General features: G+C 62.2%; 42 protein-coding genes and 4 pseudogenes. 20 read left to right on the top strand and 26 right to left on the bottom strand.

The window, feature by feature from the left end:
- The first annotated feature begins 72 nt into the window (after nucleotides 1-72).
- The 8 genes from HV744_RS38620 to HV744_RS32415 all read left to right on the top strand — a co-directional run bounded on the left by HV744_RS38620 (nucleotide 73) and on the right by HV744_RS32415 (nucleotide 10,194).
- Nucleotides 73-816, top strand: coding sequence for a methyltransferase domain-containing protein (locus HV744_RS38620; protein ID WP_175153402.1), 744 nt, complete (start codon nucleotides 73-75; stop codon nucleotides 814-816).
- Between the two features lie 483 nt (nucleotides 817-1,299).
- Nucleotides 1,300-2,370, top strand: a complete 1,071-nt coding sequence (locus HV744_RS32445; protein WP_175153401.1) for a M4 family metallopeptidase — start codon at nucleotides 1,300-1,302, stop codon at nucleotides 2,368-2,370.
- Nucleotides 2,371-2,380: 10 nt separating this feature from the next.
- Nucleotides 2,381-2,641 carry a protealysin inhibitor emfourin gene (locus HV744_RS32440; protein ID WP_175153400.1) on the top strand — a complete coding sequence of 87 codons (261 nt, stop codon included), beginning with the start codon at nucleotides 2,381-2,383 and terminating at the stop codon, nucleotides 2,639-2,641.
- Between the two features lie 93 nt (nucleotides 2,642-2,734).
- Nucleotides 2,735-4,303: a phospholipase D-like domain-containing protein gene (locus HV744_RS32435; RefSeq protein WP_175153399.1), complete on the top strand. Its 1,569-nt coding sequence runs from the start codon at nucleotides 2,735-2,737 to the stop codon at nucleotides 4,301-4,303.
- 373 nt (nucleotides 4,304-4,676) lie between these two features.
- Nucleotides 4,677-6,524, top strand: a complete 1,848-nt coding sequence (locus tag HV744_RS32430; RefSeq protein ID WP_175153398.1) for an esterase/lipase family protein — start codon at nucleotides 4,677-4,679, stop codon at nucleotides 6,522-6,524.
- 572 nt (nucleotides 6,525-7,096) lie between these two features.
- The gene (locus HV744_RS32425) at nucleotides 7,097-7,408 is read left to right on the top strand and encodes a hypothetical protein (protein WP_175153397.1); all 312 of its coding nucleotides are present in this window, start codon (nucleotides 7,097-7,099) and stop codon (nucleotides 7,406-7,408) included.
- A gap of 552 nt (nucleotides 7,409-7,960) precedes the next feature.
- Entirely contained in the window at nucleotides 7,961-8,230 is a 270-nt protein-coding gene (locus HV744_RS37810) for a hypothetical protein (protein ID WP_246279297.1), read from the top strand.
- 821 nt (nucleotides 8,231-9,051) lie between these two features.
- The gene (locus HV744_RS32415; protein ID WP_175153396.1) at nucleotides 9,052-10,194 is read left to right on the top strand and encodes a porin; all 1,143 of its coding nucleotides are present in this window, start codon (nucleotides 9,052-9,054) and stop codon (nucleotides 10,192-10,194) included.
- A gap of 163 nt (nucleotides 10,195-10,357) precedes the next feature.
- Here the strand turns inward: HV744_RS32415 and HV744_RS32410 are convergent.
- Nucleotides 10,358-10,743, bottom strand: a pseudogene (locus HV744_RS32410) (porin); the annotation flags it as partial.
- 382 nt (nucleotides 10,744-11,125) lie between these two features.
- On the opposite strand from HV744_RS32410, the gene HV744_RS32405 reads away from it, so the two are divergent.
- A complete protein-coding gene (locus tag HV744_RS32405) occupies nucleotides 11,126-11,479 on the top strand; it encodes a transposase (protein ID WP_175153395.1) in 354 nt (117 codons plus the stop codon).
- Between the two features lie 238 nt (nucleotides 11,480-11,717).
- Here HV744_RS32405 and HV744_RS32400 read toward each other — a convergent pair whose 3' ends face one another.
- Entirely contained in the window at nucleotides 11,718-12,428 is a 711-nt protein-coding gene (locus tag HV744_RS32400; protein WP_175153394.1) for a Crp/Fnr family transcriptional regulator, read from the bottom strand.
- Nucleotides 12,429-12,584: 156 nt separating this feature from the next.
- Here HV744_RS32400 and HV744_RS32395 point away from each other — a divergent pair, with 156 nt between their 5' ends.
- On the top strand, nucleotides 12,585-14,216 hold the full coding sequence (locus tag HV744_RS32395; RefSeq protein ID WP_175153393.1) for an acyl-CoA synthetase: 1,632 nt from the start codon (nucleotides 12,585-12,587) through the stop codon (nucleotides 14,214-14,216).
- A gap of 125 nt (nucleotides 14,217-14,341) precedes the next feature.
- Here HV744_RS32395 and HV744_RS32390 read toward each other — a convergent pair whose 3' ends face one another.
- The 5 genes from HV744_RS32390 to pcaH all read right to left on the bottom strand — a co-directional run bounded on the left by HV744_RS32390 (nucleotide 14,342) and on the right by pcaH (nucleotide 17,320).
- Entirely contained in the window at nucleotides 14,342-14,566 is a 225-nt protein-coding gene (locus HV744_RS32390; protein WP_175153392.1) for a hypothetical protein, read from the bottom strand.
- Between the two features lie 291 nt (nucleotides 14,567-14,857).
- Nucleotides 14,858-15,061, bottom strand: coding sequence for a cold-shock protein (locus HV744_RS32385; RefSeq protein WP_028225987.1), 204 nt, complete (start codon nucleotides 15,059-15,061; stop codon nucleotides 14,858-14,860).
- A gap of 305 nt (nucleotides 15,062-15,366) precedes the next feature.
- On the bottom strand, nucleotides 15,367-16,002 hold the full coding sequence (locus HV744_RS32380; RefSeq protein WP_175153391.1) for a LysE family translocator: 636 nt from the start codon (nucleotides 16,000-16,002) through the stop codon (nucleotides 15,367-15,369).
- Between the two features lie 22 nt (nucleotides 16,003-16,024).
- On the bottom strand, nucleotides 16,025-16,612 hold the full coding sequence (gene pcaG / locus HV744_RS32375; protein ID WP_175153390.1) for a protocatechuate 3,4-dioxygenase subunit alpha: 588 nt from the start codon (nucleotides 16,610-16,612) through the stop codon (nucleotides 16,025-16,027).
- A 3-nt stretch (nucleotides 16,613-16,615) separates the two neighbouring features.
- Nucleotides 16,616-17,320 (bottom strand): protocatechuate 3,4-dioxygenase subunit beta, encoded by a 705-nt coding sequence (gene pcaH / locus HV744_RS32370; RefSeq protein ID WP_425497895.1) that lies wholly within the window; start codon nucleotides 17,318-17,320, stop codon nucleotides 16,616-16,618.
- A 108-nt stretch (nucleotides 17,321-17,428) separates the two neighbouring features.
- Between pcaH and pcaQ the strand changes: the two genes are divergently transcribed.
- Nucleotides 17,429-18,415: a pca operon transcription factor PcaQ gene (gene pcaQ, locus HV744_RS32365; RefSeq protein ID WP_175153389.1), complete on the top strand. Its 987-nt coding sequence runs from the start codon at nucleotides 17,429-17,431 to the stop codon at nucleotides 18,413-18,415.
- A 306-nt stretch (nucleotides 18,416-18,721) separates the two neighbouring features.
- Nucleotides 18,722-19,852: a 4-hydroxyphenylpyruvate dioxygenase family protein gene (locus tag HV744_RS32360; protein ID WP_175153388.1), complete on the top strand. Its 1,131-nt coding sequence runs from the start codon at nucleotides 18,722-18,724 to the stop codon at nucleotides 19,850-19,852.
- Between the two features lie 31 nt (nucleotides 19,853-19,883).
- Here the strand turns inward: HV744_RS32360 and HV744_RS32355 are convergent, their stop codons facing one another.
- On the bottom strand, nucleotides 19,884-20,816 hold the full coding sequence (locus HV744_RS32355) for a LysR substrate-binding domain-containing protein (RefSeq protein WP_175153387.1): 933 nt from the start codon (nucleotides 20,814-20,816) through the stop codon (nucleotides 19,884-19,886).
- Nucleotides 20,817-20,992: 176 nt separating this feature from the next.
- Here HV744_RS32355 and HV744_RS32350 point away from each other — a divergent pair, with 176 nt between their 5' ends.
- Both HV744_RS32350 and HV744_RS32345 read left to right on the top strand, forming a co-directional pair.
- Nucleotides 20,993-22,021, top strand: a complete 1,029-nt coding sequence (locus HV744_RS32350) for a DUF1338 domain-containing protein (protein WP_175153403.1) — start codon at nucleotides 20,993-20,995, stop codon at nucleotides 22,019-22,021.
- A gap of 63 nt (nucleotides 22,022-22,084) precedes the next feature.
- Nucleotides 22,085-25,090, top strand: coding sequence for an FAD-binding and (Fe-S)-binding domain-containing protein (locus HV744_RS32345; protein WP_175153386.1), 3,006 nt, complete (start codon nucleotides 22,085-22,087; stop codon nucleotides 25,088-25,090).
- Nucleotides 25,091-25,169: 79 nt separating this feature from the next.
- Here HV744_RS32345 and HV744_RS32340 read toward each other — a convergent pair whose 3' ends face one another.
- The 6 genes and pseudogenes from HV744_RS32340 to HV744_RS32315 form a co-directional block, all read right to left on the bottom strand.
- Nucleotides 25,170-25,802, bottom strand: a complete 633-nt coding sequence (locus tag HV744_RS32340) for a helix-turn-helix domain-containing protein (RefSeq protein WP_175153385.1) — start codon at nucleotides 25,800-25,802, stop codon at nucleotides 25,170-25,172.
- Nucleotides 25,803-26,031: 229 nt separating this feature from the next.
- A complete protein-coding gene (locus HV744_RS32335) occupies nucleotides 26,032-26,427 on the bottom strand; it encodes a RidA family protein (RefSeq protein ID WP_175153384.1) in 396 nt (131 codons plus the stop codon).
- A gap of 45 nt (nucleotides 26,428-26,472) precedes the next feature.
- Nucleotides 26,473-27,297 (bottom strand): isocitrate lyase/PEP mutase family protein, encoded by an 825-nt coding sequence (locus HV744_RS32330; RefSeq protein WP_175153383.1) that lies wholly within the window; start codon nucleotides 27,295-27,297, stop codon nucleotides 26,473-26,475.
- 43 nt (nucleotides 27,298-27,340) lie between these two features.
- Entirely contained in the window at nucleotides 27,341-27,520 is a 180-nt protein-coding gene (locus HV744_RS32325; RefSeq protein ID WP_175153382.1) for a carboxymuconolactone decarboxylase family protein, read from the bottom strand.
- 431 nt (nucleotides 27,521-27,951) lie between these two features.
- On the bottom strand, nucleotides 27,952-28,257 hold the full coding sequence (locus HV744_RS32320) for a DUF4148 domain-containing protein (protein ID WP_175153381.1): 306 nt from the start codon (nucleotides 28,255-28,257) through the stop codon (nucleotides 27,952-27,954).
- A gap of 173 nt (nucleotides 28,258-28,430) precedes the next feature.
- Nucleotides 28,431-29,063 (bottom strand): annotated as a pseudogene (locus HV744_RS32315) (aldose epimerase family protein); the annotation flags it as partial.
- A gap of 4 nt (nucleotides 29,064-29,067) precedes the next feature.
- Here HV744_RS32315 and HV744_RS32310 point away from each other — a divergent pair.
- From HV744_RS32310 to HV744_RS32300, 3 genes and pseudogenes are all read left to right on the top strand, one after another.
- Nucleotides 29,068-29,769: pseudogene (locus HV744_RS32310) on the top strand (sugar ABC transporter permease); the annotation flags it as partial.
- 256 nt (nucleotides 29,770-30,025) lie between these two features.
- A complete protein-coding gene (locus HV744_RS32305; protein ID WP_175153380.1) occupies nucleotides 30,026-32,296 on the top strand; it encodes a xanthine dehydrogenase family protein molybdopterin-binding subunit in 2,271 nt (756 codons plus the stop codon).
- Between the two features lie 62 nt (nucleotides 32,297-32,358).
- A complete protein-coding gene (locus HV744_RS32300; RefSeq protein WP_175153379.1) occupies nucleotides 32,359-32,820 on the top strand; it encodes a (2Fe-2S)-binding protein in 462 nt (153 codons plus the stop codon).
- Between the two features lie 234 nt (nucleotides 32,821-33,054).
- Here the strand turns inward: HV744_RS32300 and HV744_RS32295 are convergent, their stop codons facing one another.
- From HV744_RS32295 to HV744_RS32265, 7 genes are all read right to left on the bottom strand, one after another.
- On the bottom strand, nucleotides 33,055-34,587 hold the full coding sequence (locus tag HV744_RS32295) for an efflux transporter outer membrane subunit (RefSeq protein WP_175153378.1): 1,533 nt from the start codon (nucleotides 34,585-34,587) through the stop codon (nucleotides 33,055-33,057).
- Entirely contained in the window at nucleotides 34,584-35,594 is a 1,011-nt protein-coding gene (locus HV744_RS32290) for an efflux RND transporter periplasmic adaptor subunit (RefSeq protein WP_175153377.1), read from the bottom strand. Before HV744_RS32290 ends, HV744_RS32295 begins: the two co-directional genes overlap by 4 nt.
- On the bottom strand, nucleotides 35,591-35,800 hold the full coding sequence (locus HV744_RS32285; protein ID WP_175153376.1) for a DUF1656 domain-containing protein: 210 nt from the start codon (nucleotides 35,798-35,800) through the stop codon (nucleotides 35,591-35,593). Before HV744_RS32285 ends, HV744_RS32290 begins: the two co-directional genes overlap by 4 nt.
- A gap of 30 nt (nucleotides 35,801-35,830) precedes the next feature.
- Nucleotides 35,831-37,933 carry an FUSC family protein gene (locus tag HV744_RS32280; RefSeq protein WP_175153375.1) on the bottom strand — a complete coding sequence of 701 codons (2,103 nt, stop codon included), beginning with the start codon at nucleotides 37,931-37,933 and terminating at the stop codon, nucleotides 35,831-35,833.
- Between the two features lie 6 nt (nucleotides 37,934-37,939).
- Complete coding sequence (locus HV744_RS32275; RefSeq protein ID WP_175153374.1) at nucleotides 37,940-38,554, bottom strand: MarR family winged helix-turn-helix transcriptional regulator; 615 nt, start codon at nucleotides 38,552-38,554, stop codon at nucleotides 37,940-37,942.
- 309 nt (nucleotides 38,555-38,863) lie between these two features.
- Complete coding sequence (locus HV744_RS32270) at nucleotides 38,864-40,522, bottom strand: ATP-binding protein (protein ID WP_175153373.1); 1,659 nt, start codon at nucleotides 40,520-40,522, stop codon at nucleotides 38,864-38,866.
- Between the two features lie 4 nt (nucleotides 40,523-40,526).
- Nucleotides 40,527-42,044, bottom strand: a complete 1,518-nt coding sequence (locus HV744_RS32265; RefSeq protein ID WP_175153372.1) for an ATPase domain-containing protein — start codon at nucleotides 42,042-42,044, stop codon at nucleotides 40,527-40,529.
- A gap of 151 nt (nucleotides 42,045-42,195) precedes the next feature.
- Between HV744_RS32265 and HV744_RS32260 the strand changes: the two are divergent.
- A pseudogene (locus tag HV744_RS32260) lies at nucleotides 42,196-42,468 on the top strand (hypothetical protein); the annotation flags it as partial.
- Nucleotides 42,469-42,533: 65 nt separating this feature from the next.
- Here HV744_RS32260 and HV744_RS32255 read toward each other — a convergent pair.
- On the bottom strand, nucleotides 42,534-43,139 hold the full coding sequence (locus HV744_RS32255; RefSeq protein ID WP_175153371.1) for a histidine phosphatase family protein: 606 nt from the start codon (nucleotides 43,137-43,139) through the stop codon (nucleotides 42,534-42,536).
- A 243-nt stretch (nucleotides 43,140-43,382) separates the two neighbouring features.
- Here HV744_RS32255 and HV744_RS32250 point away from each other — a divergent pair, with 243 nt between their 5' ends.
- Nucleotides 43,383-43,616, top strand: a complete 234-nt coding sequence (locus tag HV744_RS32250; RefSeq protein WP_175153370.1) for a CbtB domain-containing protein — start codon at nucleotides 43,383-43,385, stop codon at nucleotides 43,614-43,616.
- A gap of 11 nt (nucleotides 43,617-43,627) precedes the next feature.
- On the top strand, nucleotides 43,628-44,368 hold the full coding sequence (locus HV744_RS32245) for a CbtA family protein (protein ID WP_175153369.1): 741 nt from the start codon (nucleotides 43,628-43,630) through the stop codon (nucleotides 44,366-44,368).
- 238 nt (nucleotides 44,369-44,606) lie between these two features.
- On the opposite strand, the gene HV744_RS32240 is transcribed toward HV744_RS32245, so the two are convergent.
- The 4 genes from HV744_RS32240 to HV744_RS32230 all read right to left on the bottom strand — a co-directional run bounded on the left by HV744_RS32240 (nucleotide 44,607) and on the right by HV744_RS32230 (nucleotide 47,156).
- Nucleotides 44,607-45,002 carry a DUF3658 domain-containing protein gene (locus HV744_RS32240; protein ID WP_175153368.1) on the bottom strand — a complete coding sequence of 132 codons (396 nt, stop codon included), beginning with the start codon at nucleotides 45,000-45,002 and terminating at the stop codon, nucleotides 44,607-44,609.
- 277 nt (nucleotides 45,003-45,279) lie between these two features.
- Nucleotides 45,280-45,513, bottom strand: coding sequence for a hypothetical protein (locus HV744_RS32235; protein ID WP_175153367.1), 234 nt, complete (start codon nucleotides 45,511-45,513; stop codon nucleotides 45,280-45,282).
- Nucleotides 45,510-45,800 (bottom strand): DUF6531 domain-containing protein, encoded by a 291-nt coding sequence (locus HV744_RS38615; RefSeq protein WP_425497894.1) that lies wholly within the window; start codon nucleotides 45,798-45,800, stop codon nucleotides 45,510-45,512. The genes HV744_RS32235 and HV744_RS38615 overlap by 4 nt, the downstream gene beginning before the upstream one ends.
- A gap of 840 nt (nucleotides 45,801-46,640) precedes the next feature.
- Nucleotides 46,641-47,156, bottom strand: a complete 516-nt coding sequence (locus HV744_RS32230; protein WP_246279296.1) for an FUSC family protein — start codon at nucleotides 47,154-47,156, stop codon at nucleotides 46,641-46,643.
- Nucleotides 47,157-47,510 lie beyond the last annotated feature (354 nt).

Below are 47,510 nucleotides of genomic sequence, written 5' to 3'. Positions count from 1 at the left end.
GTCGCTGACTGGCACTACTGGCATGATCAAGGTTACGCGTTCTGACATCCAGAAAGCCGTCGCACTGTCGCTGTGGGATCTCGCTCACCTCGTCCTGATCTCTCGCAGCGTTGTCGGTCCCGTACTAAATTCCAACTTCTGACGGGTTACGCTGACGGATACCATCGACTACGCCGACACAGAAACACTTCGTTCGAAATATGCGGGTCACACAAGCGTCGATGTCACCAAAATGTAGACGTCGATGCGGTCTGGGGAACGCAGCCGCTGAGCGCTTGCATTGGCCAACATGTTGACTACGTTTTGGCGTCTCATGTCATCGAACATGTGACCGACGTAATTGCTTGGCTCGACGAAATTCGATCCGTTCTGAACACGGGCGGGACGCTCCGTTTAGCAATACCTGATCGTCGTTTTACGTTCGACTACAGGCGCAAGGAAACCCAGCTACACGAGCTTCTTAATGCGAATCTTGTTAAAGCGCGAGCGCCTCTGCCCATCTGCATTCTCGATCACATGATGAACGTTTGCCAGTTGCACACAGGAAGAGCGTGGGAAGGCAATCTTTGCGAGGAGGACCTCAAACCATTCCATGACATGCAAACCGCTCTTTCGACGGCAATAAACGCACTTCGATATGGGACCTACCACGATGTTCACTGCTGGGTCTTTACCCCATGTCATTCGCCGACCTGTTTGAACAAGCGTGTCGGAATGGAGTTATCAACTTCGCATGCGAATTCTTCCACGATACAGAACCAGGGCAGCTGGAGTTTATTGTTGCGCTTAGCGCAAGTACCGACCGAGACGAGATGACGCGGAGTTGGCGCGCGATGAAGCAATCGGCACGGAGTTTCGGCAACCGCAGTTAGCGGCGTGCTCTATTGCGGTGCAAATGCGCAGAGCTCGCTTAAAACGGTAGAGCTCTGATGTAAGTAGCGAATCCGCTTGAGGCGCCCTTTAAAAACGAAACCCGCCAACCCGCAACTATTTCGGCGCGGCGCAGTCATCAAATTTCATAATCGACACCGCGGCGATGTCCAGTGAAAATGAATGGCAAGAAAGTTAATGAACTGGTTGCTCACTTCAACCGTGACGTCCGTACTCACTTATCCATGCGTGCGCGCGTTCGCTGTTGCTTGACAGGCCTTCAAGTAGATCCTAGTGTGGTAATCGGATTCTGATCAATCGTGGTAATCGGTTCTGTTCAATCGCATTCGTGTCTTACAGTTCGGCTCAGGTCAACGCGGCCCCCCGTGCTCGGCCTCCCTTTCCGCGTCCGCCTGAAGGAGCATCGTTATGTCCGCCGCAAAAGGAGACACCAAGGGATGTCCGCGTTGTAACTGCTGCTTCATCGTCCCACCTGTGGTGCTTCGCGAGCACTCGCGCGATGCCACCCTCGATCGCCGGATCCGGACCAAACTGCAAGACACTTACCTTGAGGTAACACGACTCAAGCTGTTACGCGAGGCAAGTCGGGTCGCGGCGCTGAACGAGCAGCCACAATCGATGCTTGGCGCGCCGGGGGCCGTTCAGCCGCAGCAGCAAGTTTTCGATTGCCAGCATCGGCAATCGCTCCCCGGCATTCCGATCGCCGCCCCGGCATCCGCTGCCGACGCCGCGATCAAGACAACGTACACGGTAACGGCGCGGGTTGACGACTTCTATCGGCAGGTGCTCGGGCGCAATTCGATCGATAACCGCGGCATCGATATCGCGTCCAGTGTGCATTACCGCATGAATTTCGATAACGCGTTTTGGAACGGCCAGCAAATGGTTTATGGCGATGGGGACGGTCAGCTTTTCAGCGAATTCTACAAATCGCCTGATGTGATCGGCCATGAACTCACGCATGGAGTGACCCAGTATGAAAGCGGCCTGAGTTACGAGGGTGAGTCCGGCGCGCTTAACGAAAGCATCAGCGACGTGTTTGGGGCGGTGTTCAACCAGTGGGTGAATAACTGGGCCGTTACCGAGACCAAAGGGTGGTTGATCGGGGCAGGCATCATGGGTCAACGCGCACTCGCGAACGGCAAAACCTGCCTGCGCGACATGCTTGAGCCAGCCGCTGACCACTGCTTGAGCGCTCAGCCGGCATCATACGAGCACTTCGATCCGACTGCGGACGTCCACATCAATAGTGGCATCCCGAATCGCGCTTTCGCGGCACTTGCACAAGCGGCTGGAGGAAACGCGTGGGACCGTGCACTGAAGGTATGGTATGCGGTGTGCACCGGCGGAGACTTGCACAGCAATGCAACGTTTGTGGACTTTGCGCAATTGACAATCGCCAAGAGCGAAGAGTTGTACGAACGCGAGTTTGCCTCGTTCGCCCGACAGGCATGGACGAGTGTCCAGTTGCCCATCTGAGCAATCACAGATGAAGGTGAGAATTGAGCGCCGGGGCGGCCTCGCGGGAATCCCTGCGGCAGGCGAGCGGGATTTTGACGAACTGAGTAGCGAGCAACGTGAGGCCCTGGGTGCGCTGCAGAGGGTGTCCGGCGGGATGTCGCCCGCACCCGGTGCGGATCGCTTTCATTACAAGGTGATCATGACCGACGACGGAACGATCCAGGAGTTTGACGTCTCCGAAGACGCAATGCCGGACGAACTTGCAGGCATCGTGCAGACCGAGCCATGAGCGCCACCGCGGCTTGGAACATCGTCCCTCGCCCGATACTGCCCGTGCCGCAATGCCTCGATTTTCACAACAGCACTCCCCGGGAGAACTGCATTGGACCCGAAATTCGAAGCCATCGCCCAGCACATCGACAGCGTAATCCAGAACAATCTTGCGCAGTTCCGTAGGCCAGGGGTTCTGTCGATTCGTCCCGGCTTCAAGATCGAGCATGATTGGATTTCTGATACGCCCGCGATCGTGGTCACAGTCTATCGGACCGCGGTAGATGCGCTGCCTCAAACCATAGACGGGTTTCCCGTCGATGTGCGCGCAGCCAGTCAGCTACAGCGATTACGCGCGGGAGATCCCGCGCGGGTCGCGAGGATCGCCGGCGGCACCACTGCGCCGGGCCCCCAATTCCTGCTCGAGCGCAGGCCTGACGGAACCCTGGTGCAGACACCCACCGTATTCGACCTAGTGGCGAAAGGCCAGTACACGCCGCCACCCGGCGGTCCACGAATGCATCAACCTTGCACGCCAGTGGAAGACGACATGATCCTCACTTGCTGCGTGGGACCGGATTCGGGCTGGCCCGTGCTGCAGGAGTTTCTCGCCGCGACGACAGAGCAACTGACGGTCGCAATGTATGACTTCACATCACGACATGTCCTCGATGCCGTCGAGCAGAGTCTCAACGGAAAATCGCTGAAGCTCGTGCTGGATCACCCCGCTCCCAACCCGACGAGCGATCAGACCGATGACCAAACCAAAGTAGATTTAGCGCTCAGTCTAGGCAACACATTCAGGTTCGCTTGGGCGCTGACGCCGCATCCGAGCCTGGTCGACCAGGCGCTGTTCGCGAACGCGTACCACATCAAGGTCGCCGTGCGCGACAAGAGGGCGTTCTGGCTGTCGAGCGGCAATTGGAATAACTCGAATCAGGCGGTACTCGACGCGAACCGGAAGCCGCCAAGCAATGCGGACCGCGATTGGCATATCGTCGTACAACATCCGGCCCTCGCACAGTTCTTTGAAGACCATATAAATAACGATCTCGAGACAGCGCTATCACATCAACTTCCGCCAGGACAGTCAATTGCCGGCGAGGCGCCGCTGATGAGCGAGATCGCTCAGGCGGAGTTCGAGATCGCTGCAAGAACCTTCGATTGGCCGAGGGCGCAATTCGAGCCAAAGGTATTTCAGGGGCGCTATAGCGTCCAGACGGTCCTGACACCGGAGAACTATGTCGAGTCGATGAAACCGCTGCTCGAATCGGCGCAGTCCACGCTGTACATCCAGACCCAGTACATGCATGCGTCGGATGCGCCGAATGACGCGCCGATCATGGAACTCATCCAGGTCATCGTCGACAAGCAACAGGCTGGACTGGACGTGCGCCTCGTCATGAGCGAGTTTGAGACACAGAAAGACTACCTCGAAAAGCTCAAGATGGCAGGCGTGGATCTGAAGGACGTGCGGATCCAGAACAAGGTGCACAACAAAGGCTTCGTGATCGACTCTAAAACAGTCGCTCTCGGCAGTCACAACTGGTCGCCGGACGGGGTGATACGCAACCGTGATGCGACACTGATCATCGTCGATGCGCCTGACGTCGCTGGCTACTACGAGCAGGTCTTCCTGCATGACTGGGAGAATCTGGCCACGCGCAAGATTTCGGGCTGAATGCCACTGGGTTTTTTCACTGTTCGCGCCCTCCGCCGGTGAGCGGCGACGCGCTTGCAGACCAGTGGTGTGAGTGCGGGCTCCGTTGATGATCAACCCGTCGAGGAGCGGGCTTTGGGGCCGAAGATAATCCTTTTGATGCGCCACGCAGAAAAGGCCGGCGACCCGGCCATCCCGATCTGTCGCCAGCGCGGGCTTCCCCCCGTGCGGAACATCTGGCTGCATGGATGCCACAGGAATATCTGGCGCTTGGCTGCCTGTTTGCTTGGCTATACCCAAACGAAGTGTCCTACGGAGCCGCACAGCGATAGGCCCAAGTCATGCCGTACCGCCTCCTACTCGCTTCGTTTTAATCAATTTACCGGAGCATCAGATGAACGACTTTCCTGCTGACTTTGCGAATCCTAGCACCCTGACCGGATTTGGCGGCGACCGCTCGAAGACGCAAGCGCAACATCGGGCTTTACTTAAAAAGACCCCAGTCGTCCTTGTCCATGGCAACGCCGGCAACTCGGCCCACCCCAAGTGGGGCATGGTAACGATGAAGGGATACCTGAAAGGCGATGGCTATGAGGACTGTGAGATCTGGGCCATGGACTATCTGGGCGAGAACAACAGCACCCAAGATATAAACGACCCGCATCGCAACCACATTGAACGATTCAGCCTCTTCGTCGATGGGGTCAGGAGTTATCTGGGTGTCAATAAATTGGACTTTATCGGGCACTCTCTAGGCTGCGGCATGGTCAATGCCTATCTGCGCGGCCTTCAAAGCAATGGCCAATGGGATAACAGTCAGCAGCGGCTGGAGGTCGCAAGTACATTTGTGTCGCTTGCCGGCGCCACCTATGGGCTTGGCTCCGGCTCGATAAGTGAGTTCAAGACCGGCTCCGAGTTTGAGCAGCAGTCGCATGAGTTCAAGAACGCTTCCCAGGTCATCGTTGACGACTCGCCAGACGGTGAAAATATCGCAGCCGAACAAGAGGCTCCGGTGAGCAGTTGGATCGCTGTCACGGAACTGGACAATGACGAAATCACCTACGTTGCCTTTATTGCAGCGGCCGATTTCGTCGACGCGCAGTATCCCGATACGGGACGCAGGGTAGGTGCCGACTTGAATAGGCGATTCAATCTCGGCAGCGGTCTCGACGGGCACGAAAAAATCATCAAGAGCCAAACCGTATTTGACGCTTTCAAGGCCTACTTGAACAAGAATCCTCCAGTTGCGCCAGCAATGATTACAGTAGACAAGGAAAGCGGCAGCTATGGGTCCGCGCTGCAGATTACGGTGACAGTGACTCCGGCCACCGTATCGACAAACTACACGGCAGAGCGCATTACAAAGCAGTTCCAGGCAGGCTACATCAACCGGGCCGTGTCCGAGACGCGCGCCGGGACGCTGTCGAACGGGCAATCCCTAAACCTGTCGACTGATGGCATGTGGGAAGTGATGTTCGGGGCCGAGGGGGCCGACAACGTGCAGCGCACGTACGGGGTAGGCATTGTCCTGCCGGAGGTCACAATCCTTACCGACAATGCGACGCCGTTTATAAGCAGCCTGGATGTGGCCGCGTCCACCACGCGCGGCGCCCTCTATTACAGCACGGATCGCGAACACTGGATTAGTGGTTCCGTGGCAACGATTAACCGAACAGCCACAGTATCGTTTATCGCGATCGACACGAATGGCATTGCCTCTGCCGTAGCGAGTCGCGCATACGAGAAGCGTGTCGCGTGGACGGACAGCAAAACCGCGACCTTAACGGAGCATTTCATCGCCAGCCGGCTTTCCGTTGACGAGTATGTATCGCTGGGGCAGCAACTCGGCTTTAACGCCGTCATTACGCTCTACCTCGTGAATGGCAAGTGGGTACGTAATCCCGAGGTCCCAACTACTGCTACCGCAGGGCAACCGCTAGCTGCTCTCCCAGCCCGCGACGCTATCTTGAACGCAGACAAGGCCAGTGGCGAATACGCGGGTGGTTTCGATGTGACGATCGCCGCAGCGAGCCAGGCGGCGGGTAAACATGCCAAGGTTTACTACACGCAAGATGGCTCCGATCCTTCCGACTCGAACAATGCCAAGCGGGCGTCGTTCGACTCGCAGAAGACGTTCAATTTCCAGGACAACGGTCATCATTCGATCCTCTGCTACGCAGACGATGGCGCCGGCCACTGGGTGTTCGAATCGTTCGCTTGGTCGATCGGCGGGGAGCAGTAATCGAGAGACAAGCATGTCTCTTGTTAATGACAAAGCCGGACCGAGCACGGCGGTTCCACCCAATAACGATGGTTTGTGTGCAACTAACAGGGAAGAACTTCTCCACCAATTACCCGGGAGTAACATCATCCCGTGAGGCAACACGGCGGCGGTTCTAGTTCACGCCAGACAGCGGTCCTCGCCCGCACATGGACGCGAGCCAATGTCGGGTAGGTCATTCACCATTAGGGCAGGCTCCCGGTATTCGGCGCAGCGACTTACGGGGCGGCACGACATGCCGGCGTAACGCGCCGCTCGTGGACCGTACTTTGCCATTTGCCCAGGGGCGCGCCCGCCAGACGACGGGTCCGTCGAGGAATTGGGATGTACCCTTACGCCGTGGGCGCGGTTGGCTTTGGCGCGGGAAGGGCAGTATCCAACTCTTTCCGGCGGCTTGCAGAGCATTCTTCAACAGCCCAAAGCTTTGGGATACTTCCGAAATCGCGATTTCGCCTTCCCCACGTCCGGACATCCGGATCCCTAAGAGCATTCACTAGGTCAAAGAAGGCGACATGATATAGACCACGGCGGCGATGCGTCTGAGACTAGAGATCGAGCGGTCCAAGCCCGCCAAAAACGAATCGCCCGACACGCTGGGGCGCGGCCTGGGCCGCGTCGACGCAGCGCTAGTTGCGGCGCAGGCCGGCCTCAACGCTGGAGACCGAGGCAAGGTGCAGGCCGCATCACAGGAACTGACCGCTGCCACGGGCGACTTGCAGGAATGGGTAAAGCGAAGCTGGGCGCTGAAAACCGTTCCGCAATTTTCCTGGGCCTCAAGCCAGAAGCGGGTTTCAGGGGCTCTGATAGAGGATATTTGCGGAACCGAAATTCTCGTAAGTAACTGATTTTGTGTAGCTTTCGCGTGGACTCATAATCCGCCTCCGAAAGGACATCGTCGGTTCGAATCCGACCCGGCCCACCAAGGGTTGAAAAAAGGGTTCCGAGTTTTCGGAGCCCTTTTTATCTGGCGTGAAGCTGAGTTATCAAATGCCGCGATACGGCGCTTGCGCCGTGTTATTAGCCTGTTCTGACAGATTCCGATCCGGCTGCTGTTGCCGGGCGAAGCGTGTCCGTCGTTGGCTCTGGTGAATTCAAAAACGCGCTTCGCATTCATCCCGCGCGTGCAAACAGGCTTGTTATTCGACTGGTCTTGTGTCGGTCAATACCGCCCTTTGCCTTCTCGCTCGCGCCGCTAAAAATCCCCGTGCTTCAATCTTGGTCTGCGGATATCCGCGCGATCAGTCCGGCGCTTCTCCTTGCCTTGGCGGTGCACCGCACAGACCGGGTTGCGATGCGTCGGCAATCTCACTAGCAGTCGGTCCAAACTTCGTTCCGTGGGAATGGCACGTCGTTTGCGGCAGGTCGGCTTCCGCGCCAAATCAATAACGAGAACCACCATGCGATCCGACCACACCGCTGCCGAATTGACCCAGGCTCAAGCACCGCCAGCCATGCCGCTCGACAACGCTAGGGAAAGCGTGTCGAAAAGGCAGGTCCGCGCGTTGGCGCGCGTCACCTTCTGCTTTGCGTGGCTGTTCGGGTTGGAACCGTTCTTGACGGGGCCGCCCGACGACGAGTCGCGCTTGCAACAACCACACACAAGCTTTGCTCTGCCAGGAACTAGGGAAACTCCGTGGAAAAAGGAGGACGGCTCCGCCGTTCAATAAATACGGAAGGCAGTTCGATGTTTGCCATCCGCTTCCAGCACAGGCTTTTGTCACGCGGCGGTCAGCGCCGCAATTTACTTCGGGCAACACCCGTCCTGAAGGCTTCTCCATTCGACGCTCGCGCTTTGCAAAACGCCACCAAGCCAGAGGCGCGTAGCCGCAACAAGAATTCATAAGACCGCCTGTGGACGGGTTTTTATTGGCGCAAGCCGGGCAAAGCCCCGACACGCAGGCAGTGAGCGCCATGCGCAGGCGGTGCGTCCCATATCCACGAACGAATATTCAATGCGACCGTGAAATGAATTAATCGTGCATTAAACGCATCGGCTAATTGCCCGTCCGCACGAAGATCGCATTAACTCAATTTAGTTCCCGGTTTTCTAAAATAAATTTACCCCACGTCCCAATACGCTTTGCGCAATTGCCTGATTTTCGGGCAATCAACGGACTTCTCTATTGATCGTTCCGACCCGATTACGTCAGGCGTATTAAAACAGTGTTGCATGCGCACAACTTTGAATATTGAGACGTTGCAAATAACTTGTGGCGAGCGCAGTCGTGCCGAGCGTCAAATCTTGCGATAAATATAGGGAAAACAATAACTTAATGCCATCGGCCAGCGGATTGTTGCGGAATTTGAAAAATCCTGTTGCGCATATTGCCGGCGTCGCTACCAGGGTGTCCCCCTACACTCACGCTTCGTTTGCAGGGTGCCCGGCTGATCCGAAGCGGTTCGGCTAACAGGGCGGCGGCACGTGCGACGCATGCGCTGCTGAGGCAGGTCCCGCTCCCCGCGTAAATTTATCGAACTGGAGTCCCACATGAAAAAGAGTCTCATCGTCGTTGCGGTTGCCGCATCGTTCGCATCCGTCGCTCACGCACAAAGCAGCGTGACCCTGTATGGTCTGTTGGACGCGGGCCTGACGTACACGAGCAACGTCAACCACAACTCCAAGTGGGCAGCAGGTAGCGGCGGCATCAACCAAAGCATGTTCGGTCTGCGCGGTTCGGAAGACCTGGGCGGCGGTCTGAAGGCTATCTTCACGTTGGAAAGCGGCTTCAACGTCAACAACGGCAAGTTCGCCAACAACAACGGCATGTTCAACCGTCAAGCGTTCGTCGGTCTGTCGAGCGAGCAATTCGGTACGGTCACGCTGGGCCGTCAATACGACGCAGCTCAAGACTACCTGGCACCGCTGACCGCAACGGGCAGCTGGGGCGGTACGTACTTCGCGCACCCGTTCAACAACGACAACCTGAACACGAACGGCGGCCTGTCGGTCAACAACTCGGTCAAGTACTCGAGCGCTAACTACGCTGGCTTCACGTTCGGCGGCACGTACGGCTTCTCGAACCAGGCTGGCGCATTCGCAAACAACCGCCAGTACAGCGTCGGTGCTGCATACCAGTGGCAAGGCCTGCATCTGGGCGCTGCTTACGCACAGCAGAACAACCCGGCTGCAAACGCCACCGGCGCTTCGGACGGCGTGCTGGCGAACACGGCGGGCACCCTGCAGGGCGACTTCCGTCAACGTCAGTTCGGCGCAGCTGCTTCGTACGCATTCGGCCCGGCAATGGTGGGTGTGGCCTGGACGCAGTCGCGTGTTGACAACCTCGTCGGCGCAGCAGCTGGTCAACGCCAAGGCCATTCGAACAACTACGAAGTCAACGGCAAGTACAACGTCACACCGGCTCTGGGTCTGGGCGTTGCTTACACGTTCACGGACGCACGTGGCTACGGTGTCAACGCTGACGGCAACGACATGAAGACCCGTTACCACCAGATCGGCCTGCAGGCTGACTACTCGCTGTCGCGTCGTACGGACGTCTACGCTCAAGCCGTGTACCAGCACGCAATGGGCGACGGCGGTGTCGCTTCGATCTACAGCGGCGACAACACGCAACTGCCGTCGTCGTCAAAGAACCAGACGGCTGCTACGGTCGGTCTGCGTCACCGCTTCTAAGCTTCAGCAGAACCTGGTCGCAGGACAAAAAGGTGCCGCTCGCGGCACCTATTTTATGGGCGCGGCAATTTGAGGTACGGCGTCCGGTCGCTGCTGAAACCGGATACCGCACCCGCTGCGCCCCGCGCTCGTCGCGGGGCCCTGGCGGACCCCGCCGCCCGCTTTAGAAAATCGTCCGCAGACCGAGTGCAACGCCGGTCTGATTGTTGCGGCCCGGCAATTCAACCGAAGCGGCGCCCGACACCTTGTCGAAATCGATCGTGCCGTACACCTCGGTGCGCTTCGACAACGCATACTCGGCCAGCGCCACAAAGGTAAAGCAATAGCCGCTGCCCACTTGACCATTGCCGATCGCCGCATTGGACATATGGTCGTAGTACGCCGCGCCGGTCAGTGTGAGCGCGGGCGTCGCCTGCCACGTGACGCCGGCAAACGGACCGTTGTCGATGCGACCGGATCCCTTCACGATATCGACGCCCGGCACGAGCGTCTGCTGCGCCAGCGCGCTATCGACGAAGCCCGTGTCGTCCCCTTCGAATGCAGATAGCCGCGTACAGCGTGATCGAACTCTGTGCCGAGGCCTGCTCTGATGTCACGGCGAGGGCAGCCCCGCCCACGAGTGCGGCGGTATTGAGGAGTCTTATTTGTCTCACTGGAATTCCTGCGTATGCGGTTATGGATTTTCGATTCAAACGCGGCGCGCGCAGCTGGGTCGCGCGCCGGGCGCGCCGATGATAGACCACGACCTTCGCCACGCCATCAGTCCTCTGACGCAATAACGTATTGCGATTTCTGACGATTGCGCCTGGCCATCTGACAAGAATTAACTTTCGCGGAAGCGAGCTTCGGTTAATCTCAAAATTGATTGCTTCATAGACCTTATCTTCGCGGCGACGCTAGCACATGTGCTGCATGTGCGCGTTCTTACTGCATGAATACTGCCCCTGCAAACTCACCGGCTGATTGGCCGTCCATTCAGGATTTGAGCGACGAGCAATGGCAGCGCATCGCGCCGCTGCTGCCTGAAATGCTGGACCACGGACCTCGTCGTGGCCGTCCCAACGTCGATATCCGCTGGGTGTTGAACAGTGTGATGTGGGTGCTGCATACGCGCGCGCCCTGGAAAGCGATGCCTGAGCGCTACGTGGCTTATCAGACCGCGCATCGCTATTACCTGCGCTGGAAGAGGTCAGGCGTGCTGGCCGCCATCGCGCTCGCGCTGTTCAAGACCGATGCGATCCTGGAGCGGCCCAGCACGCGCAAGGGCGACGTGCGCGCCGATTAGGTCGTTCAAGACCGCGCGTTGTTCGGGCGGCGACAAACAGTAGAAAAGCCGTCACACCGGGCAACCTGGGACGGCTTTTTTTCAGTCGGGCGGGAAAGCACCGCGCTCGATCACACATGCGGTTCGACTTCGAACACGGCAACGGTGGTATGCCGCAGACGTTGCGGTTAGTTCATCGAATGAGCCGGCGGCGGCCTCGGCCGGCTCCGACGAACGCAGCGTTGCAAGGCCTTCACCGCTAGATCTGTTCCTGGCCGAACGCACACAGGCGTTCGAGGTCGAGCACGTCGATCTGGTTGTACGAGAGGCGCAAGATCTGCAACCTTTCGAGGTTTTGCAGCGCCTGATTGATCCGCTGGCGCGAGACGCCCGCTAGCAGCCCGACTTCTTCCTGCGAAATGGCGAGCGTGCGGCCCGTGTCGGGATAAAGGTCCGGGTTGAACAATTGCGCGAGCGATTGCGCGACGCGCGCGTCCACGTCCAGCAACCGGCTATTCTGGATCGACGCGATGAATTCACCCATGCGGTTGTTCAGTTGCCGGATCACGAAGCCCGTGAACGGCAGGCTCGACTCCAGCAGCGCATGGAAGGTCGCGGACGGCACGAACATGACCAGCGACGGCTGAATCGTGGCCACGTCGTATTTGCGCAATTCGCGCTTGATCACGCTGCCTTCGCCGAACCAGCCTCCGGGCGGCACGCCGGACAGCGTGCAACTGCGTCCTGAAGCGTTGTAGATGGCGAGTTTGATGAGGCCGGAATGCACGCCGATCCAGTAGTCCGACGGCTCCTGGCGGCGCGCGACCCACGCTCCGCCTTCCAGATGCTCGGCGGCGAGCGCCCGAAACCACGCGCAGGTGGCGAACAGCCGCGCCAGATCGGCGCGCGCCACCCGTTCCGGCCGGTGCGGGCGGGCGTCTGGGAGGGCGGTGAGCCTGGCGTCGTTCATAAGCGGCTTAAGAGCGTTTGCGGCTGAAGTCGGTTCAGGGGGCCACGGGTGCACTACTCTGTCATTTGAATGACAGACAGTTCACTATGACCTTGTTAGGCTAGACCATCAATCAGAACGATCGACGGCGCGGCTCGCGCCTCAGGAGACGATGCAATGAAGCACATGTTCGAAGAAGGTCTCGAGCGGCGTGAGGCCAATTATGTCCCGCTGACGCCCATCGATTTCATCGTGCGCGCAGCGGAAGTCTACGGCGAGCGGCTGGCGGTCGTCCATGGGGAGATTCGCCGCAGCTGGCGTGAGACCTACGAGCGCGCGCGGCGTCTGGCCAGTGCGCTGCGGCAGGTCGGTATCGAACGCGGCGATACGGTCGCCGCGCTGCTGCCCAACATCCCGCCGATGATCGAAGCGCACTTCGGTGTGCCGATGGCCGGGGCGGTGCTCAATACGCTCAATACGCGGCTCGACGTGTCGTCGCTATTGTTCATGCTGCGTCACGGCGAGGCGAAGGCGCTGATCGTCGATACCGAGTACGGCGAATTCGCGCGCCGCGCGGCGCTGGAATTCCCCGGGCTGCGCGTGATCAGCGTGGCCGACGCGATGCCCGCCGACCCCGCGCAATTCATCCGCGCGACGGACTACGAAGCGTTCCTGCAATCCGGCGACCCGGCATTCGCATGGACCCAGCCGGCCGACGAGTGGGGCGCCATTGCGCTGAACTACACGTCGGGCACGACCGGCGATCCGAAGGGCGTGGTCTACCACCATCGCGGCGCCTATCTGAATGCGCTCAGCAATATCCTCGAATGGGACATGCCCAAGCATGCGGTCTACCTGTGGACCCTGCCGCTGTTCCACTGCAACGGCTGGTGTTTTCCGTGGACCGTTGCCGCGCGTGCGGGCGTCAACGTCTGCTTGCGCAAGTTCGACGCCAGGACGGTGTTCGACCTGATTCGCCGCGAGGGCATCACGCACTATTGCGGCGCGCCGATCGTCCAGAGCGCGCTTGCCAATGCGCCAGCCGAATGGCGCGAGGGCATCACGCATCGCGTGTCGACGATGGTGGCGGGCGCGGCGCCCGCACCGGCGGTGATCGCGAAGATGAAGGAGATCGGTTTCGATCTGACGCACGTGTACGGGCTGACCGAAACCTACGGGCCCGCCGCGGTCTGTGCGAAGCAGCAAGCGTGGGACGCGCTCGACGACAGCGAGCGCGCCGAACTGAATGCGCGCCAGGGCGTGCGCTATCACTTGCAAGCGGCGGTGACCGTGCTCGATCCGGACACGCTCGCGCCGGTGCCCGACGACGGCGAAACGCTGGGCGAGATCATGTTTCGCGGCAATATCTGCATGAAAGGCTATCTGAAGAACGAGCGCGCGACTGAAGCGACCTTCCATGGCGGCTGGTTCCATACCGGTGATCTCGGCGTGCGGATGCCCGATGGCTACATCCGCATTCGCGATCGCAGCAAGGACATCATCATTTCAGGCGGGGAGAACATCTCGAGCATCGAGGTCGAAGACACGCTGTACCGTCACCCGGCGGTAGCGGTTGCCGCCGTGGTGGCGATGGCCGATCCGAAGTGGGGCGAGGTGCCGTGCGCCTTCGTCGAACTCAAGGAAGGCGCTCAGGTGACCGAGGCGGAGATCATCGCGCACTGCCGGTTGTTTCTGGCCGGATACAAGTTACCGAAGGCGGTGCGTTTCGGCGAATTGCCGAAGACGTCGACCGGCAAAATTCAGAAATTCGAACTGCGAGCGCGAGTCAAGGCGGAACGAGGCGAATAGAGCGCGGGTTGCGTAGCGTGCCGGATGGCGCGCTACTACCGTTCGTATGACCGCTATTGGAACTGCGTGGTGCTCGCACGCAGGCGCGGAATCAGGAGCGTGTCATCGCGCCATAGACCGCGCGCTCAACCGCGCGTGTCGACCCAATGATGTGCCCAGCGCGCCGAGTGCTGCAAAGCCTGTTCTTCGTTCGCGAAGTAGTCGAGCGAATAGAACTGGTAGCGCCCTTCGGTACGCGCGCTGTCGGCGCGTTCGAGCAGCAGGTTGGATGAAAAGCTACCGTCGGGCAAACGATGTGCCGAGGGTTTGACGGCATAGCCGTTGTAATGATGATTATGTTTGGATTGCATTCTATATTTTAATAATGTTCGAGTGCGCGCCTGCCGTACGAACCCGTTATGCGAGTTACACGGACGAGCTGATTCAAAGCCATTGCGAGCCGAATCCTGACGCAGTCGGGAAGCGAAAAAATGGGCGTTGAAGCCGGAGGGGAGAATGAGGTGCAACGAGGCGTTTGGCGCTCAGGCAAGCTGCTTGAATGAATGCAGCTAAAAAGCGATTGCGCCAACTGTGGGAGACAAAGCTCCGCGAGGATGTCGCTGCAGCCCGATGTCCGTTGCCGGACACCGAGCCCTTCAAACTTACAGCGGCTTGATGTTAGCCGCTTGCAGACCCTTCGGGCCTTGCTTCGTTTCGAAGCTCACCTTCTGATTTTCAGCCAGCGTCTTGAAGCCGTCGCTGCGAATTTCGGAGAAGTGCGCGAACAGGTCGTCGCCGCCCTTGTCCGGGGTGATGAAGCCAAAGCCTTTGCTGTCGTTGAACCACTTAACGGTACCGGTATCCATGAAGAATCCTTGAGGAAAAAATAGAAAAATTTGCTCTGGTGAAGAGCGCGTGAAGCGTCAAGGAGGGAGAGGACAACGAATACCGCTGAGGAGCGAGACATTGATGAACAGCAATCGAACTTCTTGAACTTCGGGTGCCACAGTAACCGCCGGAGCATGTCAGCGTCAACACATAACTTGTAACTGTTTGGTTGGACATCGCAAATCGCTGTCGCTGGACGCGTGGCGATAGGGCCCTGGTTCCCGGCATGGCGCGTCGGTCGACGCGCCATGCCGTTCAAGCCGTACAGCGAGCAGTGAGCGCTTTAGATGCCTACTTTATGTGCGGTCAGAATCAGGCGCAATCCGAGAGCAGCCACCGCGCTCGAAGCAACGCGATCGATCCAGGCTTTCCACTGCAAATAGATTTCGCGCGGCCGTTTGCTCGAAAAGCACAACGCGACGACCGTGTACCAGCCGGCCTCGATCGCGAAGATCGCAGGCGGCAGCGCCAAATAGCACCACAACGGCGGATGCTGCGGAAGCAGCGCCGCGAAGATACTGCCGTAGTAGACGGCCGTTTTCGGATTGCTGAGTTGCGTGCTCAAACCGATCCAGAAAGATTTGCGCGGATTGGTGGAGGCGGTTTGTGCCGCGTCGAACGCGAGCGGTTTGGCCGCGCCGCGCCAGATTTTCGACGCAAGGTAGATCAGGTAGACGCCGCCCGCGACCTTCAGGCCGACGTAGAGCCATTCGACCGTGGCCAGCAATGTGTAGAGGCCGAGCAATGCGATACCGCTGAAGAACACGCCGCCAATGCCCATGCCGAGCGCGGTAGCAAGACCATCGCCACGCGACAGCCCGATCGCATTGCGAGCAACGATGACGAAGCTCGGTCCCGGACTCATTGCGCCTAGAAGTAGCGCGGCCAGGATGGTGAGGATGGCGGTTGAGGCGGGCATTGTCGTGTCTCCTATGCGCGCTTCACAGGTCGAAGAATACGGTTTCCTTGTCGCCCTGCATGTGGATGTCGAAGCGGTACACATTGGCGCTATTCGGCTCGCGACGCGCGATCAGCGTGCCGCGCCGGTCGGCCGGAACCGCTGCCAGCACGGCATCCCGTTCGTTCGCCTGCGCTTCGTCCTCGAAATAGATGCGCGTGAACGTGTGCAGCAGCATACCCCGCATCGTCAGGATCACATTCACGTGCGGCGCTTCATCCGGGCTGACGCGGCCAGGCTTCACCGTTTGCACGATAAAGCGCTTGTGCGGATCCGTGCCGGTGCCCACGCGTGCAAAGCCGCAAAAACCGGTCTTCAGGATTTCGTCGCGCGACTCCGGGAAGTGGCCGTTGGGGTCTACTTGCGACATTTCGATCATCGCATCGCCGACCACCTTGCCGTCGCCGTCGAACACCTGGCCGACGATCGTGATGTGCTCGCCAGCCGCTTCGCGCTCGGCGATCACGGACGTGAACAGGCTCTTGTAGTCGAAGTCGTATTGCTGCGGGCAGAGACCGTAGGCGAAGTAAGGTCCAACGGTTTGCGAAGGCGTTTGCTTCAGAGTGGTCATGGCTTAGCGCTCCATCGGAGTTTCGTTGGGGCCGCGCAGCACGATGTCGAAATCGTAGCCGAGCGCATAGGCCTCTTTCGTGGTGTCGAGCGAGAAGCTCGCGATCATGCGTTCGCGGGCATGCTCCGGCGTGCCCTGGTAAATCGGGTCGAAGGCCAGCAGCGGGTCGCCGGGGAAGTACATCTGCGTGACGAGGCGCGAGCCGAAGTGGTCGCCGAACAGCGAGAAGTGGATATGGTTGGGACGCCACGCATTCGGGTGGTTGCCCCACGGATAGGCACCCGGCTTGATCGTCAGGAAGCGGTAGCGGCCTTCGTTGTCGGTGAGGCAGCGGCCCGCGCCGAGGAAGTTCGGGTCGAGCGGCGCGTCGTGCTGATCGGCCTTGTGCACATAACGGCCGGCCGCGTTGGCTTGCCAGATTTCGACCAGCGTATTGCGCACCGGGCGGCCGCCTTCGTCGAGCACCCGGCCCGTCACGATGATGCGCTCGCCGAGCGGCTCGCCGTTGCGCACCGCGTTGCGCGTCAGATCGTGATCGAGCGCGCCGAGGTCGTCCGTGCCATAGACCGGCACGCGCTGGTCGCGCAGTTTTTCCTTCAGCGGAATCAGCGGGCGCGTCGGGCCGCGTTTGACCGACGAACCGTAGCCGGGATAGATGTACGAGGGGTGGGACGTGAAGTCACGCGGGGTGAGAAGGGAATCTTCCATCAGTGTCTCCTTCGAGCAATTGTGGGATACGGCGTTATGGAGGGACTTTATCCAACCCGAGCGGTTATGCAAAATGACGTTTTCGCTCTTTTCGTATAACCTCTCGTTATGCAACGCAGTCTCGCGGACAGCCGCGTCAAATTCCGCCATCTCCAGTGCTTTCTGGCCGTCGCCCAGTTCGGCAGCGTCCAGCGGGCTGCCGACAGCCTGTCGATCACCCAGCCCGCCGTTTCCAAGACGGTCGCCGAACTCGAGGCGATTCTCGGCGTGAAGCTGTTCGAGCGCGGCCGCCACGGTGCCGTGCCGACCCGCGAGGGGCAACTGTTCATGCCGCACGCAAGCGCATGTGTCAGCGCGCTGCGCCAGGGTGTCGATCTGCTGGCGCGCGCGGAAGGCGCGGCTGCGGCGACGCTGGAAATCGGGATTCTGCCGACCGTCGCGGCGGCGTTGATCCCGCCGGTGCTGAAGCGGTTCGCGGTGCTCTGGCCGCGCGTGATCGTGCGCCTCGCGACCGGCGCGAACCCGGAATTGCTCGAGCGGCTGAAAGCGGGCACGATCGAATTTGCAATTGGGCGCCTGGCCGATCCGGAGCGGATGGTCGGCCTCAGTTTCGAGCAGCTGTTCACCGAGCCGCTGATTGCGGTGGTGCGCGCTGGGCATCCGTTGGCGCTGGGGCCGGGCTTGCCGGCTCCGTCGCTGGAGGAGTTTCCGGTTGTGCTGCCGCCGTTCGGTACGCTGATCCGTCAATCGGCCGAGAGTCTGTTGAGCGCCTGGGGTGTGCAGCCGCTGTCGGCGTTCGTCGAAGTGTTGTCGGTCTCGACGGGCCGCGCGTTGACGCTCGAGAATGGCGCAGTGTGGTTCGTGCCGCTGAGCGCAGTGGAATATGAGCTGGCGCATGGCATGCTGGTACGTTTGCCGCTGCCTTTCGCGGGCACCGGGGAGCCGGTCGGTTTGATCCGGCGCTCGGACACGCAGCCGTCGCCGGTTGGGCGGGCGTTCATCGAGGCGGTGCGCGAGGTTGCGCAGCAGCGTATGGCGGCGGCTGCGGGTAAGGCTGCGCAGAAGCGTGGGCGAAGCCGGGTGTCGAGAAGTTGATGCAGGTTGCCGGCTGGTGCGGGCGGTCACCGCAGTTCGCGCGATGCAGGCAGCAGGTAGCCAGCCGCGCGCCGATCAGCGTGATCTGCGCCGCTCCCCCCCCCCCCCGCATATGAACCATCCAGTACAAAATGAAGGTTGCGAACGCCCCGCCACCCGGTGTACAAACACGGTGCAAAAGCCGTCGCGGGCCGCGTTTGCCGTGGCACACCACGCAGCCGCTGCCACCCTGCGGGTAGTCGGCGGCTTGCACCGACCACGAGAGACACCGCACACAGCGTCGAAAGACTGTACAAGGAGATTGCCATGCCCAGCGACTTGCCCACTCCAGACGCCGCGCTGCGCGCCGTGTCGGCGCCTGAGCACAATCCGCTCGGCACTGCCGGCCTCGAATTCGTCGAGTTCGCCGCGCGCGAGCCGCAGGCGCTCGGCGACACCTTCACCAAACTCGGTTTCAAGGCGATCGCGCGCCATATCAGCAAGGACGTCACGCTGTATCGGCAGGGCGAGATGAATTTTCTGCTCAACGCCGAGCCCGATTCATTCGCCGCGCGCTACGCCGAGGAGTACGGCGTGGGCATCTGCGCGATCGGCATTCGCGTGGCCGACGCGCAGCGCGCGTTCGATCGCGCGATCGAACTCGGCGCGTGGGCGTTCGAAGGCGAGAAAATCGGCGTGGGCGAATTGCTGATTCCGGCAATCCAGGGCATCGGCGACTCGCACATCTATTTCGTCGACCGTTGGCGCGGGCGCGGCGGCCAGCGTGGCGGCCTCGGCGACATCTCGATCTTCGACATCGACTTCCGGCCGATCGAGATCGACACGGCGCACGCCGACCTGAGCCATACCGGCATGGGCCTTGTCGCGGTCGACCATCTGACGCAAACGGTCGGCGAGGGCCGGATGCAGGAATGGCTCGACTTCTATCGCGACCTGCTCAACTTCCGCGAGATTCACGAGCTGCACGCGAACTGGCATGTGTCGGCGGAATCGCGCGTGATGGTGTCGCCATGCGGCGCGATCCGCGTGCCGCTGTATGAAGAAGGCACGCGCCGGACCAACCTGATGCACGAGTATCTGCCGGACCACCCGGGCGAAGGCGTGCAGCATATCGCGCTCGCCACCGACGATATCCTCGCGTGCGTCGAGCAGTTGCTCGCGAACGGCGTCGAATTCGTCGAACCGCCGCCGCGCTATTACGATCAGCTCGACGCGCGTCTGCCCGGCCATGGGCTCGACGTCGAGCGGCTCAAGCGCACGCACGTTCTGGTGGATGGCGAGATCGGCGCCGACGGCGTGCCGTTGCTGTTTTTCCAGACCTTCGTGCGCCGCCGCGCCGGCGAGATCTTCTTCGAGATCGTGCAGCGCCAGGGGCACCACGGCTTCGGCGAAGGCAATCTGGCCGCGCTCGCGCAGGCACGCGAGGCCGGCGTTTGAGCACTGGCCGCGTGCCTGATCGAGCGTGCGATCAGGCGGTAGCGGGTTTGCCGGCCAACTCGGGATAGACCGCGCTGTAGGCCGCGGCTTCCTGCAACAGCCACGCGCGGAAACTCGCGAGCGGCTTGCCGTGGCTTAGCTCGGTCGGATAGACGAGGTAGTACGCCGAGTCCGCGACGGCCGGCGTGTCGAGCGGTATCACGAGCCCAAGCCGTTCGAGCTGCGTATCGACGAAAAAGCGCGGCACCAGCGCGATGCCCAGACCGGCCGCGGCGGCGCTGATCAACATCGTGTGGAGTTCGTAACGCACGCCCTGCATGGTCCGGTTGTCGTCGACGTCCAAATTCGCGAACCATGCCGCCCAGCCGTCCGGCCGGGTGGTGGAGTGCAGCAGCGGATAATCCAGCAGTTCGGCCGCCTGCCGCACGGGCCGCTTCAGCAGACCCGCCGCACACACCGGTACCACTTCCTCGCAGAACAGAAAATCCGCCGACGTGCCCGGCCAGGTCGGCTTGCCGTAGTGAATCGCCGCTTCGAAATGGGTCTCGGCGAACGGGAACGTGCCGGTGCGCACGCCCATGTTCACGCGCACGTCCGGATACTGCGTATTGAATGCCGCGAGCCGCGGAATCAGCCATTGCGACGCGAACGTGGGCAGCACCGCCAGCTCCAGATAGCCGCCGCCGCTGCCATGCGCGATGATCGACAGCGTGTCGCGGTCGAGTTGCTCCAGCGAGCGCCGCACTTGCGCGCTATAGACCTTGCCCGCCTTCGTCAGCACCACGCGCTGTTTGACGCGCACGAACAGCCGCACGCCGAGATTGCTCTCCAGCGTATTGACCTGCCGCGACACCGCGCTTTCGGTGAGGAACAGTTCGCGCGCCGCATGCGTGAAGCTTTCGTGTCGCGCGGCGGCTTCGAAAGCGAGCAGCGCGCCCATGTTGGGGATCTTGAATTTTCGCATGTTGATTCCAAAAACGCATTAAGTGGCGATTTTATCTCGCTTTACGGCGGCGCTGCGGATTTTGAATAATCTCGCCTTCAAGATGGCCGCGCTGCCTTATGCGTCTTGGCCGGCTGGCCCTGTCGAGCGCTTGGGCGAGCGCCCGAAGCGCTCCGTGGAGAACCGCTATGCGAAACATCAAGAATGCGAATATCGAACAACTGCTGCTGAAACTGCTGGGCGCCGACAAGACCGCGCGGCTCTTCGCGACGCTGAACCATCCGTGCACCCTCAACGAATGGGAAGATGGCAGCGTCACGCGCGCGGAACTCGCTCAGGCGATGAACATGGCGCTATTCGAAGACCTGCTCGCGCGCTCGGCGAATGGCCGTCAGTACACCGAGCAGACGCTTGCCGCCGGTGGCAGCGTGTACTTCGATCACGGCGCGCTGCGCACGGTGCGCTGGCCGCACAGCGGCGCGCTGCCGCCCGGCGAAGCGGCGTTCGCACGCATTCTGCGGCCGCTCGGCTTCAGCATCAACGGCCGCTATCCGCTCGACCGCCTCGGCATGACGGGCCGCGCGTGGGCGCATGACGACGCGCCCGATGAGATCGCGCAGTTCTTCGTCAGCGAACTGCATCCGGAGCGTTTCTCGGCGGCGTTTCAACAGGCGGTGACGAATGTGATCGGCACGTCGCGCGATCCGCTGACGCCGCGTGCCGCCGGCCAGTTGTGGGAACTCGAACGCGACGGCGTGCTGCCGCTCGACGCGGCGCATGAATTGCTGCCGGTGATCGTCGGCGCCTTCGCGCGCCAGCACGAGACGCCACGCGAAGCCGATTACGAAGTATTGTTGCAGGAGTCGGCGGAAATGGCGTGGATCGCGACCGAAGGCAACGCGTTCAATCACGCCACCGATCGCGTCGAGGACGTGTTCAAACTGTCCGACGACGAGAAGGCCAAGGGGCGTCCGATGAAACCGGAAGTCGAGCGCTCGCGTTCGGGCCGGGTGTTTCAGACCGCGTATCGCGCGGACATCGTGCGGCGCGAATTCAAGGCGGCTGACGACAGCGTCGTGACGCGCGACGTGCCAGGTTCGTTTTACGAGTTCATCACGCGCAAGCGGAGTTTCGATCAGGACGCGCGCCGCTGGGAAACGGACCTGCGTTTCGACGCGGGCAACGCGCAGGGCATCTTCAAGATGACCGCGAGTCAGGCGGCCTGAACATAAAGCGGCAGCGTGGGCGTGCGGGCATGTGGGCTTGCGGCATCGCAGACGAGGAGCGCAGTGGGAACATCATTGGATGAAGAACAGGGCGCGGGCGCGCATGCGTTGAATCATGCCGGGCCGCGCACGTTGAACGAGCGGCGCGTCGCTATGCCTTTCACGGGCACCGCCGCTGTGATGCAGGCGCTCGAGGGCGACTTGCGCCGGCATGTGCGCGGCGAAGTGCGTTTTGATCAGGGATCCAAAGCGTTATATGCGGCGGATGCGTCGAACTATCGGCAAGTTCCGCTCGCTGTCGTCGTCCCTGCGGATGTCGACGATCTGCTCGCCACGCTCGCCGCCTGCCGCCGCAACGACGTGCCGTTTCTCGCGCGCGGCGGCGGCACGTCGCAGAACGGCCAATGCGTGAACGTCGCAGTCGTGGCCGACGCGAGCAAGTATGTGAACCGCGTCGTGTCGGTCGATCCAGTCGCGCGTGTGGCGATCGTCGAGCCGGGCGTGGTCTGCGATACGTTGCGCGATGCCGCCGAACAGCACGGCCTCACGTTCGCGCCCGATCCGGCGACGCATAGCCGCTGCACGCTCGGCGGCATGATCGCCAACAACTCGTGCGGCGCGCATTCGGTGATGGCCGGCAAGACGGTCGAAAACGTCGAGGCGCTCGAAATCGCGACCTTCGACGGCGCGCGCTTCTGGGTCGGCCCCACCTCCGACGACGAACTCGAACGCGTCATCGCCACGGGCGGCCGCCAGGGCGAAATCTACGCCGCGCTCAAGCAGTTGCGCGACACGTACGCCGCGCAGATTCGCGCGAAATTCCCGCGGATCAAGCGGCGCGTGTCAGGCTTCAATCTCGATCAACTGCTGCCGGAAAACGGCTTTAACGTTGCGCGTGCGCTGGTCGGCACGGAAGGCACGTGCGCGGTGACGTTGCAGGCGAAAGTGCGCCTCGTGAAGAGTCCGGCGCAGCGCGTGATCGTCGTGGTCGGCTTTACGGATATCTATACGGCCGCGGACGCCGTGCCGCATTTCATGCGCTACGGGCCGATTGCGATCGAAGGACTCGACCGCGCGATCATTCGCGGCTTGCAGGCACGCGGGTTGAAGAAGGACGAGATCGCGTTGCTGCCGCAAGGCGATGCGTGGGTCGTGCTCGAATTCGGCGCGGACACGCAAGACGAGGTGCTGCGCGAGGCGCAAGCCGCCGCCGCGTATTTCTCGTCGGGCGAAGCGGGGCCGAACGTTTCGGCGATGCTTGTCGAAGACCGCGCGCTGCAGGCGAAGGTGTGGTCGATCCGTGAGACGGGAGCGTCGGCGGTGGCGTTGTCGGTCGATTCAGGCACGCCCGATCCGGTGGTCGGCTGGGAAGATGCGGCGGTCGATCCGCTACGCCTCGGCGATTATTTGCGCGCGTTCCAGGCGCTGGTGGATCGCTACGGCTACGAAACGAGTCTCTACGGCCATTTCGGCGATGGCTGCGTCCATGCGCGCATTACCTTCGATTTGCGCAGCGCGTCAGGTGTGTCGACATGGCGCAAGTTTCTGCGCGAGGCTGCGGAGCTGGTGGTCGAATTCGGCGGCTCGCTGTCGGGCGAACACGGCGACGGCCAGGCCAAGGCCGAGTTCTTGCCGATCATGTACGGCCCCGAACTGATGCAGGCGATGGAGCAGTTCAAGGCGATCTGGGACCCGGCCAATCGGCTGAATCCTGGCAAGGTGGTGCATGCGTATCGTGCCGACGAGAACCTGCGGATGGGGCCGGCCTACAAGCCGGTGACGCTGCAAACCAGGCTCACGTTCGCCAGTCAGGAGGGCGACGGCTTTCAGCGCGAGATCGAGCGATGTATCGGCATGGGCAAGTGCCGCTCGCTCGAAGGCGGCACGATGTGTCCGAGTTATCGCGCGACGCGTGAGGAGAAGTATTCGACGCGTGGCCGCGCGCATCTGTTCTGGGAAATGTTGCAGGGCGACGTGATCGCCGATGGCTGGCAAAGCCGCGAAGTGAAAGAGGCGCTCGATACCTGCCTCGCGTGCAAGGGCTGCAAATCCGATTGCCCGACGCATACGGATATGGCTTCATACAAGGCGGAATTTCTTTCGCATTACTATGAGACGAATCGCCGGCCACGTCAGGCGCTGTTCATGGGGCGGATCGGCCAATGGGCGCCGTGGGCGGCGCGCTTTGCGCGTCTGACGAACTTCGTGACGAGGGCGCCGGGGCTAGCTTCGGTCGGCAAGTGGGTCGCCGGAGTGGCGCAGGCGCGCGCGTTGCCGAAGTTCGCTGAGTCGACTTACAGGCAGATCGCGCGCCGCGCGCCGCAAACGGCGCATGACGCTCGCGGCGACGTGAAGAAAGTCATCCTCTGGGTGGATACGTTCAACGATCACTTCACGCCCGAGATCGCGCAGGCCGCCGCCGACGTGCTGAAACAATTAGGTTGGCACGTCGTGCTGCCGAAGAACCGTTTGTGCTGCGGACGTCCGCTGTATGACTTCGGTTTGCTCGAGCGTGCACGCGAACTGCTCACGCACATTCTCGACAACCTCGCGGACGATATCGCCGCCGGCGTGCCGCTGGTCGGTCTCGAACCGGGTTGTTTATCGGTGTTCAAGGACGAACTGCTGAAGCAACTGCCGGGTCACGCTTTGGCGAAGAAGCTGTCGGCGCAAACTTTTCTGTTCTCCGATTTCGTCGCGCGTCAGCCGTTCGACTGGCCGACGCTCGCCGCCGACGTGATCGTGCACGGGCACTGTCATCAGAAGGCGCTGTTCGGCATGCAGGGCGACACCGCGCTGCTGAACAAACTCCGTGTGAAATGGAAGCTGCTCGACACGGGATGCTGCGGCATGGCGGGATCGTTCGGCTTCAACGCGGAGCACCACGCGCTTTCGCAGAAGATCGGCGAAGACAAGCTGTTTCCGGCGGTGCGTGAAGCGACCGCGGCGAATGCCAGGACGATCGTGCTAACCAACGGCTTCAGTTGCCGTGAGCAGATCGAGCAGGGGACGGGGCATCACGCGATGCATATCGCGCAACTGGCGCAGCGGGCTTTGGCGGCGCGATAAGCTTTATCGCAACGCGCACGTCGGCAACGCGCACATCGGCAACGCACACGCACACCACCGCGCCGCGCGTGCGGCTGCATTATTTCTTCGTCGATTCGACGGCGGCCGGCGCTTGCGGGATGTCGGCGCTGGTCGCCATCCACAACACTTCGGCGTCTTCGTCGCTGGTGGAGACCGCCGCGTGGCCGGTGCGGCTGTCGAAGTACAGACTGTCGCCGGCGTTCAGATGCGTCGGCGCATACAACTCCGAATAGAGGCACACACTGCCGCTGATCACGTACAGGAATTCCTCGCCTTCGTGGCGGCCCCAGTCGTCGAACGCGTCGAGGGTGTGCGCGGAGATGCGGATGCGAAACGGCAGCATCGCTTTGTGCGCGAGGTCAGTGGCGAGCAACTCCATCTGGTAGCCGCGATAGGCGTGGCGCTGGCCTTCATCTTTGCGGGTCAGCGCGCGACGGCCGCTGGCGCTCACTTTCGGCGTGGAGCCGAACAGCTCGCCGATTTCGATCTTCAGCCCGAGGACGATTTTCTGCAGCACGTCGAAAGTGGGGGACATCAGGCCATTTTCGACTTTGGATAGCGTCGAGCGGGAGACCCCGCAGAGGCGGCTCGCGGTTTCCAGCGTCAGGTCCTGCGCCTGGCGGGCGGCGCGCACGCGGCGGCCAAGGTCGGTGGTTGACGGGTCAACGGGTTTGGTGAGATGGGTGTCCATGGGGTTTGCGGCTTCTTCGAGTACGCGCTTTACGATGGCAGGTTGTGTTTCCGATAATAACATTTGGCGTGGCGGCCAGATTGACTGGCGCTGGTGACTCGGGCGGCGAGCTTGCGAATGGCTGTTTGAGGGCTTGCGCGTGGTCTGGGAGGCACAGTCTGGAGAAAGGCGTGGAGCGGTCGGGACGTCCACGCGCTTTTCTCATCGGAAACATTGAGGGTTTTTGTTGTTATTTGACGGCCGCAACACAGTCGATCTCGATGTCGAAATGGCCGGGCCACGCGGGCACGTTTACGAAAATCCGGGCCGGTGGATCGACCGGAAAGTAACGTTTGTAGATCGCGTTGACGGCAGCGAACTTCTCGACCGAAGTGCAGTAGACGTTGCACTTGAGCACGTGCTCCAACGCTGAACCGGCCGTTTCCAGACACAGCTTCATCTGCTCCAGAACCAGTTCGGTCTGACGCTCGATCGGCGCATCGACGACCTCGCCGGTGGCAGGATCGAACGGCGGAAAGCCCGAAACGTAGACCGTGTCGCCGTAGCGCGTCACGGCGGAAGTGGGCGCTTTCCAGTTATCGAGGTAGGTCGACAGCGGTTCGACGCGGATGATTTCACGAGCCATGGCTATCTCCGTCTGAAGGGGCGTGCGCTGCCAGGTTGCCGGACGTCATGCACGGTCCCGGAACAGGTCATTGAGTTGCGCGCCGGACGCGGCACCCGCAAAGCTGTCGAAGCGTCCGTCGGCCAACCCTTGCGCGGCGTGCATGAAGCCGCCCCATGCCGCACGGGCCAGAGCGCCGCCGACGCTGATGCGCCGCACGCCGAGCGCGGCCACGTCTTGCAGCGTGAAATTCGAAGTCGAGCCGATCAGCAGGTTGACAGGTTTCGGCGCCACGGCGGCGACCACCGCCTCGATCTGCTCGCGCGTCTGAATGCCCGGTGCGTACAGGCAATCGGCGCCGGCTGCGGCATAGGCCTTGAGACGCGCGATCGTGTCGGCCAGGTCGGGCTTGCCGGCGAAAAAATTCTCCGCCCGGCCGATCAGCAACGTATCGCCGCCCGTTTCGTCGATCGCACGGCGTGCCGCGCTGAGCCTTTGGACGGCGACATCGATCGGGAACAGCGGGGCGGCGGGGTCGCCGGTGGCGTCTTCGATCGATAGGCCCGCTACGCCGGTTTCGACCGCGAGCCTGACGCTTTCGGCGACGCCTGCCGGATCGTGGCCGAAGCCGTTCTCGAAGTCGGCGTTGACCGGCAGATCGGTCGCTTCGACGATATCGCGCAGGTGCGCGAGGATCACATCGCGTGGCAGCGTGTTGTCGGCGTGGCCCGTGGACCACGCAAAGCCGGAACTGGTGGTGGCGAGAGCCTGGAAGCCGAGGGTGTGTAGGTAGCGGGCGCTGCCCACATCCCACGGATTGGGCAGCACGAAACAACCGGACGTGTGCAATGCTCGGAAGGCGGCGCGTTTCTCGGCGATGGTGCGGGGCATGGCGTGTCTCCATGAAATGAGGGAGTCGAAGCTCCGGTGTCGATCAGGCAACTTCGGGATTGACCACTGGGAAGTCTATTTCCGTATCAAACGCATTGTTGATGAAATTCGTCAGCATGTACGTTGCGCTCCACGCGATGATTTCGACGATGTTCGCATTGCTGAATCCTGCTGTGCGGACTTTTTGCGGGTTGTATTCGGATACTTTTTCGCGCGTTTGCATTATTCATTGTCCCGGCAAACGCCACCGCTGCTACGGTTTGCGGATTGTCGGCGAGCCCGAACCGGTTGCTTCGTATTAGTATTGCCGGAGCGAGAAAAGAGGAAGGAGCTAAGGCCGGAATGAAGCGATGTTGTCGGTATGCGCCGCAATATCAGAGGACGCTGTGTCGACGCGGTTAGCGACGCGACAACACGCAAGCGATGGAGGTACGAAATGGCGTAGCGCTGTTACTCCTGTGAACAGCAATCGAACAGCCGAGCCATTAACGTCGTCAAAGGACTTCCCGACACGGATGAAGCGCGATACTCACGCGCCAATAGGCCTGACACACTTCATCCGCCGCGTAATACGCGAAAATACAAAAGCACAAAACAAGCGGGCACATGCGTTAAAACGCATGTGCTCGCCTCGTCCCGCGCAAAAATGATCTATCACTGCCCCGGGTTCGCACCCGCAGCATTCCCACCCGCTTGCGACGACCCCGTCGCCGTCGTCCCATACCCGGTGGTATCGGCCTGAGCCGTGGCATTCTGCGCGGCAACGCGCGCTTCGGCCGCTTGAATGTCAGCGGGGTAACTAGCGTCGTCGGAAGCGCCCGGGTTGTACCCAGCCTGCTCAACTTGCTTCAACTGCGCCTTGACCTCCGCACGCGTGAGCGGCTGCTCGGATTGCGCGAACGATGCCACCGGCGCAGCAAGAACAACAACCAGCGCCACTGCTTTGATTAGCGATTTCATGATGCTTCCCTCCGGGATTGTTTATCCGGCACCGCAATCTTCGGCACCCTTTAACGGAGTCTAGGAAGCGACGGATCTAGGGGAAACCACCAGGACGTTAATTCAGTATTGCAGCAAACAGTAAGTCGGCGTGATGTAATGTCCATCGTAAGATACGAGGGACCGTGTCAAACCCCTTTGCGCACATGTAAGCCGCGCTGATCGGTCGACACGGTCAATTCGCGTCCGCTGCCGGGGTCGTACACGCAGGCCACCTGACGCATCGGCGGCGCGCCCTCGGTTGCATTGGCGTCGGACGCATCGCGCAGCACGTAGCAATGATCGAATCCGCCGGCCCGCGCCAGCTGCGTGTGCGGCCAGTCCAGCCGCGCGCCGATCGGCGCGCTTTGCCGAAAGTCGAATGCGTTGCCCGCAACCTCGGCGAGCTTGCACGGAATCATCGCGGCGTCGACTTCGAAGAACTGCTCGGCATCGATCGACAACATGTGGCCGCGAATGTCCGTACCCGGCCGGCCCGTCAAGTTGAAGTACGGATGACTCGTCAGATTGAGCGGCGTCGCCGCATCGGCGATCGCTTCGTACTCGATGGTCAACGTGCCGTCGTCGAGCGAATAGCGGACTTGCGTGGTCACGTTGCCCGGAAAACCGGCGTCGCCTTCCGGCGACTCCAGACGCATCAGCAATGCGCCATTGTCTTCGCTCACGTCCCACAGCGCCCGATGAAAACCCACGCTGCCGCCGTGCAGCAGGTTCGGCCCTTCGTTGCGGTCGAGCGTGTACTCGATACCGTCGAGCGTGAAGCGCGCCAGAATCGCGCCGGTGTCGGACGGTTTCGTGTTCGTTGGGCAGGGGTACTTGCCGCGGCTCGCGGGCGACACGCTCGCGGTCGTGCTGTTTCTGCTGCTTGCGTTTCTGACGATCCGGCAACGCGCCAATCGCCAGCGTTACCAGTTGCGGGTGGTGCCGATCTGGCAGGACGTCGTGAAGGTGGTCGGCGCGGGCGCGATTCTGGCGGGCTTCGTCGCCACGCTCGATCGCTACGGCGGCATTCCGGTGCCGGTTCTGCTGCTGCTCGCGCTGTTGGGGATCTTCACGTGGATCGCGACGCAGACCGTGTTCGGGCGGCGTATCTATGCGGTCGGTTCGAACCTCGAAGCGACGCGATTGTCCGGCGTCAATACGAACCGCGTGAAGCTGGCGATCTCTGCGCTGATGGGGTTGATGTGCGCGTTCGCCGGGATCGTCAATACGGCGCGGCTCGCGGCCGGTTCGCCGTCGGCGGGCTCGATGGGCGAACTCGATGCGATCGCCGCATGCTTTATCGGCGGCACGTCGATGCGCGGCGGCTCCGGCACGGTGTACGGCGCATTGATCGGCGCGCTGGTGATGGCGAGCCTCGATAACGGCATGTCGATGCTCGATGTCGACGCTTACTGGCAGATGATCGTGAAGGGCAGCATCCTCGTGCTGGCGGTGTGGATCGATGTGGTGTCGGGGTCGAACCGGCGGTGAGTTAGCTGAAACGTTCGCAGGGTGCGTCGGCCGACGCTGACGCACCCGCTCCCCGCATTTAATGAAACACCCCACGATTAACCCTCCTCGCATCAATCCCCTCATCCCCCCGCCCCGCGCCCGCCTGACTTAAGCACTCGAATTTAAGTCTCCCGCCCGCGCCGCCGTCTTATTACTATTCCGAAGAAACACCTCCACGCGCCCAGCCGCGCTTTCGCAGCTTCCTTGTCACCGTGCAAGCTGATCGAGCCATGTCATGTTAAAGCGCAGAACCTTCCTGCTCGGTGGCGCCGGCGCGGTAGGCGCGTTGCTGGTCGGGTGGTCGGTGTTGCCGCCGCGTCAGCGTCTGAACACTTCGGCGCCACTGCCGACGCAAGGCTCGCAAGTCGCGCTCAACGGCTGGGTCAAGATTGCCGCCGACAACAGCGTGACGATCGTGATGTGCAAGGCGGAGATGGGGCAGGGCATCCACACCGGTCTCGCGATGCTGCTTGCCGAAGAGCTAGACGCCGACTGGTCGCAGGTACGGGTGGAAGAAGCGCCGATCGACAAGATCTACAACAGCGTGCAGAGCATCATCGACGACCTGCCGTTTCGCCCCGACGACGACAGCACGCTCAAGCGCACCACGGTCTGGTTCACCCGCAAAGCGGTGCGCGAGGCCGGCACGATGATGACGGGCGGTTCATCGAGCATCAACGATCTCTGGACGCCGATGCGCGAAGCCGGCGCGTCGGCGCGCGCAATGCTGATCGGCGCGGCGGCCGCGCAATGGAGCGTGCCGCCCGGCGAATGCCGCGCTGAAACCGGCCACGTGCTGCACGCGTCGGGACATAAGGCAAGCTTCGGCGAATTGTCGTCGCTGGCCGCGCAGCAGGCGCTGCCGCGCAAGGTGGAGTTGAAAAATCCCGCCGACTTCAAGCTGATCGGTCAACCGGTACGCCGAATCGAGGCCGCATCGAAGATCAACGGCACGGCGCGTTTCGGCATCGATGCACTGCCCGACGGCCTGCTGTACGCCAGCGTGGTGATGTGCCCGACGCTCGGCGGCACGGTCGCGCATTTCGACGCGACGTCCGCGCAAAAAATGCCGGGCTTCATCAAGGCAATCGCCGTCGCGCCATACAGCGGCGGTAGCGGCGGCGTCGCGGTGATCGCGGACAATCCGTTTCGCGCGATGAACGCGGTCGACGCGATCAACGTCACCTGGCACGACGGTGCCGGCGCGACCGTATCGAGCGCGGAGGTGGGCCGCCGCCTCGCGCAGGCGCTCGACGACAGCGACGGTCACGCCTACTTTCATCGCGGCGACGTCGACGCCGCATTGAGCAGCGCGGCGCGCACCGTCGACGCCGAGTACTACGCGCCGTATCTCGCGCATGGCGCGGTCGAGCCGGTCAACTGCACCGTGCAAGTCGCGGACGGCGCGGCCACTGTCTGGGTCTCCACGCAAATGCCCGCGCTCGCACGGCAGCACGTGGCAAAAGTGCTCGATATCGACGCCGACAAGGTCGACCTGCAAACGCAACTGGTCGGCGGCGCGTTCGGGCGGCGTCTGGAGCTCGATTTCATCGCGCAGGCCGCGGCGATTGCGCGCGAGGGCGGCGGCCATCCGGTGCAAACCATCTGGTCGCGCGCGCAGGACTTCACGCACGACTTTTACCGGCCCGCGTGCGTGTCGCGGCTCAAGGCCGGTTTCGACGCGAACGGCAAGCTGGTGGTGTGGCACGGTACGTCGGCGAGTCAGGCGATCGTGCCGGAATCACTCGCGCGCTACTACGGCGTGCCGCGCATTCCAATCGACAAGACCACCTGCGAAGGCGCGTTCGATCAGCCGTACGAATGGCCGACCGCGCGGGTCGCGCACAAGATCGTCGAGTTGCCGGTGCCGGTCGGCTTCTGGCGCTCGGTCGGCCATTCGCATCAGGCATTTTTCACCGAGAGTTTCACCGACGAACTCGCCGCCGCCACCGGCCAGGACCCGATTGCGTTTCGCGCCGCGCTGCTCGCGCAGCATCCGCGCCATCTGGCGGTGTTAAAGCGCGTCGCCGCGTTGTCAGAGTGGGGACGCCCGTTGCAGCATGCCGCCGACGGCGCGCCGCGCGCACGCGGCGTTGCGTTGCATGAGGCGTTCGGCAGTGTCGTCGCTCAGGTGGCGGAGGTGTCGCTCGGGCCGAACAAGCTGATTCGCGTGCATCGGGTGGTCTGCGTGATCGATTGCGGCTTGCCGGTGAATCCGAACCTGATCCGTCAGCAGATGGAGAGCGGGATCGTGTTCGGTTTGTCGGCCGCGTTGCAGGATGAGATTGTGATCATCAATGGTCAGGTGCAGCAGAAGAACTTTGTCGACTTCCCGGTAGTGCGGATGAACGATTGCCCGGTGATCGAAACCGACATCATGCCGAGTCAGATGCACCCGCAAGGCGTCGGCGAACCTGCCGTGCCGCCGATCGCGCCGGCAGTGGCCAATGCGGTGTTCGCGCTGACCGGCAAGCGTCTGCGCACGCTGCCGTTGCGGCTCGCGTGACGTACCGTGCGGCGGATTCGAAACATGGAAGATGCAGAGGCAAGACGACTCAGGAGACAAGCATGGGATCACTGAACATCAACGGCCGCGCGGTGGCGGTGCAAGCCGACCCGGACATGCCGCTGCTGTGGGTGCTGCGCTGCGAATTGGGCATGACCGGCACCAAGTTCGGCTGTGGCGTGGGCATTTGCGGCGCGTGCACGATCCATCTGGACGGCGCCGCATGCCTGTCGTGTCAGACGCCGATGTCGAGCCTGCACACGCAGAAGATCACCACCATCGAGGGCGTGCAGGGCGCCGAGGCGCAAGCATTGAAGGCGGCGTGGATCGATCTCGATGTGGTGCAATGCGGCTATTGCCAGAGCGCGCAACTGATGGCGGCCTGCGCGCTGCTCAAGCACAAGCCCGATCCGAGCGACGCCGATATCGACGCGGCGATGAGCCCTATCGTGTGCCGTTGCGGCACCTATCCGCGCGTGCGGGCGGCGATCCACCAGGCGGCTGCGAAGCGCCGGCCGGCATGACACCGCCGGCGTGTCTTCGACAAATCAATGCGCTAGCAGATGCCGCGCGGGCTCAATTCGCCAGCATCTCCACTACGGCGACCACCGCCGTGAAAATGCCGATACATCCGCCCAATGTGACTACGCCCTGCATGAATGGCGACATACGTGACCCCGTAGCGTGTGGTTAGTGTCACGTATTTAACCGCAAATGAAAGGCAAAAGAAAGTTAGTCAAAAATAATTCGTAAGCTCTTCAGGGCCCTTTTGCGGCTGTGGCCGCCGCCGCGTTCGGCACGGCCTTCGCCGCTGTGGCAGCGTGAGGCGCCGTCACGCCAGGCGCGCTCTGCGCATCTATCTCCCAACCGCCGCCGAGCGCGAGGAACAGATTGACCTGATCGATGGCCACCTGGCCTTCCGCGGCCGCCACCTGAGACCTCGTCGCCGTCAGCGTGCGCGTCGCGTCCAGATCCGAGATGAACGACTCGCGCCCGGCGCGATACAAACGATGCGTTTCATCCGCCGACTCCGCCGCCGACTTCAGCGCGACACGCAAAGCGTCGGCGCGGGCGGAGTCCGATGCGTAGGTCGCGAGATTGGTCTCGGTCTCGCGCAGTGCGGTCAGCACCACGCCGTCGAACTTGGCGAGCGCCACGACGCTCGACGCCTCTGCTTCACGCACACGACCACGCGCGCCATTGGTGGGGAAGTTCCAGTTGATCAGCGGACCGAAAGCCCAACGCGCGGTGGGCAACGTGGGGATGTCTTCGAGAATCCCCGTATAGCCCGCCGATGCACCGAAGCTGATGGTCGGATACAGCGCCCCTGTGGCAACACCAATGCGCGCCGTCGACGCCGCCAGTTGACGTTCGGCCTCGCGCACGTCCGGACGTCGCTTGAGCAGCGCGGCGCCATCGCCGACCGGAATCGGCTGGCGGATTTGCGGCAGCCGGTCGCAAGCCAGCACAGCCGGCGGCAGGTCGGACGGTGCACGGGCGAGCAGCGCGGCGAGCTGGTATTGCGCGATCTTGCGGCGCGCCGTGTAGCGCGGAAGATCCGCTGTCAACGTCGCCACCTGAGTCTGGCCGCGCGTCACGTCGGGCTGATTGCCACGGCCCGCGTCACGCAGACGGCGCGACAAGTCCACGCGCTGCCTCTGCAAGGCCAGCGACTGTTGCGCGACCCTGAGTTCCTCGGCCGCCGAGCACTGCTCGACGTAAGCGCGCACCACGTCCGCCACCACCGTGATCCGCGCGAGATCGCCGGCGGCCTGGACGGACTCGGTGTCAGCCTGCGCCGCTTCCACGCCGCGCCGCAGCTTGCCGAACAGATCGAATTCGTACGAGATGCTGATGCCGAAGTCGCCCTCGTTGGCGACTGGCAGTTTCTCGAACAGCAGGAACTGTTCGGCCGATTCCTGCGCGCGCTTGACCGCCGCGGACGCCTCGCCGGAGAAGCCGCCCTGCGCGCGCGCAACGCCCAGCGCTTCACGCGAGCGCGCGAGATTCGCCGCCGCGACGCGCAAGTCGGTGTTTGATTGCAGCGCCTCGTCGACGAGACCGTTCAGCACCGGATCGTCGTACAGCTTCCACCACACCGCGGGCACGTTCCGGCGCGAGGTCAGCGTCGGGTCGGCGCCTTCGAGCGGCGCATTGGCGAGCGGCGCGTTGATGAGCGCCTGCCGCGGCAGCGAGTAGTTCGGGCCGACGGTCGTGCAGCCGTCGAGCGCGGCGGCCAACGGCAGCAGCGGCAGCAGCGGCAAAAAGGGCAGAGAGCGCGACAGCTTCATTGCGATGCGCCCGAGGTAGCAGTGGCAGAAGCCGGTTGCGCAGCCGAAGCAGCGGGAACCGCTGAATTAGCGGAAGCCGCCGACGCACCCACTGCGCCGGACGCACCCGACGCGCCCGCCGTCTGACGCCGCCTGATCGGCGACAGATCCCGCACCGACACCGTCGCTGTGCGGCCGGCGATCATGCGGAAGTCGGCGGGGACTTCGTCGAGCGCGACGCGCACCGGAATGCGCTGCGCGAGCCGCACCCAGCTGAACGCCGGATTGACGTTCGGCAGCAGATTCGAGCCTAGCGTGCGGTCGCGGTCTTCAATACCGGCGACGATGCTTTGCACGTGCCCGCGCAGCGCGGTCGGCTCGCCCATCACCGTGATATCGACCGGCTGGCCGATGTCGATGCCGCGCAGCTTGGTTTCCTCGAAATAGCCATCGACGCGGAACGAATGCATGTCGACCACCGACACCACCGCGCGCCCCGCCGCGACGAATTCGCCGACGCGCGGCGCACGGTCGTTCAGATAACCGTCGACCGGGCTCATGATCGTCGCGCGTTGCAGGTTCGGCTTCGCGGTGTCGATCGCCACGTTCGCATCGGCGAGCGCGGCTTCGCCCGCTTCGACGCGCGAGCGGCTTTCTTCCGCGGCTTCCGCGGCGACCAGGTTGCCGAGCTTGCGGTTACGCGCGTCTTCGCGGCGCGCCTGATCGAGCGTTGCGCGGCGCTGCTGCGCGGTGGCCTGCGCCTGACGCAGCGCGAGCGTGTAGCGGGCCTGATCGATCACGAACAGCACCTGGCCTTGCTTGACCTGCTGGCTGTCCACCACTTCGACCGACGAGATCAGCCCCGAGATATCCGGCGCGACCTGGATCACGTCAGCGCGCACGTGGCCGTCGCGGGTCCACGGCGCGAACATGTAATAGGCGACCAGTTTCCACAGCACGAAGGCTGCAACCACCACGACGATCAGGGTCAGCAGAATCTGACCGACGGAGAACCAGGTTTTTTTCACGTTATTAGTCTGTGCGAAACGACAACGACAAAGCCCAGCACCAGCACATAGATGCCGAGATCGAAGATGGAGCGGTGCCAGACGAAGCGGTAAAAACCGATGCGTCCGAGCACCGTGCGGATGACCAGGTTGATCAGATACGCGATCAACATCAGCACGAGCACGGCCGGCACGAACACGCCGAAGATATCGATTTCACCGATCATCGCGGAGAGTAAAGAAGTGGAACGCGTGCATCAGGCAGCGGCCTCCGGTTCGGGCGGCGTCGGTGTCGTCAGCGTGGCCGGAAACAGCGAAAGACGCAAGCCGACCAGCGCGTGCAGCGCGTCGCGCAACTGGCGTGCCGAGGTTTGCGAGGTCGCGGTGGGCGTCTCGGCATTGGCGAGTCCCAGCGCGGTCACGCGCGCGACCGCGGCATCGATCGACGACATCAGGCTCTCGGGCACCGGCTCGCGCTTGCGGCGGTCGACGCAGCCTTCGTAGTGACTACGCACTCCACTGAGCACGTGCTCGATCGCGGCCGGCGCTTCGCCGCCGAGCTTGTGGGTCAGGCGGCGCAGATCGAGTGCGTTGAACGCGATGCGCAGATCGCGGAAGCTTTCGATCGACGGATGGCGATGGTCGTCGGTGGCGCCGAGACGCGGGATCAGCTGCATCAGCCGGTCGAGCATGCGCGCGGCGAGATTGCGCGGGTCTTCGATCGGCCGCGTCGACGCCGTGAGCGCGACGTCGGCCCAGCTCGAACGCAACAGGCGGGACGCCGCGAGTTCGGCGCCGAACGGGCGCGTCACGCGCGTCCACAGGTACGCATAGAGCAGGCCGGACAGGCCCGCGAGATTGGCGTTCAAAAACTTCAGGAAGTTCGCGTCGTAAGCGTCCTGAATGCTGATGAAGGTGGCCGTATTCACGGCGACCAGCACCGTGGCCATGTTGAACTGCGGGCGCGGAATCAGCGTGCCGACCAGGATGAACGGCGCGGCGAACATGATGACCAGCATCGGGAAGTCATGCACCTGCGGCAGCACCGCGAACAGATAGACGCCTGCCGCCAGCACGCTGACCCCGGTCGCGAGGAAGAAGCGGAACACCATTGGCGCGGGTTCGTCGAGGGCCGCGAAGAAGCAGCAGGCCACCGCCGCCAGCGTCACCGCGCTGGCGCCGTCGTTCCAGCCGGAGCTGATCCACAGGCTGCACGCGAGAATCACCGCTGCGGCCACCGATCCGGTCGAGAACAGCATGATGCCGCGATCGTAGAAGCGCTCGGTGCCGCCCAGCCGCCAATGGCGAAAACGCGGGCGCCACGCGCCTTCTTCGCGCGTAATGATGATGCGCAGCGAGCGGCAGTCCTGCCAGACGTCGATCACCTGCTTCATCCGCCACAACGCGTTCGACAGCAGCGCGCCGTCCCAGTGCGCGAGCGCGGCGGCTGTCGGACGCATGGCGGCGATGCGCTCGCGCAGCGCGTTGGCGGTCTCGTCGGGGTGATAGCCCTCGCTCACGGCGGGAAGCGGCTCGTTGAACCACTTGATCACATCGGCGAGCAGCGCTTCGAGACCCTCGGGCCAGCTCTGGCGGCCACTGTTGTACAGCGCGATCAGCGGATCGGCGAGCGCCGACATGATCGGCAGCAGCAACTGCATGCGGCCGCGCAGTTCATGCGCGCGGGCCACCACGTCGGGCCTCGTGTGATCGTAGGCGAGCTGGCTGAGCAGCAATTCCAGGCCGTTGCTGGTGCTCGCGAGCCGTTGCCGGGCGCCCGAGATCGCCGAGCCGGCGATGCGTCCGGACAGCGTCTGCGTCGCATAGAACGCGCCGTCGCGAAACCAGGCGTCGGTCCGCTCGATGATGGTGGGCGCGAGCCGGCTCGGAAACAGCGCCCCGCCGACAATGCTCGCACAAACGATGCCAAGCGTGATCTCCTCGGTGCGGCTGACCGCGAGATCGAACACGCCCGCTGGATTGGTCACCGAGGGCAGCGCGATGATCGGCATCGTATAGCTGGCCAGCATGAACACGTAGCTGCGCGCGGTGCGGTCGGACACCGCCAGATACAGCAGTGTGCCGATCCACAGCGCGACGACCACGCTGAACAGATACGGCGATTCGACGAACGGCGGCACCAGCAGCACCGCGGCCGCGGCGCCGAGCGCGGTGCCGAGCGCGCGATACAGCGCCTTCGAACGGGTCGCGCCGACGAACGGATTCGACACGATGTAGACGGTTGCCATCGCCCAGTACGGCCGCGGCAGTTCGAGTGCGAGACCAATGTAGAGCGCGATCATCGCCGCGGCAAAAGTCTTGACCGAGAACAGCCAGTCGCGGATAGAGGGATAGACCATAAAGCGCTACGCCGGATCGCCGGGGTTAGGCGGCGCCGCTGCGTGTGCTTTGCGTTTGTTGGACTTGGGCGCCTTGGCGGCTTTGGCAGCTTTGCGGGTCTTGCCGGCGGCCGGCGCGGGCTTGCCCGGCGCGTGTTGCGCATGTTGCGCACGCTGAGCGCGCTCGGTGCCGCCTTGTTCGGCGCGCCTGGCGGCGTCTGTCGTGAAAGCGTCCAGCACCCGCAAGGCCGCTTCGAGATCGCTGCGCGAGACGCCTTTGAGCGCCTGCGCCCGCAACGTGACCAGTTCTTGTTCCATCTTCGCGGTGACGGCGCGGCCTTCGTCGGTGAGCGCCACAGTTTTCGCACGGCGATCTTCGGGATCTTCTTCGCGGCGCATCAGGCCCGCTGCGCACAGTTGATCGAGCAGCCGCACGAGCGAGGGACCTTCGATGCCGATGTGATCGGCCAACGTGACCTGGCGCACCGCCGTGCCGAGCCGGCTAGCGGTCAGCAGCGGCGTGGCGCACGCCTCGGAGACGTTGAAGGCCGCCAGCACGCCATGGCTCGTGCGCCGCCACTTTCTGGCAGCGACAACCAGGGTGCTGCTGACGGTGCGGCGCAGGAGATCGAGATTTGGCATGGCCGGTATTGTATTTCCTAAATATTCGTTAGCAAACTATTGAATTGGAAATTTTTGCCGGGCGGCGACTGATAGTCTGTGACTGCAATGTGACAGCGCCGCTATAGCTGTTGGGCTCGTGCACGTCAGCCAAACGATTAGAAATCCGCTGCAAGACAATGCGACTCAGGAAGATGACCGCGCGCGGCTCGCGACTCGCAATCCCGCCGGCGCCCGGACGATCACGCCGCTGTCAGGCCGCGAGTCGGATGGCGATTACGCCTGCGAGTGCGGCCAGCCTTCCAGCGGTCCAGCCGCCCGCCCAGCCCATCACGCCACCAACCCAAGCCGTACGGTTCGCGCCAGATCGTCGAGTTGAAACGGTTTGCGCAGGATCGTGCAGCGCTTCACCGCCAACCCGGAAATATCCACGTCCGCATAACCCGTCGCCAGAATCACCGGCAAGTCCTCGCGCATCTTGCGCGCCTCGGCGATCACGTCGATCCCGTTCATGCCCGGCATCGCGAAGTCGACCATCAGCAGGTCGGGCTTGTCGTCCTGCAAGCGGTTCAGACCGGCACGGCCGTCCGCGGCTTCGGTCACGGTATAGCCGAGCGTTCTCAGCGACTCGACCAGCATGGCCCGCACCTCGCCGTCGTCTTCGACCACCAGCACGCGCTTTTCACCGACTGCGTTCGCTTCGGCATCGGACGCCGCTTCGGCCTGCGGGGCCGCGCGTTTGCGCAACGGCAGCCAGATCTCCACGGTGGTGCCCGCGCCTTCTTCGCTGAAGAGCCGCGCGGTGCCGCCCGCCTGCCTCGCGATCCCGTAGACCTGGCTCAGGCCGAGTCCTGTGCCCTTGCCGATCGGCTTGGTGGTGAAGAACGGATCGAACACGCGCGACACGACATCGGGCGGCACGCCCGAACCGGTATCGGCGACTTCGACCACCACGTAGCGACCGGCCGCGAGCGTCTGATCGGGCGCCGCGCGCGCTCTCACGCGAATGCCGAGCTGGCCGCCGGCGGGCATCGCATCGCGCGCGTTGATCGCGAGATTGAGAATCGCCAGTTCGAGCTGATTGGCGTCGGCCTGAGTCCACATCTCGTCGCCGTCGAACGCGTTGGTATAGCGGATGCTCGAACCGAGCGACACGGTGATGATGTCGCGCATGCCTTGCAGCAACGCGACCACGTCCACTGCCTTCAGATCGAGGTTGCTGTTGCGCGAGAAGGTCAGCAACTGGCCGGTCAGTTTCGCGCCGCGTTCGGTCGCGCGTTTGACGGTCGCGGCCATGCCGAGAATGCGCTCGTCGCTGCTGACCCGCGCGATCAGTTCCGCGTTGACCATGATCACGTTCAGCAGATTGTTGAAGTCGTGCGCGATGCCGCCGGTGAGCTGCCCGAGCGCTTCCATCTTCTGCGATTGCACCAGCACCGCCTGCACTTTGGCGCGCTCGTGAATCTCCATCATCAGCCGGTTGTTCGCGGACGCGAGCTCATGAGTGCGTTCGGCGATGCGGCTTTCCAGCGAATCGTTCAACTGCACCAGCGCCTCTTGCGCCTCGATCCGTTCGGCCAGATGGCGGCGCGAGTCATACTGCCGCGCGCGCGCCCGCAGCGACGACGCCACTGCGCGCCGCAGCGTCTCCGAGTTCAACGGACGTTCGAGCACGACCACGTTGCCGAGCCGTTCGAGCACTTCCAGCCCGCGCGCGGAGCGGTGCCCGACGCGCGACGCGGCGAGCAGGATGAACGGGAAATCGGACCACGCCGGCTGCTTTTCGAGCCACCCGAACAGACGCGACGCATGCTCGCCCGCCAGCGCTTCCTCGGCGATCAGCGCGGCGCCCGCGCCGGCGTCGAGCGCGGCGGTGAGCGCATCGGCGTCGCGGCACGTCACGCACATGCGCGCGTCTCTATGCAGGACTTCGGCGATCACATCGGCGTCGCGGCCGAACGGCGCCAGGATGAGGACGCGTTGCTCCATGACCTTACTGCTTGGATGTATCGATGACGCGGGCCGCCGCGCCGAGCAGGGCGGTGCTGCCGCGGTAGGAGGGCAGGCCGGACAGCACGCCTTCGAAGTCGCGCAGCGCTTCGCCGACTTCCACGCCGCCGCTGCCGAGCCGGAACTGACGAATCGAGCGTTCGTGCGCATTCGCGCGGCTCTTCACGGCGGTCACAGCCGTCAGCACTTCGCCGTGGTGCTCAAAGTAGCGGAACAGCACGACGACGTCGCTGAGATAGCTGATGTCGATATCGTTCTGCACTTCGCCGATGATGCCGTGCTGCCCCAACACCAGCATCGTGATGATGCCTTGCTGGTTCAGGTAGCCGAGCAGTTCGTGCATTTGCAGCAGCAGGTAGCGCTCGCCGGGCATCGCCTGGAGATAGGCGTTCAGGCTGTCGATCGCGACATACCGGACGCCTTTTTTCTCGACCGAGTTGCGCACGTCGCTTGCGAATTCGCCCGGCGAGATTTCCGCCGGATCGATCTGGCGCAGCGTCAGCAGGCCGCTTTCGACGTGCGGCGCGAGCTGCATGCCGAGCGTCGCGCAACGGATCGTCAGCGTGGTGAGGGTTTCGTCGAACACGTAGTAGACGCAGCGTTCGCCGCGCTCCAGCGCCGCGATCAGGCACGACACCACGGTGGTGGTCTTGCCGACGCCCGATGGGCCGATCATCAGCGCGTTGGTGCCGGGGATCAGGCCGCCGCCGAGCAGCGCATTCAGGCCGGGCGTGCCGGTGCTGACCATTTCCGTGTCGAATGCCGTGTGGTGCTCGGCCGCGACGAGCCGCGGATAGACGCGGATGCCGCCCGTGTCGAGCGTGAAGTCGTGATAGCCCTCGCGGAACTTGATGCCGCGCATCTTCGCGATGCGCGTGCGCCGCCGGTTGCCGCCGTAATCATGCGCGAGGTTTTCGAGGCTGATCACACCGTGCGCGATGCTGTGCAGTTGCACGTCGCTGGGGTCGGACGAGTTGTCGTCGAGCAACAGCACCGTGCATTCACGGGTCGCGAAATAGCGCTTGAGCGCGAGAATCTGCCGGCGGTAGCGCAACGGGTTCTGCGCTAGCAGACGCAATTCGGAGAGGCTGTCGAGCACGATGCGCGCGGGTTTGAGTTCGTCGACCTGTTTGATCACGTTGCGCACGGTCTCGCCCAGTTCGACTTCGGCTGGGTGCAGTACGGTCTGCTCGTATTGCGGATCGAGGCCTTCGTCGGAGAGCAGCTCGAGGATCGTGAAGCGGCTGACGTCCCAACCGTGGCTTGCGCCGACCGCGAGCAGCTCGGCGCGGGTTTCGGATAGCGTGATGTACAAGCCCACCTGTCCTTCTTCAACGCCCTGGAGTAGGAATTGCAAGGCCAGGGTGGTTTTACCTGTACCCGGAGCACCTTCCACGAGGTACATGCGGTGACGCGTGAGACCACCACCCAGGATGTTGTCGATTCCATCGATTCCGCAGGAGAGGCGGGCTGGCGTGTGGGCGGCGGGTGTGTTTGACATGGCGTAGCGGTTTGCGTCGATTCGAGTGGCGGGCGAATTCTCAGCCGTTACGGCGGGAACGCAATTTGTGTGCCATTGATCCGTTGGCGCACTGCTTCACGGAAGGGGTGACGTGTGTGGTTGCGCGATTCATCTGGCGCGATCTCGTTGCAAGGGCGTCGCGCAACCCTACGGCGACGACGCGCAATGTGCCGCGAGCCATCGCAGCTTCGAATGCACGTGGACGCCGCATCACGATGCCGGCTCGAATGCGGACGCGCTGCAAGCCGTGGCGGCGGATATCGCGTCGTGTTTGCCGGACGCGACGCACGATCAGAATTCGCCGGGACGCCAGCACTTTTATCTGGGCGCGAAGGGTAGACGGACCGATATCACGCTGACGCCCGCGGGGTCGAACAAGCTACGTCTGGTGGTGTCGGGGTAAGTGAGGGGGGATGAGCCGTTGATGGGCGCCAAGCGGCCGGCAGGTGAGTCGCTGCGCCGTAATCACTAGATCGATGCCGGCCACCACGTCCAGCCACGCTGTGAATGCCGCAACTCGACCACCGACAGCGGCGCGATCTCGATGCGTGCAAATACCGCCGGCGATGCCCCGAGCGCATATACGATTGCAGCCCGCAGCAGTGGAGCATGCGTGACGGCGACGACGTTGTGCACGTGTTTCGATGTGCCGCTCGTCGTGCCGCTGATCGCGTCGTCCAGTGCGTCTAGCCATGCCCCCATCCGCTTCACGAGCTGACTCAACGACTCGCCGCCGTGCGGCGCGGCGTCGGGATCGCGCGTCCATGCAGCGAGGTCTTGCGGGGCTTCAACAGAGAGATCGGCGAGGCGCCGTCCATGCCAACTGCCGTAGTTCATATCCGCCAGAGCATCGTCGACCGTGGCGGCGAGGCCCAGCGCCAACGCCGTATCGCGTGCGCAAACGGCCGGGCTGACAAAGGCTGCCGCGGCGTCGGGAATCGCGACGCGCATGCGCACGGCTTTGGTTTCGACTTCGGCGCGGCCGCGGGCGTCGAGTGGGTGGTCGGCGGGAAAGCGGCCCGCGCGCTGCGCGGCCCTCGATGCGTGGCTCACCAGTAACAGTCGCGTGTCCATTCTGTTCATTTCCATTGATGCCACGTCCAGGCGCAACGCCGGCTCGCATCGTGCGGCCTCGACGTTCACGAAGGCCGAAGTTTAGCGCGTAGAATAGCGGGACTGCGAAGCACGGAAGCCGGTGAGAGCCCGGCGCGGTCGCGCCACTGTAATCGGTATGCCAAGCCGAAAGCCAGACCTGAGCTTCGCACCACTCCTCTGCAATCTACTTTCGGGGCGCGCCACCCCCAGGAGATGTCCATCATGACTGAAGCTGTTTTCGATTCCGGTTCCCAGCCCGCTAGTCACCCCGCTGCCCAACCCACGCCGATTCCGCTGCGCGAGTTGCTGCCCTGGGTTGTGTTCGGCGGTTTGCTGCTGTTGCTCGCGCTTTACTTCGTTGGTGCGGAACAGGGCGCCACGTCGCTGGTGCCCGGTATGTACGTGCATGAGTTCGTGCACGACGGCCGCCATCTGCTCGGCTTTCCCTGCCACTGACGGAGTCGAACATGGTTGGTAAATTGTTGGTACGCGGGATGCTAGCTGGCATCGCCGCGGGACTGCTCACGTTCGGCTTCGCCAGAGTGGTCGGCGAGCCGCAGGTCAATCAGGCGATTTCATTCGAAGAAAAGGCCGAGTCCGCGCACGGCGATGCCCATGAACCGGAACTGGTGAGCCGCAATACGCAGGCGGGCCTCGGCTTGCTGACGGGCGTGGTGGTTTATGGCGCGGCGTTCGGCGGATTGTTCTCGCTGGTGTTCGCCTACGCGTATGGGCGAGTCGGCGCGTTGAGTGCGCGCGCGTTGTCCGCATGGCTCGCGTTGGGCGCGTTCATTGCATTGGTGATCGTGCCGAACATCAAGTATCCGGCGAATCCGCCGTCGGTCGGCGATCCGGAAACGATTGGCATGCGCACGGGCCTGTTCTTTCTGATGATCGCCATCTCGCTGGCCGCGATGGTGTTTTCGCTGAAGGTACGGCGCCGCGCAGCGCTGAAGCTCGGTGCATGGAACGGCTCGATTGTTGCGGGACTGGTGTTCGTCGCGATCATCGCGGCGGTGCAACTGTCGATGCCGGCCGTCAGCGAAGTGCCGACGGCTTTCCCGGCGGTGCTGTTGTGGAAGTTCCGCATCGCGGCGATCGGCATGCAGGCGATCATGTGGACGACGATCGGGCTGCTGTTCGGCGCGCTGGTCGAGCGGAGCGCTTTCACGCGCGTGAATGGGCGGGCGGCGGTGAAGTCGGCTTGACCCTGGTTCAACGGGCGTGACCGCGTAGGTGGTCGCGCTCTGCGCGCAACGTGCGAGAGGGGTTTTGCGTCAAGGACTTGGCGGGGTTGTGGAAAGGTTATCCACAGGCTTAAGAACAAAAACTGGGGATAACTTTGGGGCACGCGAAGCCCAAATAGATACAAACTCGGACGAAAGAAAACGCCCGCGTGGAGCGGGCGCGGAGTGCGCATAGTTGGCAGTAAGACTTTTCAGTATGTTAATCGTCCTTTGCTGGACTCCGTTGTGGACCTTCGTTAGAAATAGAAATGCACTGACCGCTGGCGGGTTGGGGCAGGCGGACCTCGCTATAGCGCATCCGGTTCAAGTTCCCAACCGACTCCACCAGGCCCTTCTTGACCATCAGCTTGATACGTTGTGCGTAAAACACGTCGATGATGTCAGGATAAAAACTCGTATCAGAACCCATACCGAGTGAAACGATCATGGCAACCTTCCGGTAATTGCCAGTCAAATTCCGAAAAAGTGCAGTATCGATGATACGCAGATCGGCCTCGGTGAGACGATCCGCAGCCGCTTGCTGTGTGGCGGTCAGAGGTGGGTCGTCTGCCTCATCATCGAAATCGTCTTCGTATTCTTCGGTTTGCTCATTCACTTAATTGCCCTTTTTAAAATTAGCGGTTGTAGTGACTATCGATCTTTCGGGATGGGCGTGTCTTACACATACTTCTGCTGCGTCCGATACCAACGATAGCGCCATGTTGTTTTAAGAGCCCGTGAAACCCTGATACGGATTGCCTCCGCATCGGGCGGGATAACAGCCAGCGAAGCACTTGTTAAACCTTCGGTACCATATGTTTGGTTTTCTGAAGTCTCCGGCAGCGTCGGCGCACGTGACCCTACAGGCCGCCTTCTCTGCCGCACATCCATCGTCATGGCATTTCACCATCCCGCCATCTGCTGACGAACCCGTATCCGAAGACGAATTTAAAAACGATGACGAATAGGCCAGAGGCGTGCTTGCTGTCCTGCGCAAGCGCCAAGCCGGTGAAGCCTGCCGTGCGCCATGTGCCCGACGTTTTATTGAACGTAGTGCGGTTGCCGTCGGCGCGATATGCAAAGACTTGCGGCGTGCTACTGCCCGCATTCGCCAGTCCGAGCTTCATCTGCCAATTGTGAATCCATAGCGACCCGACTCCAGCATCGTTGCGGGTCGTCGGTTGTGCCGGTAGGTGCGCCGGAACGTTAAAGGCACATCGTCGCCGCTGACAAAGTCCGCTTCGGTAATGGTCGTCGCGCCAGTGGCGGGATATACGGGATCCGCTACCGGACAACTATCTTCCGGCGTTCCATCAGGTGGCGAATTGCACCATTGAGTAATCAGGTCGAGGTTGGCGGTGCAGAGTAGCTTCCCATGCCGACTGGGGTGTTGGACGCGGCCGTGAGGCGGCACGACGATGTACCTTGCACTGCTCCGGATTTCGGATATAGCGCTAGGCACATCGAGTCGCCGCCGTCCGCGTTGGCTGCGACAGTCGCGAAGAGTGATGCCGATAGAGTAAGGAGGCGACCCAGCATCCGGATTTTCCACGTTGGTGGTCTGAAGCTGCCCATTTTTACTTTGTTAGCTAAACTAATAAGATTTTAATATTGTGAATCGGCTGGTGTCCGGAGTTGCGCTGAAACTTCGCGTGCAAGACGCTGAACTTTCTGCGAATTGCGTATCGTCCTTGCGGTAGCAAACGATGACGATCGGGATAGAGACGTGAGAGCGACTTGCTGCAGGAGAGAACGCCCGCGTTGCGCGGGTGTGAAGCGAATCTCGTTGGGGGCGGAGGTTCTGCGAGAGCGCTCAAAAGGAGATGCCTGTGAGCGCGTTTAATTCATGTCACAAAGGCTCGCAGGCGAGTTGATACGGGCGCGGTTCTGGCGCACCGCATCCGCATGCCGCGGCGCTAGATCTTCGTAGTTGGCTTCTTAAATTTCGCCGTCGCGTGTGAGGATCGAACGTTCGCCGCGGATGTTAGCGATAAATCACCCGCAGCAAACGATTCGATTGATATAGTGAAGGTAATCGAGGAGCGTTAGTCAAGAAAGAGTTTATGGCGTTCCGTATCAGAGCGGCGAGTGTGGCGGGCCGCTGTCTGCCGTTTTCGTGCGACTACCCGGTAACACATTCCGCCCTTGCCCTGGAATGTCCTGGAATTTTCCCGCGGAAGAAAACGATAAGCACTAACACGTAAAAAGCGCGAATACAAACGCGAATTTTGTTGTTACGGCATGGTGACCGCTATTATTTGTTAGCGCTGCACTGTTTTAGATGGTGTGGAAATACAGATTGATCCCGGCAATTCCGTTGATGTTGCCAGATGAAAACATTCGTCATCGACATGGGCGTCATGTTATGAGTGAACAGACAGCCCACGCGCTGCGTTTGCAACGGTTTCAGCGCGATCCGCAGATCATGCCAGCCGCGATCGAGCTTGCGCATGGCCGAGGCCGCTTCGGGCGCTCGACCATCCCTGGCCCTCACAAGCCGTACCACCTCACGCAACGCACCCAGCACGGCGCCACGCCAGGTCTCGACATGACGAGTGGCCGCAAGCGGCATCATCAGAATCGCGACGGCAAACGACACAAGGCAACCCACCGGCACTTCTTCGATCCGCAATTCGACCAGCGGTCCCATCGCGAAACCCAACTCGCCATAGACGAGCCCGACGAGCACGGTGATGAAAAACACCCCCGGCGCATACGGACTGAGAATGTAGTACGCCCAGCCGAACAACCAGAGCATCATCGCGGCCACCAGCAGCGTCGGCGAGCGGTGCGACCAGCAACACGCTGACGAGCGCGCTGGCCAGCCGGAGGAGCATCAAATTAAATCGGATGACTAACTAAATTGATGCCGCCCGCGCAGCACCCCATTTTCTGCGCTTCTCAACTTTTTTAAAATAATTCGCCGAAGGGGGTTGACGGGGTGCGGGCCGCATCGCATAATTCGCCTCCCGTTTGATGACGGACGCGAAGAAAGCAGAGCTTCTGAGCGAGTGATCTTTAAAAATTAACAGCCGATAAGTGTGGGCGCTTGATGCGGGACGCGAGCCGGATTCTCTGGAATCTGGCGAAAAGCGAAAGTATCAAGTCTCACACAGTAATGAAA

The organism is Paraburkholderia ultramafica (assembly GCF_902859915.1).
GTDB classification, from domain to species: Bacteria; Pseudomonadota; Gammaproteobacteria; order Burkholderiales; family Burkholderiaceae; genus Paraburkholderia; species Paraburkholderia ultramafica.
Note: the sequence above shows the minus strand (reverse complement) of the source record. Positions and strands in the feature narration are given on the sequence as shown.

Coding starts and splice junctions, on each gene's coding strand:
- HV744_RS32445 (WP_175153401.1), top strand. CDS start 1,300: ATGTCCGCCGCAAAAGGAGACACCAAGGGATGTCCGCGTTGTAACTGC.
- HV744_RS32440 (WP_175153400.1), top strand. CDS start 2,381: ATGAAGGTGAGAATTGAGCGCCGGGGCGGCCTCGCGGGAATCCCTGCG.
- HV744_RS32430 (WP_175153398.1), top strand. CDS start 4,677: ATGAACGACTTTCCTGCTGACTTTGCGAATCCTAGCACCCTGACCGGA.
- HV744_RS32425 (WP_175153397.1), top strand. CDS start 7,097: ATGCGTCTGAGACTAGAGATCGAGCGGTCCAAGCCCGCCAAAAACGAA.
- HV744_RS37810 (WP_246279297.1), top strand. CDS start 7,961: ATGCGATCCGACCACACCGCTGCCGAATTGACCCAGGCTCAAGCACCG.
- HV744_RS32415 (WP_175153396.1), top strand. CDS start 9,052: ATGAAAAAGAGTCTCATCGTCGTTGCGGTTGCCGCATCGTTCGCATCC.
- HV744_RS32405 (WP_175153395.1), top strand. CDS start 11,126: ATGAATACTGCCCCTGCAAACTCACCGGCTGATTGGCCGTCCATTCAG.
- HV744_RS32400 (WP_175153394.1), bottom strand. CDS start 12,428: ATGAACGACGCCAGGCTCACCGCCCTCCCAGACGCCCGCCCGCACCGG.
- HV744_RS32395 (WP_175153393.1), top strand. CDS start 12,585: ATGAAGCACATGTTCGAAGAAGGTCTCGAGCGGCGTGAGGCCAATTAT.
- HV744_RS32390 (WP_175153392.1), bottom strand. CDS start 14,566: ATGCAATCCAAACATAATCATCATTACAACGGCTATGCCGTCAAACCC.
- HV744_RS32385 (WP_028225987.1), bottom strand. CDS start 15,061: ATGGATACCGGTACCGTTAAGTGGTTCAACGACAGCAAAGGCTTTGGC.
- HV744_RS32380 (WP_175153391.1), bottom strand. CDS start 16,002: ATGCCCGCCTCAACCGCCATCCTCACCATCCTGGCCGCGCTACTTCTA.
- pcaG (WP_175153390.1), bottom strand. CDS start 16,612: ATGACCACTCTGAAGCAAACGCCTTCGCAAACCGTTGGACCTTACTTC.
- pcaH (WP_425497895.1), bottom strand. CDS start 17,320: ATGGAAGATTCCCTTCTCACCCCGCGTGACTTCACGTCCCACCCCTCG.
- pcaQ (WP_175153389.1), top strand. CDS start 17,429: ATGCAACGCAGTCTCGCGGACAGCCGCGTCAAATTCCGCCATCTCCAG.
- HV744_RS32360 (WP_175153388.1), top strand. CDS start 18,722: ATGCCCAGCGACTTGCCCACTCCAGACGCCGCGCTGCGCGCCGTGTCG.
- HV744_RS32355 (WP_175153387.1), bottom strand. CDS start 20,816: ATGCGAAAATTCAAGATCCCCAACATGGGCGCGCTGCTCGCTTTCGAA.
- HV744_RS32340 (WP_175153385.1), bottom strand. CDS start 25,802: ATGGACACCCATCTCACCAAACCCGTTGACCCGTCAACCACCGACCTT.
- HV744_RS32335 (WP_175153384.1), bottom strand. CDS start 26,427: ATGGCTCGTGAAATCATCCGCGTCGAACCGCTGTCGACCTACCTCGAT.
- HV744_RS32330 (WP_175153383.1), bottom strand. CDS start 27,297: ATGCCCCGCACCATCGCCGAGAAACGCGCCGCCTTCCGAGCATTGCAC.
- HV744_RS32325 (WP_175153382.1), bottom strand. CDS start 27,520: ATGCAAACGCGCGAAAAAGTATCCGAATACAACCCGCAAAAAGTCCGC.
- HV744_RS32320 (WP_175153381.1), bottom strand. CDS start 28,257: ATGAAATCGCTAATCAAAGCAGTGGCGCTGGTTGTTGTTCTTGCTGCG.
- HV744_RS32305 (WP_175153380.1), top strand. CDS start 30,026: ATGTTAAAGCGCAGAACCTTCCTGCTCGGTGGCGCCGGCGCGGTAGGC.
- HV744_RS32300 (WP_175153379.1), top strand. CDS start 32,359: ATGGGATCACTGAACATCAACGGCCGCGCGGTGGCGGTGCAAGCCGAC.
- HV744_RS32295 (WP_175153378.1), bottom strand. CDS start 34,587: ATGAAGCTGTCGCGCTCTCTGCCCTTTTTGCCGCTGCTGCCGCTGCTG.
- HV744_RS32285 (WP_175153376.1), bottom strand. CDS start 35,800: ATGATCGGTGAAATCGATATCTTCGGCGTGTTCGTGCCGGCCGTGCTC.
- HV744_RS32280 (WP_175153375.1), bottom strand. CDS start 37,933: ATGGTCTATCCCTCTATCCGCGACTGGCTGTTCTCGGTCAAGACTTTT.
- HV744_RS32275 (WP_175153374.1), bottom strand. CDS start 38,554: ATGCCAAATCTCGATCTCCTGCGCCGCACCGTCAGCAGCACCCTGGTT.
- HV744_RS32270 (WP_175153373.1), bottom strand. CDS start 40,522: ATGGAGCAACGCGTCCTCATCCTGGCGCCGTTCGGCCGCGACGCCGAT.
- HV744_RS32265 (WP_175153372.1), bottom strand. CDS start 42,044: ATGTCAAACACACCCGCCGCCCACACGCCAGCCCGCCTCTCCTGCGGA.
- HV744_RS32255 (WP_175153371.1), bottom strand. CDS start 43,139: ATGGACACGCGACTGTTACTGGTGAGCCACGCATCGAGGGCCGCGCAG.
- HV744_RS32250 (WP_175153370.1), top strand. CDS start 43,383: ATGACTGAAGCTGTTTTCGATTCCGGTTCCCAGCCCGCTAGTCACCCC.
- HV744_RS32245 (WP_175153369.1), top strand. CDS start 43,628: ATGGTTGGTAAATTGTTGGTACGCGGGATGCTAGCTGGCATCGCCGCG.
- HV744_RS32235 (WP_175153367.1), bottom strand. CDS start 45,513: ATGAAGCTCGGACTGGCGAATGCGGGCAGTAGCACGCCGCAAGTCTTT.